Annotated in this window: 54 protein-coding genes and 2 pseudogenes (1 of these 56 cut by a window edge); 29 read left to right on the forward strand and 27 right to left on the reverse strand. The window is 71.5% G+C overall.

The features are described from left to right. Positions 1–623: DUF4279 domain-containing protein (locus ACFPIJ_RS47670; RefSeq protein WP_380126131.1), on the forward strand; the 623-nt coding region annotated here is incomplete at its 5' end. A gap of 382 nt (positions 624–1,005) precedes the next feature. On the opposite strand, the gene ACFPIJ_RS47675 is transcribed toward ACFPIJ_RS47670, so the two are convergent. After that, positions 1,006–2,424: a WGR domain-containing protein gene (locus tag ACFPIJ_RS47675; RefSeq protein ID WP_380126132.1), complete on the reverse strand. Its 1,419-nt coding sequence runs from the start codon at positions 2,422–2,424 to the stop codon at positions 1,006–1,008. 75 nt (positions 2,425–2,499) lie between these two features. Here ACFPIJ_RS47675 and ACFPIJ_RS47680 point away from each other — a divergent pair, with 75 nt between their 5' ends. Both ACFPIJ_RS47680 and ACFPIJ_RS47685 read left to right on the forward strand, forming a co-directional pair. Continuing rightward, a complete protein-coding gene (locus tag ACFPIJ_RS47680; RefSeq protein WP_380126134.1) occupies positions 2,500–3,426 on the forward strand; it encodes a DUF389 domain-containing protein in 927 nt (308 codons plus the stop codon). Continuing rightward, the gene (locus tag ACFPIJ_RS47685; protein ID WP_380126135.1) at positions 3,423–4,355 is read left to right on the forward strand and encodes a small ribosomal subunit Rsm22 family protein; all 933 of its coding nucleotides are present in this window, start codon (positions 3,423–3,425) and stop codon (positions 4,353–4,355) included. The genes ACFPIJ_RS47680 and ACFPIJ_RS47685 overlap by 4 nt, the downstream gene beginning before the upstream one ends. Before the next feature lies 1 nt (position 4,356). Here ACFPIJ_RS47685 and ACFPIJ_RS47690 read toward each other — a convergent pair whose 3' ends face one another. Beyond that, entirely contained in the window at positions 4,357–6,204 is a 1,848-nt protein-coding gene (locus ACFPIJ_RS47690) for a glycoside hydrolase family 9 protein (RefSeq protein WP_380126136.1), read from the reverse strand. Positions 6,205–6,475: 271 nt separating this feature from the next. Between ACFPIJ_RS47690 and ACFPIJ_RS47695 the strand changes: the two genes are divergently transcribed. From ACFPIJ_RS47695 to ACFPIJ_RS47730, 8 genes and pseudogenes are all read left to right on the forward strand, one after another. Further along, positions 6,476–7,000, forward strand: a complete 525-nt coding sequence (locus tag ACFPIJ_RS47695; RefSeq protein WP_380126137.1) for a PadR family transcriptional regulator — start codon at positions 6,476–6,478, stop codon at positions 6,998–7,000. Beyond that, positions 6,997–7,668, forward strand: a complete 672-nt coding sequence (locus tag ACFPIJ_RS47700) for an ABC transporter ATP-binding protein (RefSeq protein WP_380126138.1) — start codon at positions 6,997–6,999, stop codon at positions 7,666–7,668. Before ACFPIJ_RS47695 ends, ACFPIJ_RS47700 begins: the two co-directional genes overlap by 4 nt. Further along, the gene (locus ACFPIJ_RS47705) at positions 7,665–10,028 is read left to right on the forward strand and encodes an FtsX-like permease family protein (protein WP_380126139.1); all 2,364 of its coding nucleotides are present in this window, start codon (positions 7,665–7,667) and stop codon (positions 10,026–10,028) included. Before ACFPIJ_RS47700 ends, ACFPIJ_RS47705 begins: the two co-directional genes overlap by 4 nt. Positions 10,029–10,136: 108 nt before the next feature. Further along, a complete protein-coding gene (locus ACFPIJ_RS47710; protein ID WP_380126140.1) occupies positions 10,137–10,529 on the forward strand; it encodes a GntR family transcriptional regulator in 393 nt (130 codons plus the stop codon). Beyond that, complete coding sequence (locus ACFPIJ_RS47715) at positions 10,526–11,416, forward strand: ABC transporter ATP-binding protein (protein ID WP_380126141.1); 891 nt, start codon at positions 10,526–10,528, stop codon at positions 11,414–11,416. The genes ACFPIJ_RS47710 and ACFPIJ_RS47715 overlap by 4 nt, the downstream gene beginning before the upstream one ends. Further along, positions 11,413–12,435: an ABC transporter permease gene (locus ACFPIJ_RS47720; RefSeq protein WP_380126142.1), complete on the forward strand. Its 1,023-nt coding sequence runs from the start codon at positions 11,413–11,415 to the stop codon at positions 12,433–12,435. Before ACFPIJ_RS47715 ends, ACFPIJ_RS47720 begins: the two co-directional genes overlap by 4 nt. A gap of 43 nt (positions 12,436–12,478) precedes the next feature. Then, positions 12,479–13,039: a DUF4240 domain-containing protein gene (locus ACFPIJ_RS47725; RefSeq protein ID WP_380126203.1), complete on the forward strand. Its 561-nt coding sequence runs from the start codon at positions 12,479–12,481 to the stop codon at positions 13,037–13,039. 153 nt (positions 13,040–13,192) lie between these two features. Next, positions 13,193–13,920: pseudogene (locus tag ACFPIJ_RS47730) on the forward strand (IS5 family transposase); the annotation flags it as partial. 299 nt (positions 13,921–14,219) lie between these two features. Here the strand turns inward: ACFPIJ_RS47730 and ACFPIJ_RS47735 are convergent. Both ACFPIJ_RS47735 and ACFPIJ_RS47740 read right to left on the reverse strand, forming a co-directional pair. Next, positions 14,220–14,612, reverse strand: a complete 393-nt coding sequence (locus tag ACFPIJ_RS47735; protein WP_380126143.1) for a hypothetical protein — start codon at positions 14,610–14,612, stop codon at positions 14,220–14,222. Between the two features lie 132 nt (positions 14,613–14,744). Beyond that, a complete protein-coding gene (locus tag ACFPIJ_RS47740; RefSeq protein WP_380126144.1) occupies positions 14,745–15,485 on the reverse strand; it encodes a hypothetical protein in 741 nt (246 codons plus the stop codon). 210 nt (positions 15,486–15,695) lie between these two features. On the opposite strand from ACFPIJ_RS47740, the gene ACFPIJ_RS47745 reads away from it, so the two are divergent. Then, positions 15,696–16,586 (forward strand): phosphotransferase enzyme family protein, encoded by an 891-nt coding sequence (locus ACFPIJ_RS47745; protein WP_380126145.1) that lies wholly within the window; start codon positions 15,696–15,698, stop codon positions 16,584–16,586. 42 nt (positions 16,587–16,628) lie between these two features. On the opposite strand, the gene ACFPIJ_RS47750 is transcribed toward ACFPIJ_RS47745, so the two are convergent. Beyond that, positions 16,629–19,370 (reverse strand): cellulose binding domain-containing protein, encoded by a 2,742-nt coding sequence (locus ACFPIJ_RS47750; RefSeq protein WP_380126146.1) that lies wholly within the window; start codon positions 19,368–19,370, stop codon positions 16,629–16,631. A gap of 113 nt (positions 19,371–19,483) precedes the next feature. Between ACFPIJ_RS47750 and ACFPIJ_RS47755 the strand changes: the two genes are divergently transcribed. Both ACFPIJ_RS47755 and ACFPIJ_RS47760 read left to right on the forward strand, forming a co-directional pair. Further along, complete coding sequence (locus ACFPIJ_RS47755) at positions 19,484–20,548, forward strand: hypothetical protein (protein ID WP_380126147.1); 1,065 nt, start codon at positions 19,484–19,486, stop codon at positions 20,546–20,548. 111 nt (positions 20,549–20,659) lie between these two features. After that, positions 20,660–22,222 (forward strand): DHA2 family efflux MFS transporter permease subunit, encoded by a 1,563-nt coding sequence (locus ACFPIJ_RS47760; RefSeq protein WP_380126148.1) that lies wholly within the window; start codon positions 20,660–20,662, stop codon positions 22,220–22,222. 53 nt (positions 22,223–22,275) lie between these two features. Here ACFPIJ_RS47760 and ACFPIJ_RS47765 read toward each other — a convergent pair whose 3' ends face one another. Further along, on the reverse strand, positions 22,276–23,106 hold the full coding sequence (locus ACFPIJ_RS47765; protein ID WP_380126149.1) for an alpha/beta fold hydrolase: 831 nt from the start codon (positions 23,104–23,106) through the stop codon (positions 22,276–22,278). Between the two features lie 123 nt (positions 23,107–23,229). Here ACFPIJ_RS47765 and ACFPIJ_RS47770 point away from each other — a divergent pair, with 123 nt between their 5' ends. The 3 genes from ACFPIJ_RS47770 to ACFPIJ_RS47780 are packed head-to-tail and all read left to right on the forward strand — an operon-like array spanning position 23,230 to position 24,913. Next, on the forward strand, positions 23,230–23,760 hold the full coding sequence (locus ACFPIJ_RS47770) for a GNAT family N-acetyltransferase (RefSeq protein WP_380126150.1): 531 nt from the start codon (positions 23,230–23,232) through the stop codon (positions 23,758–23,760). 23 nt (positions 23,761–23,783) lie between these two features. Beyond that, complete coding sequence (locus tag ACFPIJ_RS47775; RefSeq protein WP_380126151.1) at positions 23,784–24,113, forward strand: PadR family transcriptional regulator; 330 nt, start codon at positions 23,784–23,786, stop codon at positions 24,111–24,113. Then, positions 24,107–24,913: a hypothetical protein gene (locus tag ACFPIJ_RS47780; protein WP_380126152.1), complete on the forward strand. Its 807-nt coding sequence runs from the start codon at positions 24,107–24,109 to the stop codon at positions 24,911–24,913. The genes ACFPIJ_RS47775 and ACFPIJ_RS47780 overlap by 7 nt, the downstream gene beginning before the upstream one ends. A gap of 39 nt (positions 24,914–24,952) precedes the next feature. Here the strand turns inward: ACFPIJ_RS47780 and ACFPIJ_RS47785 are convergent, their stop codons facing one another. Further along, positions 24,953–26,182 (reverse strand): benzoate/H(+) symporter BenE family transporter, encoded by a 1,230-nt coding sequence (locus tag ACFPIJ_RS47785; protein ID WP_380126153.1) that lies wholly within the window; start codon positions 26,180–26,182, stop codon positions 24,953–24,955. Positions 26,183–26,230: 48 nt separating this feature from the next. Here ACFPIJ_RS47785 and ACFPIJ_RS47790 point away from each other — a divergent pair, with 48 nt between their 5' ends. Then, positions 26,231–26,755, forward strand: coding sequence for a helix-turn-helix domain-containing protein (locus ACFPIJ_RS47790; RefSeq protein ID WP_380126154.1), 525 nt, complete (start codon positions 26,231–26,233; stop codon positions 26,753–26,755). An 8-nt stretch (positions 26,756–26,763) separates the two neighbouring features. Here ACFPIJ_RS47790 and ACFPIJ_RS47795 read toward each other — a convergent pair whose 3' ends face one another. Next, positions 26,764–26,958, reverse strand: a complete 195-nt coding sequence (locus ACFPIJ_RS47795; protein WP_203851828.1) for a hypothetical protein — start codon at positions 26,956–26,958, stop codon at positions 26,764–26,766. 58 nt (positions 26,959–27,016) lie between these two features. Here ACFPIJ_RS47795 and ACFPIJ_RS47800 point away from each other — a divergent pair, with 58 nt between their 5' ends. Further along, positions 27,017–27,502: a GNAT family N-acetyltransferase gene (locus ACFPIJ_RS47800; RefSeq protein WP_380126155.1), complete on the forward strand. Its 486-nt coding sequence runs from the start codon at positions 27,017–27,019 to the stop codon at positions 27,500–27,502. On the opposite strand, the gene ACFPIJ_RS47805 is transcribed toward ACFPIJ_RS47800, so the two are convergent. After that, positions 27,474–28,835, reverse strand: a complete 1,362-nt coding sequence (locus ACFPIJ_RS47805; RefSeq protein WP_380126156.1) for a cytochrome P450 — start codon at positions 28,833–28,835, stop codon at positions 27,474–27,476. The genes ACFPIJ_RS47800 and ACFPIJ_RS47805 overlap by 29 nt on opposite strands. A 49-nt stretch (positions 28,836–28,884) precedes the next feature. Further along, positions 28,885–29,484 carry a maleylpyruvate isomerase family mycothiol-dependent enzyme gene (locus tag ACFPIJ_RS47810; protein WP_380126157.1) on the reverse strand — a complete coding sequence of 200 codons (600 nt, stop codon included), beginning with the start codon at positions 29,482–29,484 and terminating at the stop codon, positions 28,885–28,887. Positions 29,485–29,574: 90 nt separating this feature from the next. Here ACFPIJ_RS47810 and ACFPIJ_RS47815 point away from each other — a divergent pair, with 90 nt between their 5' ends. The 3 genes from ACFPIJ_RS47815 to ACFPIJ_RS47825 are packed head-to-tail and all read left to right on the forward strand — an operon-like array spanning position 29,575 to position 32,051. After that, positions 29,575–29,898, forward strand: a complete 324-nt coding sequence (locus ACFPIJ_RS47815; protein WP_380126158.1) for a hypothetical protein — start codon at positions 29,575–29,577, stop codon at positions 29,896–29,898. A gap of 30 nt (positions 29,899–29,928) precedes the next feature. Continuing rightward, complete coding sequence (locus tag ACFPIJ_RS47820; RefSeq protein WP_380126159.1) at positions 29,929–30,291, forward strand: DUF1304 domain-containing protein; 363 nt, start codon at positions 29,929–29,931, stop codon at positions 30,289–30,291. A gap of 29 nt (positions 30,292–30,320) precedes the next feature. Beyond that, the gene (locus ACFPIJ_RS47825; protein WP_380126160.1) at positions 30,321–32,051 is read left to right on the forward strand and encodes an ABC transporter substrate-binding protein; all 1,731 of its coding nucleotides are present in this window, start codon (positions 30,321–30,323) and stop codon (positions 32,049–32,051) included. Here ACFPIJ_RS47825 and ACFPIJ_RS47830 read toward each other — a convergent pair. The 3 genes from ACFPIJ_RS47830 to ACFPIJ_RS47840 are packed head-to-tail and all read right to left on the reverse strand — an operon-like array spanning position 32,029 to position 34,851. Then, the gene (locus tag ACFPIJ_RS47830) at positions 32,029–32,637 is read right to left on the reverse strand and encodes a GNAT family N-acetyltransferase (protein ID WP_380126161.1); all 609 of its coding nucleotides are present in this window, start codon (positions 32,635–32,637) and stop codon (positions 32,029–32,031) included. The genes ACFPIJ_RS47825 and ACFPIJ_RS47830 overlap by 23 nt on opposite strands. After that, positions 32,634–34,169, reverse strand: coding sequence for an APC family permease (locus ACFPIJ_RS47835; protein WP_380126162.1), 1,536 nt, complete (start codon positions 34,167–34,169; stop codon positions 32,634–32,636). Before ACFPIJ_RS47835 ends, ACFPIJ_RS47830 begins: the two co-directional genes overlap by 4 nt. Before the next feature lie 34 nt (positions 34,170–34,203). Further along, positions 34,204–34,851 carry a GOLPH3/VPS74 family protein gene (locus ACFPIJ_RS47840; protein WP_380126163.1) on the reverse strand — a complete coding sequence of 216 codons (648 nt, stop codon included), beginning with the start codon at positions 34,849–34,851 and terminating at the stop codon, positions 34,204–34,206. Positions 34,852–35,137: 286 nt separating this feature from the next. Here ACFPIJ_RS47840 and ACFPIJ_RS47845 point away from each other — a divergent pair, with 286 nt between their 5' ends. Beyond that, the gene (locus tag ACFPIJ_RS47845) at positions 35,138–36,010 is read left to right on the forward strand and encodes a Vgb family protein (protein WP_380126164.1); all 873 of its coding nucleotides are present in this window, start codon (positions 35,138–35,140) and stop codon (positions 36,008–36,010) included. Here the strand turns inward: ACFPIJ_RS47845 and serA are convergent. Together serA and ACFPIJ_RS47855 are read right to left on the reverse strand one after the other, a co-directional pair. Further along, a complete protein-coding gene (gene serA, locus ACFPIJ_RS47850; RefSeq protein WP_380126165.1) occupies positions 35,989–37,215 on the reverse strand; it encodes a phosphoglycerate dehydrogenase in 1,227 nt (408 codons plus the stop codon). The genes ACFPIJ_RS47845 and serA overlap by 22 nt on opposite strands. 20 nt (positions 37,216–37,235) lie before the next feature. Continuing rightward, entirely contained in the window at positions 37,236–37,427 is a 192-nt protein-coding gene (locus ACFPIJ_RS47855) for a hypothetical protein (protein ID WP_203851842.1), read from the reverse strand. A gap of 56 nt (positions 37,428–37,483) precedes the next feature. On the opposite strand from ACFPIJ_RS47855, the gene ACFPIJ_RS47860 reads away from it, so the two are divergent. After that, a complete protein-coding gene (locus tag ACFPIJ_RS47860) occupies positions 37,484–38,080 on the forward strand; it encodes a hypothetical protein (protein ID WP_380126204.1) in 597 nt (198 codons plus the stop codon). A 335-nt stretch (positions 38,081–38,415) separates the two neighbouring features. On the opposite strand, the pseudogene ACFPIJ_RS47865 reads toward ACFPIJ_RS47860, so the two are convergent. Beyond that, a pseudogene (locus ACFPIJ_RS47865) lies at positions 38,416–39,294 on the reverse strand (phosphatase PAP2 family protein); the annotation flags it as partial. 101 nt (positions 39,295–39,395) lie between these two features. On the opposite strand from ACFPIJ_RS47865, the gene ACFPIJ_RS47870 reads away from it, so the two are divergent. Next, entirely contained in the window at positions 39,396–39,620 is a 225-nt protein-coding gene (locus ACFPIJ_RS47870; protein ID WP_380126166.1) for a hypothetical protein, read from the forward strand. On the opposite strand, the gene ACFPIJ_RS47875 is transcribed toward ACFPIJ_RS47870, so the two are convergent. The 7 genes from ACFPIJ_RS47875 to ACFPIJ_RS47905 form a co-directional block, all read right to left on the reverse strand. Continuing rightward, positions 39,584–41,029 (reverse strand): diguanylate cyclase, encoded by a 1,446-nt coding sequence (locus ACFPIJ_RS47875; RefSeq protein WP_380126167.1) that lies wholly within the window; start codon positions 41,027–41,029, stop codon positions 39,584–39,586. The two genes, ACFPIJ_RS47870 and ACFPIJ_RS47875, sit on opposite strands and share 37 nt — an antisense overlap. Before the next feature lie 22 nt (positions 41,030–41,051). After that, positions 41,052–42,215, reverse strand: coding sequence for an ArsB/NhaD family transporter (locus tag ACFPIJ_RS47880; RefSeq protein WP_380126168.1), 1,164 nt, complete (start codon positions 42,213–42,215; stop codon positions 41,052–41,054). 73 nt (positions 42,216–42,288) lie between these two features. Beyond that, entirely contained in the window at positions 42,289–43,509 is a 1,221-nt protein-coding gene (locus tag ACFPIJ_RS47885; protein WP_380126169.1) for an EAL and HDOD domain-containing protein, read from the reverse strand. A gap of 56 nt (positions 43,510–43,565) precedes the next feature. Continuing rightward, on the reverse strand, positions 43,566–44,795 hold the full coding sequence (locus ACFPIJ_RS47890; protein ID WP_380126170.1) for an EAL and HDOD domain-containing protein: 1,230 nt from the start codon (positions 44,793–44,795) through the stop codon (positions 43,566–43,568). Between the two features lie 220 nt (positions 44,796–45,015). Continuing rightward, positions 45,016–45,690: a GNAT family N-acetyltransferase gene (locus tag ACFPIJ_RS47895; RefSeq protein WP_380126171.1), complete on the reverse strand. Its 675-nt coding sequence runs from the start codon at positions 45,688–45,690 to the stop codon at positions 45,016–45,018. A gap of 76 nt (positions 45,691–45,766) precedes the next feature. Next, a complete protein-coding gene (locus tag ACFPIJ_RS47900; RefSeq protein WP_380126172.1) occupies positions 45,767–46,306 on the reverse strand; it encodes a snapalysin family zinc-dependent metalloprotease in 540 nt (179 codons plus the stop codon). Positions 46,307–46,385: 79 nt separating this feature from the next. Then, a complete protein-coding gene (locus ACFPIJ_RS47905) occupies positions 46,386–47,231 on the reverse strand; it encodes a patatin-like phospholipase family protein (protein WP_380126173.1) in 846 nt (281 codons plus the stop codon). A 23-nt stretch (positions 47,232–47,254) separates the two neighbouring features. Here ACFPIJ_RS47905 and ACFPIJ_RS47910 point away from each other — a divergent pair, with 23 nt between their 5' ends. Further along, complete coding sequence (locus tag ACFPIJ_RS47910; RefSeq protein WP_380126174.1) at positions 47,255–48,166, forward strand: ribonuclease Z; 912 nt, start codon at positions 47,255–47,257, stop codon at positions 48,164–48,166. A gap of 21 nt (positions 48,167–48,187) precedes the next feature. On the opposite strand, the gene ACFPIJ_RS47915 is transcribed toward ACFPIJ_RS47910, so the two are convergent. Continuing rightward, the gene (locus tag ACFPIJ_RS47915; RefSeq protein WP_327011695.1) at positions 48,188–48,481 is read right to left on the reverse strand and encodes a DUF4193 domain-containing protein; all 294 of its coding nucleotides are present in this window, start codon (positions 48,479–48,481) and stop codon (positions 48,188–48,190) included. A 147-nt stretch (positions 48,482–48,628) separates the two neighbouring features. Further along, on the reverse strand, positions 48,629–49,549 hold the full coding sequence (locus tag ACFPIJ_RS47920; RefSeq protein ID WP_380126175.1) for an NAD(P)/FAD-dependent oxidoreductase: 921 nt from the start codon (positions 49,547–49,549) through the stop codon (positions 48,629–48,631). A 17-nt stretch (positions 49,550–49,566) separates the two neighbouring features. Between ACFPIJ_RS47920 and ACFPIJ_RS47925 the strand changes: the two genes are divergently transcribed. Both ACFPIJ_RS47925 and ACFPIJ_RS47930 read left to right on the forward strand, forming a co-directional pair. Next, positions 49,567–51,987, forward strand: coding sequence for a GcvT family protein (locus ACFPIJ_RS47925; protein WP_380126176.1), 2,421 nt, complete (start codon positions 49,567–49,569; stop codon positions 51,985–51,987). Between the two features lie 90 nt (positions 51,988–52,077). Further along, positions 52,078–52,512, forward strand: a complete 435-nt coding sequence (locus tag ACFPIJ_RS47930) for a hypothetical protein (RefSeq protein ID WP_380126177.1) — start codon at positions 52,078–52,080, stop codon at positions 52,510–52,512. Between the two features lie 4 nt (positions 52,513–52,516). Here ACFPIJ_RS47930 and ACFPIJ_RS47935 read toward each other — a convergent pair whose 3' ends face one another. Then, on the reverse strand, positions 52,517–54,280 hold the full coding sequence (locus ACFPIJ_RS47935) for a VanW family protein (RefSeq protein WP_380126178.1): 1,764 nt from the start codon (positions 54,278–54,280) through the stop codon (positions 52,517–52,519). 161 nt (positions 54,281–54,441) lie between these two features. On the opposite strand from ACFPIJ_RS47935, the gene ACFPIJ_RS47940 reads away from it, so the two are divergent. Beyond that, on the forward strand, positions 54,442–55,269 hold the full coding sequence (locus tag ACFPIJ_RS47940; protein ID WP_380126179.1) for an ATP-grasp domain-containing protein: 828 nt from the start codon (positions 54,442–54,444) through the stop codon (positions 55,267–55,269). Between the two features lie 85 nt (positions 55,270–55,354). Here ACFPIJ_RS47940 and ACFPIJ_RS47945 read toward each other — a convergent pair whose 3' ends face one another. Next, positions 55,355–55,705: the 3' end of an MFS transporter gene (locus tag ACFPIJ_RS47945; RefSeq protein ID WP_380126180.1), read on the reverse strand. It continues 894 nt past the right edge of the window; 351 of the gene's 1,245 nt are visible here — the last part of the coding sequence; the start codon falls outside the window, past its right edge — the gene reads right to left on this strand; it ends in the stop codon at positions 55,355–55,357.

Here is a 55,705-nt window from a genome sequence, read left to right on the forward strand (position 1 = left end):
CTGGCGAACCATTCAAGCAACCCCTTGACAGCAAGCCTCACAGATCTTGGTCGACTGCTGTCATACCGGGCCTCACCTTCATCGATCTCCGGGCGACCGTCACACGTGGCCGCGCCGACAGCCTCAGCGCGGCGGCGCCGATCGGCGCCTCGGCCGCGGCGCCTGGCTCGGTACTCTTTGCCTTGATGGATGAGACGTTTGCGCAACGGGCCCAGCTGGTTCTCCAGCATCCGGTCACGAAAGCCGTGTCGTCGTACAGCGACGCAGAGCTCGACGCGCTGGCGTTCGACCCGGACGAGGTCACCGCGCTGGTAGGGCTGGCACCGACACGCATCTACAGGTGGGGCGGGCCGGACAGGTTAGGACGACGAGCCAACGCCTGGCAGTACAGCATGCCGGTGATGGACACCATGATCACCGATGACGTGGTGACGGCACTGCTCGACCGGATCGACCCGTGCGCCGACGGCATAGCCGCCGCCTGCCGGGCCTTCGGCCTGCAGGCCGGCATCAGGGTTCTCAACGACAGTCCGGACCGCGCGGCGAGGGCATTGGTCTACTACGGACCGACGACCATCCAGCGGCTCGCCCGCCTCGGCGTGTGGATCGAGCACGGCGAGTAGCGATCGTCACCTTTCCCGTGATGACGTCGGAAATCGCCGATACCGCACCCACTCTGCGCCATCGCGATCTCCGATCCGATCTTCAGCACTTGTGGAAACCCTCGGCGACGCTCGGTCTGCTCGATGGTCATTTGAACTGCGCGGCAACGACCCGGCGCGAACAGCCGAGCCCCCGACGCGGTCGGCGGCGGCCCGAGGAGTCGGCGGCCCGGCAATCAGGTCACGGATTCGACGGCCGGGCCGCAGGATCACAAAATCGACGACCGGGCCGCAGGGCCACGGAATTGACGCCAGCGGCCGAACCGACCCGCATCCGCCCAACCGACAACCGCAGCGGGCGGTCGGGCCGATGTGGATCGGCCCGACCGGCAAAGCGCAGCGATCAGACGAGGCGGCGGATCTCGCCGTGGGCGCGGTAGAAGCCACCCCGGCTGGCCTCGCGGATCTCCGGGACGACATAGCGGGCGTGCGGCTCGCGGATGCCCTTCGGGAACTGGACCTGCCAGTCGGAGTGGTAGCCGGGCGTGATGACGCGGATGCGCAGGCGGCCGCCCTCCTCGAAGCACTCGACGACCACGCCGCCGGAGGAGTCGGTGGCGACCTCGACGGTGGTGGAGGGGGCGACGGCCTCCATGCGGGGCGCCTTGACGTCGACATACTCGGGCACGACGCCCTGCTCGGCGGCGCGCACGGCCTCCTCGCTGGCGTCGATGCAGGCGAGCGACCCGTCGGTGGTGACGATGTAGAGGCGCTCGTTGTGATACTGCATCGAGTAGGCGCTGCCGCAGCCGGTGCCGAGCTTCCACAGGCGGGTGCCGTCGGCCGCGAAGCAATACACCGAGGAGCTCGAGTCGCCGGCGAAGACGTAACGGCCGTCGGGGGCGGCGGCGCAGGAGTAGATGGTGTTGTCGCAGCGGTAGCTGACGGCGGTCTGGCCGCTCTTGGTGAAGGACAGGACCTGGTTGGAGGACATGCCGGCGTAGAGGGTGTCGCGCTCCTGCCAGCCGAACAGGACCGCGCCGCGGGTCGGCTGGTTCCACAGTTCCTTGCCGGTGCGCCAGTCGTAGCTGGTGACGCCCTTGCTGTGGCCGTGGTGCACGGCGTTGTCGTCGCAGCGGACCATCCAGCCGCTGGAGCCGTTGCCCTGCTGGCGCCAGAGGAACTCGTCCTCGTGGTCGATGCTGCAGATGCCGCCCTTGGCGTCGGCGACGCCGAGGACGCCGTCGTGGATGTCCAGCCAGTAGATGTCGATGTCAGGGGCGATCGCATAGGCGATCCGCGGGATCTTGCCGGACAGGTCATAGACGTTGCCGTCGTCGCAGCCGGCATAGAGCCAGTCGTCGTCGGCGACGATGCACTTCACCCCGTCGGGGAGCTGGAACTGGCGCTCGACCTGCGCGTCGTGGGTGAGGGTGGTGACGACGCCGGCCTCGTTGCCGACCATGCAGACCCGGTCGTCGACGAAGATGCCGAACGCGGAGGAGCCGGACTTGTAGCGCCACAGCAGCGGCGCGGTCTTCGCCGTGGAGCGGGCGCTGACGATGACGCGGCGGGACACGGAGCGCTTGGCGCGCTGGCCGACGACGGCCGGGGCGTAGCCCTTGCGGGTCTTCTCGCCGATCTTCTTCGCCGCCTCGGCGGTCGCCTTGGCGTGGTCGGGATACGTGGTGGTCTTCAGCGTGCCGGGGTCGCCGATGCGGCCGTAGCGGATCGACATCTCGGCGCCGTCGACGGTCACCTCGTAGAACTTGTGGGCGCTGCCGCTGTCCTCGGACAGCTCGAGATAGGTCGTCTGGGGCATCGGTCACGGCCTTTCAAACACGAATCAACGAGGGGCGCCGACAGCGTAGCGACGACCACCGACAAAAATTGAGGGGTGCTGCATCTGCGGGTCATCTCCCCACCGGACCGGACCGACGAGGTCGTCCGGATCATCGAAGCCGCCCCCGGCGCGACGAACCTGGTCGTGCTGCCGGGTGCGGCCCGCCAGCCCGACGGCGACCTCGTGCTCTGCGACGTCGTCCGGGAGGCCGGCAGTCAGGTCCTGTCCGCCCTGCGCGGGCAGCGGATCCACGAGGTCGGCTCGATCGCGATCGACCACGTCGACGTGGCGTTGTCGCATGCCGCGGTCGCCGCCGCGGACGCCGCGCCGGGCCTGGCCGGCGACGCGGTGGTGTGGGACGAGATCGAGCAGAAGACGGGCGACGAGACGGAGCTGTCCGGGACGTTCCTGGCGATGTTCGCGATCGCCACCATCATCGCCGGCATCGGCGTGCTGCTCGACCAGCCGATCCTCATCGTCGGGGCGATGGTCGTCGGCCCCGAGTTCGGCCCCCTCGCGGCGCTGTGCGTGGGGATCATCCGCAAGCGTCCGGGCTTCATCAGACGGGCGTCGATTGCGCTGGTGGTCGGGTTTCTGACAGCGATCGTCGTGACGATCGGCACCACGCACCTGCTGGATCTCGCCGGCCTGGTCGACAAGGGCATGCTGCTGCAGGAGCGGCCGCGGACCGACTTCATCTGGCGGCCCGACGCGCTGTCGTGGGTGGTCGGCTTCCTCGCCGGGGTCGCCGGGATGCTGTCGCTGACGTCGGCGAAGGCCGGGCCGCTGATCGGCGTGCTGATCTCGGTGACGACCGTGCCCGCGGCGGCGAACATCGCGGTCGCGATCGCCTACGGCGTCATGGACGAGGCGGTCGGCTCGGCCGTCCAGCTGCTGCTGAACCTCGCCGCGATCGTGACCGCCGGCGTGCTCACGCTGCTCATCCAGCGCTGGTTCTGGAACAGGAAGGCACAGTCGTGACCGATCTCCGCGAGGCCCTCGACCGGCTCCTCGAAGCCGTCCCGCCGAAGCGGCTGGCCGAGTCGGTGCGGCGGCTCATCGCCGACTACCGCAGCGGCCGGCCCGCCGAGGAGCCGCTGCTGCGCAACATGGTCGACGTGACCGCGTACGCCGCGTACCGCATGCCGGCCACCCACGCCGCGGTCGCCGCGGCGTTGGCACAAATCACGATAAGTCCGAAAAGTGTGCTGGACATCGGCGGCGGGTCCGGCGCCGCAACCTGGGCGGCACTCGACGCGTTTCCGGCGCTCGAAACCGTGACCATCCTCGACCAGGTCCCGGAGGCGCTCAAGCTCGGCGAGCGCATGCTCCCCCGCGCGACCTGGCAGGAATGGCATCTCGGCGAACCCACGGACGCCGCCGACCTGGTGCTGGTGTCCTACGTGCTCGGCGAGCTGACCGAGGACGCGCAGCACGATCTCGTCGACCAGGCCGGCGCCGCCGCCCGCCAGGCAGTCGTCATCGTCGAACCGGGCACCCCGCTGGGGTACCGGCGGATCCTCGACGCCCGGCAGCGACTCCTGGAACAGGGCTGGACCGTCGCGGCGCCGTGCCCGCACCAGCAGGAGTGCGGCATGACCGGCAAGGACTGGTGTCACTTCTCCGCCCGCATCAACCGCTCCGCCCTGCACCGCAAGGTCAAGGACGCCGAGCTCGGCTACGAGGACGAGAAGTTCTCCTACGTCGCCGTGACGAGGCAGCCGACCGAACAGCAGGGACGGGTCGTGCGGCACCCCACGTTCCGGAAGGGGCTCGTCACGCTGCAGGTCTGCAACCCGGACACGACCGTCGGTCCCACCCTGGTGTCCAAGCGGGAGGGCCCGACCTACAAGGCCGCCAGAGACGCGGAATGGGGCGACCAATGGCCGCCCCATTCCCCACCGGACTGAATCAGGTCTGGTCCGCCGCGAAGGACGCGACCCAGGACAGCGACGAGTTCCAGTTGATGGTCAGCTCGTTCGTCGACCACGACTTGATGTCGTCGATGTAGCACAGCTGCGGCTTGCAGCCCTTCAGCGCCGCCGAGGCGACCTCGTCCTGCAGCGAGGAGTTGGGGCCACCGGCGAGGGTGCCGCGCGGCGGGTTGGGCAGCTTCGGGTCGAGCTGGTGGGCGTACCAGCGGCTGTGCTGGTTCTTCGACGCCTTCTCGCCGTAGCCGGTCACGTAGGACTGGTTGAGCGCGTTGCGGCCGAAGATGTAGTCCATGCCGGACAGGACGCCGTCGCGGTACTTCTGCTCGCCGGTCAGGTCGAACGCGGTGCCGACGACGGCCAGGTTGTTGAGCATCTGGCTGTTGGAGGCCCAGTCGTAGCCGCCGTTGGGCGCGTACGCCTGGCCGTACGCCTGCGAGTTCAGCGTGGCGAGGTGCTTGTCGGCGCCGGCGACGACACTCGCGCGGACCCGCTCACGGTCGGGCAGCTTGTTGTCGACGGTGGCGAGGTCGAGGCGGCCGAGGGCACCCACGGCCCGCCAGTCGAAGGCGTTGGCAAAGACGTCGGACTTGTGCACCGGCGAGGCGGTCACGAAGTCGGCGAACTTCTTCTCACCGGTGGTGATGTACAGCTCCGCCGCGGCCCAGTAGAACTCGTCGTCGACGTCGGTGTCGCCGTACGCGCCGCCGCCCACGCCGTCGGAGTCAGGCGCGTACATCTTCGGGTTGGCCTGCGCGGCCGCGAACGCCGTGCGGGCCACCGTCAGCAGCTTCTCGGCGTAGGCCTTGTCGTACACCTCGAACACCCGGGAACCCTGAGCGGCCGCCGCGGCGAGGTTGAGGGTCGCGGCCGTCGACGGCGGCTTGAGGACGCGCTGCTGGGTGTCGGCGGCGGGGTCGGTCGGCAGCCCCGTCCAGCCGGTGTCGTGGATCTTGTGGTGGGCCATGCCGGCAAGCTTCTGCCCGGCCGGGACCTGCATCTTGGTGAGGAAGTCGAGCTCCCAGCGGGCCTCGTCGAGCACGTCGGGGATCTTGTTGCCGGCCTCGGGCTGGCGCAGGGTGCGCGCCTTCGACGCCTGCGGGGACCGCTCGTAGGAGCTCATCAGCTGGGCGACGGAGATGCCACCGTTGACGACGTACTTGCCGTGGTCGCCGGCGTCGTACCAACCGCCGGTGACGTCGAGGGAGTAGTCGCAGGTGCCGGGCTGGCACGGAACCTTGGTGTCGCCGCCGTTGGGGCTGTCGGCGGTGTGACCGGCGGCGCGGCCGTAGCCGGGGGCGAGCTTGTCGTCGATGGCGATCCCGCTGCGCTGCGGGTAGTAGAACGACATCGCGTCGATGGCGAGCTGGCGGTAGGCCTTCGGGTCGAGGTCGAAGGGCAGGCTCGCCTTGCCGTCGACCTCGAGGGTGTACGTGCTGCCACTACCCTTGTAGTCGCTGAAGTCGACCGTGTGCGTGCCCTGGCCGGAGCTGGGGTCCATGCCGTGCGGTGTGGTCTCGCCCGAGGCGACGACGGTGCCGGCCTTGTCCTTGAGCTGCCACGGCAGCGGGGTGGTCGCGTCGCTGATGACGGTGGCCCGCTTCGGCCCGTCCGGCAGGTAGCCGACCTGGTTGACCCGCACCGGGGTGTCCGGGATGTGGTCCGGGGTCACGGGGAACGCGTAGGCGGCATCGGCGCCGCCGGATCCGACGCCCGGAAGGCCGCCGTCCTTCGTGGCGAACGCGATCGGCAGGGCGATGGCGGGGACCGCCACAATCGCCGCGACGGCAGCGAGTTTGGCCTTGTTGGACAGGTTCGGCAGACGCACCGGCTCTCCTTCTCGGTCGGTTACAGAGCGCGCGCCACCGTCATCCCGAGGGGAGAAATGGGGTGATCAGCGGCGTGTCCGGGCGAACCTACAGAGCGCCGCGTCGGCGGAAACGGACAAAAAGGCCGAGCTGTGACCTGGACCACAATGAGCACCGGCGGTTGGCACATTTGCTCGTACAAGCGCATGAGACGAAATGCTGAGCCGCAGCTCAGATGCTCTACAAGGCGTGTATACACACTAGGTATACACATGGTGTAGAGTCGCCCGCATGTCCATCGGTCAAGCGTTTCTGGGGCTGCTCGAGTCCCAGCCCCGCCACGGTTACGACCTGAAGCGGGCCTACGACGAGCGGTTCGGCAGCGACCGCCCCCTCGCGTACGGCCAGGTCTACTCGACCCTGTCCCGGCTGCTGAAACACGGCCTGGTCACGGTCGACGGCGTCGAGCCGGGCGAGGGCCCGGACCGCAAGCGCTACGCGATCACCCCCGCCGGCGTCGCCGACGTCGAGCAGTGGCTGCAGCAGCCCGAGAAGCCGGAGCCGTACCTGCAGAACACCCTCTACACGAAGGTGGTCCTGGCGCTGCTGACCGGCCGGCCCGCGGCGGAGCTGCTGGACACCCAGCGGACCGAGCACCTGCGCCTGATGCGCGAGCTGACCCGGCGCAAGACCGGCGGCGACCTCGCCGATCAGCTGATCTGCGACCACGCCCTGTTCCACCTGGAGGCCGACCTGCGCTGGCTCGAGCTCACCGCGGCCCGCCTCTCCGAGCTCGCCTGGAAGGTGCGCGGATGATGCTCTCGGCCGTCGAACTGACGAAGTCGTTCGGATCCACCCAGGCGCTGTCCGGTGCGTCCATGTCCATCGCCGCCGGGGAGATCGTCGCCGTCATGGGGCCGTCCGGCTCCGGCAAGTCGACGCTGCTGCACTGCCTCGCCGGGATCATCCGCCCTGACGGCGGCCAGGTCCTCTACCGCGACCAGGAGCTGTCCGCCATGTCCGACGGGCAGCGCAGCGCGCTGCGGCGCAGCGAGTTCGGGTTCGTGTTCCAGTTCGGCCAGCTCGTGCCGGAGCTGACCTGCCTGGAGAACGTGGCACTGCCGCTGCGCCTGGACGGGCACCGGCGCAAGGACGCCCAGCGGCGGGCCGCCGAGTGGCTGGACCGCCTCGAGATCACCGACGTGGCGGGCAAGCGGCCCGGCGAGGTCTCCGGCGGGCAGGGCCAGCGGGTCGCCGTCGCCCGGGCCCTCGTCACCGGTGCGCGGGTCGTCTTCGCCGACGAGCCGACCGGCGCGCTGGACTCCCTCAACGGCGAGCGGGTCATGCGCCTCTTCACGTCAGCGGCCCGGGACAGCGGCGCCGCCGTGGTCCTGGTGACACACGAGCCCCGGGTCGCCGCGTACGCCGACCGCGAGATCGTGGTCCGCGACGGCAAGGCCCTCGACCTGGCCCGGCACGCATGACCGGGCCGGCACAGGTCGGCGGCCTCGGCGGTGCCGGCCGGCATGCCCCGGCGGCCGGCCCGGTGCACACCGGGCGGCTGCGGCGGTGGGCCGCGGAGGTCGGCCTCGGCGCCCGCCTCGCGCTCACCGGCGGCCGCGAAGGGCTCCTGCGCACCGCCCTCACCGCGATCGGCGTCGGGCTCGGCGTCGCCGTGCTGCTGCTGTCGGTCTCCGTGCCGGCGATGCTCGACGCGCGCTCGTCCCGCACCGCCGCCCGCGACGACGACCGCTACGGCTCCGACAAGATCACGCCCGGGGACACCACCGTGCTGACCCTGAACATCAGCACCTCGTACCGTGGCCGCAGCGTCCGGGGCAGGCTCGTGCGACCCGACGGCGCCCACCCGGTGCTGCCACCCGGCGTGCGGTCCCTGCCGGCGCCGGGCACCATGCTGGTCTCCCCCGCCCTGCGCGACCTGCTCGCGTCCGGCGACGGCGCCCTGCTGCGCGACCGCATGCCGGGCACGGTCGGCGGCACCATCGGCAAGGCCGGCCTGTCGGGCCCCAACGAGCTGGTCTACTACGCGGTCCGCAGCGACCTCGCCTTCGGCCAGCCCCAGGTCCAGCGCATCGACGGCTACGGCAGCCGCAGCCCGCACGAGCCGCTCGACCCGTTCCTGCTCATGCTCGTCATCGTCATCTTCGTCGTGCTGCTCATGCCGGTCGCCATGTTCGTCGCCGCCGCGACCCGCTTCGGCAGCGAGCAACGCGACCGGCGCCTGGCCGCGGTCCGGCTCGTCGGCGCGGACGGCGGCATGACCCGCCGCATCGCCGCCGGTGAGGCCGTCGTCAGCGCCACCCTCGGCCTGCTCGTCGGCGGGGTCATCTTCCTCGTCTGCCGCCCGTTTGTGGAGTTCTTCGAGATCGCCCAGCTCAGCGTGTACGGCACCGACCTCCGCCCGCCGCTGCCCCTGCTCGCCCTGCTGATCGTGTCCGTGCCCCTCGCGGCCCTGGCGATGAGCCTCGTCGCGCTGCGCCGGGTCGTGGTCGAGCCCCTCGGCGTGGTGCGCCGCGCCACCGCCCGCACCCACCGGCGCCTGTGGTGGCGCCTGCTCACCCCGCTCGCCGGCGGCGCGCTGCTCGCCCCGCTCGCCGGCAGCCACGGCGAGTTCAATCTATGGCAGGCCGTCGGCGGCGTGTCGCTGGTCCTGCTCGGCGTCGCGCTGCTGCTGCCGTGGGTGTTCGACCGGGTCGTCGGCCGGCTCGGCGCCGGCGGCGGGCTGTCGTGGCAGATGGCCGTGCGCCGCCTGCAACTGTCCGGCGGCAGCTCGGTGCGCGCGGTGGGCGCGATCGCGGTCGCCGCGGCCGGCACGATCGCGCTGCAGATGCTGTTCTCCGCCGCCGACGCCGCCTACACCAAGGATGCCCGCCTGGACCCGGCGCAGGCCCAGGCGTTCACGGTCGTCGAGGTCTCGGCGCTGGCCACCGCCACCGACGGCGCCGCACTCGACGCGAAGCTGCGCACCGGCGGGGTGACGTCGGTCAGCACGTTCCGGCGCGACGCCGCCCACTTCGGCGAGGACGGCTACGTCACCATGTGGGTCGGCGACTGCGCGGTGCTGCGCGAGCTCGCCGAGCTGGACCGGTGCGCCGACGGCGACGTGTTCGTGCTCGACCAGCCCGACCTCGCCGGCCAGACCGTCATCATGGGCGACTCCGGCCCCGACGTCGAACGGCCGCATGCGGAGTGGACGGTGCCGGCGACGGCCCGGCCCGCCAAGGCACTGCCAGGCCCCTACGGCGAACCCACCGGCGTGCTCGTCACCACCGGCGCCGCGCCACCCGCCGAGCCCTCCCCCACGTTCGTCTCCTACGTCCACCTCGCCCCCGGCGATGAGGACGCCCCGGAACGGCTGCTCAACGCCGCCATGGCCATCAGCCCCACGATGGACGTCACGATCCGGCGGGCCCAGGTCCGGGACAGCACGTTTGCCAGCATCCGCCGCGGTCTGTTCGCCGGATCCGCCGTCACCCTGCTGCTCGTCGGCCTGAGCCTGCTCGTCGGCACCCTCGAGCAGCTCCGCGAGCGGCGCCGCACCCTGGCCGCGCTGGTCGCGTTCGGCGCCCGCCGCTCCACGATGGGCTGGTCGATCCTCTGGCAGACCCTGGTGCCCGTCGTGCTCGGCCTGCTCCTGGCGGCCGCGCTCGGCCTCGGCCTCGGCGCCCTGCTCCTGGCCACCGTCGACGTGCCCTTCCACGCCGACGTGTCCGGCATCGCCATCGTCTGCGGCATCGCCGCCGGCGTCGTCCTGCTCGTCACCACCGCCAGCCTCCCGGCCCTGTGGCGGCTGATGCGCCCGGACGGGCTGCGCTTCGAGTAGCGACGGCCGCATTCGGCCGCGACCCCGACCGGGGCCGCGGCCGTCTGTCGTTGACAGGGGGTTTGACGGCATGCCATTGTGCTATCTCACTAGTGAGACGGTGAGATGGTGATCGAGTTCTACCTGGACACCCAGACCGGGGTCTCGCCATACCTGCAGCTGGTCCAGCAGGTGCGGCAGGCGTTGCGGCTCGGCATGCTGAAGGAGGGCGACCAGCTCCCGACGGTCAAGGACGTCGTGGCACGGCTGGCGATCAATCCCAACACGGTGTTCAAGGCGTACCGCGAACTCGAGCACCAGGGCCTGGCGGCCGCCAAACCTGGTGTGGGCACGTTCATCACGCAGACCTTGACCGACGAGTCGCTCGCCGCGCACCAGCCACTGCGCCAGGGTCTGGTGCGCTGGCTGGCCGAGGCCCGCGCGGCCGGCCTCGACACCGAAAGCATCGAAGCGCTGATCACGGACACCTTGCGGACCGCGACGCACGAGGAGACCGCATGACCGCCGCCTTGCAGACATACGGGCTCGGCAAGCGGTACGGGCGGCGCTGGGCGCTGTCGGACTGCACCCTGCGCATCCCGGCCGGACGGGTCGTCGGACTGATCGGCCCCAACGGAGCGGGAAAGACGACCCTGCTGAAGCTGGCCGCGGGGCAGTTGGCGCCGACCGTGGGCGGCATCGAGGTGCTCGGGCACCGCCCCGCAACCGGGCCGGCGCAGCTGAGCAGGGTCAGTTTCGTCGCGCAGCACACCCCGACGTACCCGGATCTGAGTGTCGCCGAGCACTTGCGGATGGGCGCCGGGCTCAACCCGCGGTGGGACGCCGGCCTGGCCCGGGAACGGATCGGACGGATCGGCCTCGATCCCGGGCAGCGGGCCGGGAAACTCTCCGGCGGCCAGCGCGCCCAACTCGCTCTTGTCATGGCTGTCGCCAAGCGGCCCGAACTGCTGCTGCTGGACGAGCCCGTCGCCGCCCTCGACCCGCTCGCCCGGCGCGAGTTCCTGCAGGGGCTGGTGGAGGCCACCGCCGAGCAGGAGCTCAGCGTCGTGCTCTCCTCGCACGTGATCGCCGACCTGGAACGCATCTGCGACTACCTCGTGGTCCTCGTCGGTTCCCAGGTGCGGCTGGCCGGTGACGTGGAGGAGCTCCTGGCCACCCATCATCGGCTCATCGGGCCGCCCGGCGATCTCGCCGCCGTGCCCGAGGAGCACGAGGTGGTCTCGGCCAGCCACACCGACCGGCAGAGCACGCTGCTGATCCGCACCACCGTTCCGATCGCCGGCACCGCGTGGGCCGCTGGCCGCGTCGGTCTGGAGGACATCGTCCTGGGTCACATGAGCCGATCCGCCGGCCTCGCGGACCCGCCGCTGCTGGAGGTACAGCAATGATCTGGCTGACGTGGCGCCAGTTCCGCACCCAGGCCGTCGCGGTGTGCGGCGGGCTCGCCGCCCTCGCCGTCGTCCTGGCGATCACCGGGCCGAAACTGGCGCACGACTACGCCGCCGGCATCAGCAGCTGCGGCGACCGCGATGGCTGCCGGTCCTTCACGGATCAGTTCTACAACGACCACGTGCCCCCGTACTTCGGGGTCGTCGCGATCGTCATGGTCGTGCCCGCGATCATCGGGCTGTTCTGGGGTGCGCCCCTGATCACCCGCGAGATCGAGGCCGGCACGCATCAGCTGGTGTGGAACCAGACCGTCACCCGCACCCGCTGGCTGGCGGTCAAGCTCGGCGTCACCGGGCTGGTCGCGATCGCCGCCGCCGGGCTGGGCAGCCTGGCCGTGACCTGGTGGTCCGCCCCCATCGATCAGGCCGCGGCCGGAGAGTTCCCGCGGTTGTCACCGCTGATGTTCGACGCCCGTGGCATCGCGCCGATGGCGTACGCCGCCTTCGCCTTCGCCCTCGGGGTCGCCGCCGGGTCACTGATCCGCCGGACCCTGCCCGCGATCGCCGTCACGCTCGCTGCGTTCGCCATAGCGCAGGTCGTCATGCCCCTGTGGGTCCGGCCCAACCTCATCACCCCGGTCCAGGTCGACACGGCGATCACGGCGGCGAACCTCGACGGCGTCAAACTGGGCAACGGTGGCACGGTGCGCGGCATGGAGGTCGCCATTGACCGTCCGGGCGCGTGGATCATCGCCAACGAGACCGTCAGGGCCGGCCGGGTCGTCGACTCTCTGCCCGCGATGGCTGCGGACTGCATGCCACAGGCACCGGAACGGGCCGATCCGGCGGACCGACAGGCGTGCTTCACCGGCCTCGCCGACCTCGGGTACCGGCAGCGCGTGGCCTACCAGCCCGCAGACCGGTTCTGGGCGCTGCAACTCTACGAGACCGCGATCTTCGCTGGCCTCACCGTGCTGCTCGCTGGCGTCAGCTTCTGGCGCGTCCGCCGCCTCAGCTGAACTTTTTCTGTCGTACCCCCGGGCTACGGTCTCGGGTGTGGAGATGACTGCGTGGTGGGACCTGATCGAGTCGGCGCGCTCGGCCTGTGGTGAGCGCGCCGGCGATCGTGACCCGGCGGACGACCCGCTGCCGGACGCGGTCCTGGACCTGGTCGCGGCCCTGCCCCCGGAGGAGATCATCGGGTTCGCCCGGCACTTCTCCACCGTCTTCGACACCGCCTACCTGTCACCGTTATGGGCGGCCGCCTATCTCATCGAGGGCGGCTGCGGCGACGACGGCTTCATGGACTTCCGCTCCGGGCTGATGCTGCAGGGGCGGGCCGCGTTCGAGAACGCCGTCGCCGATCCGGACTCGCTCGCGGACCTGCCGGTGGTGCGCCGCATGGCCACCACCGGCAAGGGCTGGCTCGGCTGCGAGGAGATGCTGTATCTGCCCAGGCACGCATATGTGCGCCGCACCGGTTCCGGAGACGCCTACGACGCGGCGTTCGACGGCCCGACGGAGCGCCCGGCTCCCGCCCGCGGCGACCGCTGGGACGTCGAGGACGACTCGGAGATGCACAGGCGGCTGCCCCGGTTGGCGGCGCTGTTCCTGACGTCGTGACGCCGCGCGGTTGTCATGTCCGTTGCGGGCGTGGGTGCTAGGCACTGTCTCGAAGTCGCGGCGTGTTGGTGATCGATAAACAGCGAGGTCTCCGGTAAGGGGTTCAACGACCAAGAAGCACGTGATTACCGGAGACCTCGTGCCCACATAGCGGTGACGAGGCGGTTCGACCTGACCGACGCACAGTGGACGGTGCTGCAACCCCTGCTGCCTGCGGGCATTCGGCCAGGTCGACCGTCGGTATGGACCAGGCGGCAGCTCGTCGACGGCATCCGCTGGCGGGGTAAGGGTAGACGCGCCCTGGCGCGACGTCCCCGCCTGCTACGGGTCCTGGCAGGCGGCGTACGCACTGTTCCGCAGATGGCAGCGCGCCGGGACCTGGCAACACATCGTCACCGCCTTGCAGACCCGGGCCGACGCGGCCGGGCTTATCACCTGGGACGTCGGCATCGACTCGACCAGCGCCCGAGCGCACCAGCACGCAGCCGGCGCCCGCAGGCGAAGCGACCGGCAGACAGTGCCGCCCGGTCCCGAGCCGGCCGATCACGCGCGGGGCCGCTCGCGTGGCGGGCTGACCACGAAGATCCACCTGGCCTGCGAACAGGGCCAGAAGCCGTTGTCGATCGTGTTGACCGCCGGCCACCGGGGTGACAGTCCCCAGTTCGCCGCGGTGCTGGCCGGCATCCGCGTGCCCCGCCTCGGACCCGGGCAGACCCCGTGTCCGGCCCGATCTGGTCATCGCCGACCGCGCCTGCACCTCACGTGCCAACCGGGCGCTGCTGCGACACCGCGGGATCAAGGCCTGCATCCCGAGTAAGGCCGACCAGGAGGCCCACCGGCGCGCCAGAGGCTCCAAAGGTGGCCGCCCACCGACATTCGACCCACTACGCGCCGCGCCGGCGGTGAGCGAAGATCGCTACGGCCACAGCACGCTCTGGATCTCGCGCCTCAGCCGCACGTCGTCGCAGACCACAAGGCTGTACTGAATCCTGTCAGCTTCGACTGCAACCATGACCGCAGCCGGACCGCCGAATCGGTGCACTGCATCGCACCATTGGTTGCCAGCCCAACGAAAGGTAGTAGGTCTCGGCTCCAGCCGCGCTTGCAGCCAAGAGAGCGCATTCGGCGGCAACCGCAGGTAGTGCCTGGACTCAAAGTTCGCTCTCCACAGTTTCGTGTCTCACGCGTTGGCATGTGTGAAGGCGGTGAACTGCTGAGTGTAGGTCGAACGGCTCTCACCTGTGGTGTCATCGCGCTCCAGCACCAGCACGGGCGGGTCATCATGGTCGTCTACAGACACCACGAAGGAACAGCAGCCCTGACTGTCGCGGTCAACGACCAGCAGACGCGAGCCCGGTCCCTCCTCGCTGAGCATTTCGAGTTGGTCGTACCTCGGCGGAAGATCGACGGACGGCCCCCGGGCCCAGTCTCGCCAGTCACCAACGACCCATTCTCTGACTGCGGCCGGCATGGTGAATCCCCAACGCGCCTCGAAGGTGGCTGCTTGCGCCTCAGCGGCCGGGTCGACCTGAACCGGCACGTCTAGCAGGTCGTACGCGCGAGCGTTCCACATGGCGGGCACAGTACCGGCCCACGCGTCACCGTTCTGCCCGCACAACCCGCCTGCCGTACACCCCCGCTCCGCGACGCACCAGCTCAAAGAGCTAGGACTTCGAGACAGCCGCTAGGGGGACAGCAAGCGGCGTCATCGATCCAAGGCGCTGGGACCGGCCGGGTCACCGACCGGGTCCGGGTCACCGACGGGGTCCGGGGGGCCGAGCAGCTCGGTCAGGCGCTGGTGCTCCTCGGCGGTGCCGATCGCGGCCCGGTGCGTGGGGTCGGCCCAGTAGTGGTCGACCACCCGGGTCAGGAACCGGGCATCGATCCAGCGCAGGGACCGCGGGTCGGCGACGAGCTCGGAGGCGGCCTGGTCCCACGGTTGCGTGATCTCGGTGTCCCAGACCTCGCGCACGGTGAGCCCTTCGGGGGTCAGCGTCACCGTCCGGCGCCGCACCCGCCAGGCGATGACGGTGGCCGCCAGCGCCAGCAGCACCCCGGTGACGCCTGGCACCCGGAGACTGTCGCCCGGCGCGACGATCCGCCAGCTGAGCATGATCACCGGCACCATTCCCCAGGCCGCCACTGCCGCCTCAACGCTGATGACCCGCAGCCACAGCGCCGGCGGCGCGACGAACCGACCGGGCCGGACGACGAACGCCCACGGCGGCGGCCCCATGCGCGCGGCTGCCAGCGCCGGGACGCACAGCGCCAACATGAGCAACCCGTAGGGCACCGCGCCCAGCGGGAGGTCCAGCCACCACACGAGGTCGCCGTTGTGCGCGCGCGGTTCCAGCCAGAGCTGCCGGAGCGCGAACCCCAGGTCCGCGGCCACGGCACCGGCCACGGCCGCGACCCAGATCGACCAGTTTCCCTGGGTGCGCCGCATGTCGCCGAGTGTAGAGCCGCGGATCGCGGCTGTGGGGGCATCGAGTGGTGCCACACCGCTTTGGGATCAAACCCGTCGCAAGATCGCCGTCCGAAGCCTGATACCACCCGGTCTACACATTGACCCCGGCCACTTCCCCATGATCCGGTAGGGTTTGTGCAGCTATAGGTACACAAACCCTACCGGATCATGAGAAGCGTAGGCACAACGATGCGATGGACGCGCTCACTGGCGGCACCTGAAGCAATCGCCGCCCTCGTCGCAGCGCGCTGCGGCATCGCCGTCACCGCCTGCGAGCTGGTCCGTTCGCTGACGAACGACGTGTACCGGGTCGAGGCCACCGACGGCCGGGCCCATGCATGCAAGGTGTACGCCACCGGAAGCCGGCACGTCGCGTGGGAGCAGGACCTCGCGGCGCACCTCGCCGCGGCCGGGGTCACCGCCGCCGCGCCGGTGCCACTGGACGACGGCACACTCGTCGGCACCGTCGACGCGCCCGAGGGAACGCGGCCGTTCACGGTCACGGTGTGGGCGGCGGGTGAGAAGCCGAGGCCGCCGTGGAGCGGTGCGCTCTTCCACCGGTACGGCACCGCCCTCGCCCGGTTCCATCTGGCCGTGGACGGGTTCGCCGGCGCCCATCCGGCCAGGGTCGACGAGCCTCTGGCCACATTGGACGCAGCGCTGCCCGCGGTCGTCGATCCGATGGTCGGCGCGATGGCGGCGGCCGCGCGGGAGCGCCTCGCGCAGGTCGCGAACCCCGACCGAGGGGTGCGGCACGGGGACGCCAGCCTCGACAACGTCCACCTCATGCCGGACGGCGGAATCCAGTGGCACGACTTCGACCTCGCCGCCGTCGGGTGGCGGGCCGCGGACCTGACCGGGCCGTACGGCGGGGCGCACTGGCCGGCGTTCCTCGAGGGGTACCGGACGCTGCGCCCCGTCGACCCGGATGCCGTCGTCGCGCTGCGGGTCGTGGAGCTGGTGCGCAACATCGCCTGGCACCTGACGGCCAAGGTGGCCCTGCGCGGTTCCGAATCGGTCGGTGAGGGGTGGGTCGAGCGGGAGCTGGCCAGCCTGCGCGATCTGCGGGAAGTGCTGTAGGCGGCGGCAGCCCCGCCGCCGCCCACAGCACTCAGCCCGCTCCTACCCGACGGCGCAGCTCGTGCCGTTGAGGGTGAAGGCGGTCGGGTTGGTGTTGGTGGTGTTGTTCCAGGAGGCGATGAAGCCGAAGTCGACGCTGCCGCCGTTGGCCCCGATCACCTTCGTGTAGTCGGCGTTGGTGACGGTGACACCTCCGCCGGTCTGGCTGTTGACGCCGCCCCAGATCTGGCTGATGGTCTGGCCGTTGGCGTACGTCCACTTGAGGTTCCACCCGTTCACCGCGGTGGCCGACCGGTTGGTGATCTTCACCGCTCCCTGGAAGGCGCCGCCCCACTGGCCGGTGACCGAGTAGCCAACCGTGCAGGCCGCCGAGGAAGACGGCGAGGAAGACGGCGAGGCCGACGGCGAGGCCGACGATGAAGCAGACCGTGAGGGCGAGGCCGACGCCGAGGCCGAACGCGACGGTGATGCGGAGAACGACGTCGGCGGGGCGCCGGTGCGGTCGCCGTAGATGATGCCGCGGCCGTTGGTGCCGAGGTACACCCGGCCGTAGATACGCGGGTCACCCGTGATCGTGTCGCCGATGTTGCCGTACTGGTGCTGGTCGTCGTTGATGCGCAGCCAGGACGCGGCGCTGTCGTCGGAGCGGTACACGCCCTTCTTCCCGTCGACCTGCGCCACGGCGAAGACCGCGACGTTCGAGCGGCCGGGCGCGCCCTTGCCGAAGCCCACGGCGTTCGCTGCCTGTACCGACGCCACCTTTGTGAAGGAAACGCCACCGTCGGTCGATCGGAAGAGCCCGGAGGTGCCCCCCGCGAGCCAGATCTCTCCGGCGACGCCGGGGACGGCCTTGAAGGTGGCGGTCGCCGGCAGGCCGGTCGCGCCCGCGGCGAAGGTGGCGCCGCCGTTGGTGCTGCGGTAGAAGGTGCCGCCGGAGAAGCCGTAGAAGTTGCTTGAAAGCACCCGGTCGGACTCGACGACCGCGTTCTGCGGCAGGCCTGAGGCGGCGGTCCAGGTGTTGCCGAAGCCGACGGAGTACACGGGCGCGCTGTTCTTCGGCGCCCAGACGAACCTGGAGCCGTCCGCGGCGGCGGCGATCGTGCCGCCCTCGTTGATGCCGCCGGGTTCGCTGCCCTGGAACCAGTTCGCGCCGCCGTCGGTGGAGAACGCGGCGTGGCTGTCGTTGGGGCGGTCACTGTCGGCGAAGTTGCCGGCGCGGGCCATGACACTCGGGTTGAGCTCGGCGTAGTCGAGGCTGGTGGTGCTGGTGAAGTACGGCGACTGGAACATCATGGCGGGCACGGCGTCGAGGTTGGTGTGCCGGAAGCCGCCGATGTCGCCGAGGCCGGAGATGAGCGGGGCGCCCGACGGCGGGCTGATGAGGTCCAGCACCGCGGTCTCCTCCAGGCCCGCGGCCATCGGTTTGATCGTGATCTGGCCGCCGGTGTCCCAGGTGGTGAGGTCGGTGCTGCCGTAGATCGTCGCGCCGGTGCCGTACATGAACCGGTTGGAGTTGAACGGGTCGATCTCCAGGGACTCGGTCATCCAGCCGAGCTTCGGGGAGACCTCCGGCGGCTGCGGGTTGGCGCCCAGCGACAGCCACGGCGAGCGGCTGACGTCCATCTTGTAGCGGAAGCTGCGGTTCGGATAGCTGGTGAAGTCCCAGATCCGGGTCCAGGTCGCGCCGGCGTCGGTGCTGCGGAAGAAGATGACGTCCGGCCACCAGGAGATCTGGGTGGCGACCATGATGGTGTTCGGGTGCTGGCGGTCGATGGTGAGGCCGCTGTAGCCGAAGTAGTCGTCCGAGCTGCTGGACGGGACCGGGCTGATCTGGGTCCAGACGCCGGTGGCGGTGTTGTACTTCCAGACGTCGCCCTTCGCCCCGTCGTACGGTCCGCCGGTGTCGCTGGTCGCGACGTACAGGTTGCCGCCGGCGGTGTCCAGGACGCCCTTGTGCGACAGGTACCCGGTCGGCTGGCCGGCGACGCGCTCCCAGCTGGTGCCGCCGTTGGTGGTGCGGTAGACGGTGTTCTGCTTGTCGGCGACGCCGACGTAGATGGTCTGCGTGGTGTTCCCGAGCGTGCCGGTGCGCTTGTCGAACGTCACCCAGGTGACACCCTGGTTGTCGGTGAGGTAGCCGTTGACGTCGTTCGGGTCCTGCGCGTAGTTGCCCGGGTTCGGGAAGGCGGTGACCTTCGACCAGGTGACGCCGGAGTCGGTGCTGCGCCACAACCCGTTGCCGCTCGGGGCGCCCAGGTACAGGATCGAGTTCTTGTTCGGGTCGATCGCGAGCCGCTCCCCCATGCCGCGGCCGGGCATGTTGCCGCCGAGCTTGAACGGCAGCTGGGTGCTCTGCCAGGTGGCACCCTTGTCGGAGGAGCGCAGGATCGCGCCGTTGTTCGGGTCCCAGCTGTTGGTGTACATGCCGGCGGCCACATACACCTTGTTCGGGTCGACCTCGTCGGTGGCGAGGCTGACGACGCCGTTGTAGCCCCAGTTGTCCTGGCCGACCCAGTCCAGCAGCGGGATCCAGCGGTTCGTGGACGGGTCCAGGCGATACGCGCCGCCGATGTCCGTGCGCGCGTAGACCAGGTTCTGCTGCTTCTGGTTGAAGATGATGCCCGGCACGAAGCCGCCGCCCTCGATCTGCACGTTCTTGAGGGCGTACGGGTCCGCGGCCGCGGCCTGCGCGGGGCTGGTGGCGGTCTGCACGGCGACGCCGACGGCGACGACCGTCACCGCCCCCGCCAGCCCGGCAATGAGCCCTCTCAGCTTGGTTCGCATGGGCCGCATGGTGTGAGCGCTCACTGTCCCGGGTCAACGAACGGACAGTCCCGGTCCAGGTCACGGCCCCGGCAACCGTGAAACTCTCATGGCCTCACGTAGGGTTGTGCCCCGTGAGACGGGCCCGACCGCTGATCGCTCTCGCCGCCGCGCTCGTCGTCGGCGGCTGGCTGCTGTTCTCCCCCACGTCCCGGGATGTCCCGCCGACCGTCGCGCCGTCCGGCGCCGGCACCGTGACGGCGACCCTGACGCCCGGGGTCGTGCCCGCCCGGCTGGCCGACGGCGCGATCTACACCCCGCTGCTGTACCTGGACACCGGCACCTCCGTCGGCACCGCGTCGTCGCCGGACGGCACCGCGGAGCGGCTCCTGCTGCGGGGCGCCGGCGCACCGCGTGAGCTGCGCAGCGTGCCGAAGGACCGGTTCCCGCAGTGGCTGGGCCTCACCGCCGCCGACGGCGTCCTGTACTGGGCGGAGTCCTCGGCGACCGCCGCCGGGCCGTACGAGACGCGGCTGTGGCGCGCACCGGTCGCCCCGGCCGCGGGCCCGCCGGTCGCGCTGACCGCCGACACGGGCGGGATCGTGTTCTTCGAGTCCCAGTACGACCTCGTCGTCGCCGAGGACCGGCTGCACTGGGTCGCCGCGCCCCCCGACGACACCCCCAAAACCGAGGTGCGCTCGATCGCGCTCACCGGCGGCGCGGTTGCCAAGGACGTCATCGACGGCCGGTACCGATGGAGCGCCTGGCCCTGGCTCCTCAGCGTCGACCCGGGCGCGGCGACGCTGCTGAACCGGGCCGACGGGCAGCGGCGGCCCGTGCCGGCGACCGCGGCGGAAACGCTGCTGTGCAGCCCGGAATGGTGCCGGGCCATCGCGGAGACCGCGAGCGGGCGTAATCTGGTCGACGTCATGCACGCCGACGGCAGCGACCGGCGGCGCCTGCCGGGTGACGTCAACGCCATCGGCGTCGACGTCGGCCTGCTGGACCGTTTCGAGTTGCTGACGGGCGTGGAGGGCGAGTCGCTGCGGCTGCTCGCGTATGACCTGCCGACCGGCCGGACGATCGTCCTCGCGGGTGATGTCGGCGTGGTCACGACCCGCGGCGGCCTGGTCTGGTGGTCCACCGGCAACCCGGAACCGACCGATTGGCACGTGCTGGATCTGCACCAGTTGGCGTAGCCCTAACCCCTGTCATCGGCCGTAATCGAACGTGTGCTCGAATTGTAACCGGCCTGCGTAGGCTGGTTCCCGGCTTCGAAATGGCCGGTGAGCTCGATCAGGAGGGTTTCAGTGACGAATCCAACGGCCGCGGCGTCGAATAAGATCGATGCCGCGGTGCTGAAGATCGCGGGGGTCGTGGTCCTCGGCGCGATCATGTCGATTCTCGACATCACTGTCGTCAGCGTGGCGCTGCCGACGTTCCAGACCGAGTTCAAGACGGATTACGCCACGGTCGCCTGGACGATGACCGGTTACACCCTGGCGCTCGCCACCGTCATCCCGCTCACCGGGTGGGCCGCGGACCGGTTCGGCACCAAGCGGCTCTACATGGTGGCGCTCGCCCTCTTCACCATCGGCTCCGGCCTGTGTGCCACCGCCGACTCCATCGGCCAGCTCATCGGCTGGCGGGTCGTGCAGGGTCTCGGCGGCGGCATGCTCATGCCGCTGGGCATGACGATGATGACCCGGGCCGCCGGCCCGGAGCGCATCGGCCGGCTCATGGCGATCCTCGGCATCCCGATGCTGCTCGGCCCGATCACCGGCCCGATCCTCGGCGGCTGGCTCATCGACGAGTACTCCTGGCACTGGATCTTCCTGATCAACCTGCCGATCGGCGCGATCGCGCTGGTCTACGCGGCGATGGCACTGCCGAAGGACGACCCGAAGCCGTCGGAGTCCTTCGACTTCCTCGGCATGCTCATGCTGTCGCCCGGCCTGGCGCTGTTCCTGTTCGGCGTGTCGTCGCTGCCCGGCGAGGGCACGTTCAGCGCGACCAAGGTCTGGCTGCCGATGCTCATCGGCGGGCTGCTGGTCATCGGCTTCGTGTTCTACTCGTTCGTGCCGAAGCACCCGCTGCTGGACCTGCGGCTGTTCCGCAACCGCAAGCTGACGATCGCGACGATCACGCTGTTCGTGTTCATCATCGCGTTCATGGGCGCGGGCCTGCTGTTCCCGAGCTACTTCCTGCAGGTCGGCGGCGAGTCCACGCTGCACGCCGGGCTGCTGATGGCCCCCCAGGGCATCGGCGCGATGCTGACCATGCCGATCGCCGGCATGCTCGCCGACAAGGTGCCGGTCGGCCGGACGGTGCCGTTCGCGATGGCGCTCATCGCCGTCGGCTTCTTCACCTTCACGCAGGTCACCGCCGACACGTCGTACTGGGTGCTGTGCGGCTCGCTGTTCGTCATGGGCCTCGGCATGGGCGGCACGATGATGCCGATCATGACGTCGGCGCTGAAGACGCTCAGCCACGCCGAGGTCGCCCGCGGCTCCACGCTGGTCAACATCCTCCAGCAGATCGGTGGCTCCGTCGGCGCCGCCGTCATGTCGGTGATCCTGACCAGCAACCTCAACGAGTCGGACCTGGTGCCGGGCTCCAACCCGCCGGTCACCGAGGCCGGCCTGGCCATCGCGGCGCAGCACTCCGACCAGATCAAGGCGCAGGTCCCGCCGGCGCTCTTCGAGAAGGGCCTGGCGTTCGTGGCGGACTCGTTCGCCGCGACGTTCTGGGTCGGTTTCGCGCTGGTCCTGGTGACGTTCATCCCGATCGCGTTCCTGCCGCGCAAGAAGGAGGCGACGCCGCTCGGCGACGACGCCGCCGCCGGCGCCGCGACCCCGGTGATCGTGCACTGATTTCGGACGCGAAAAGGCCGCTCCCGGTGTCGGGGGCGGCCTTTTTCGCTGGTTCAGGCGGCCTTCAACGACCCCGCGAAGAAGTCGGCGAACGGCCGCACGAAGGCCGCGCGGGCGATGTTGGCCGCGTTGTGCGACGACTTCGGGATGAGCAGGGCACGGCCGCGCTGGGCCACGTCCGCGATCGCCTGGCAGTTCTCCATGAAGTACCGCGGGCTGCGGGATCCTGCGGTCAGCAGCATCTCGGCGGTGATGCCGGCGTAGTCACCGGCCGGCCCGCCGTGCTCGTGGATGCGGCGGACCTCGGGCGGGATCGTCGGCATCAGGTCCACGAACCGGCGCCCGATCGGGGTGCGCAGGAACAACCGGGTGACGCCCAGCGCCAGCCCGAACGGCAGCTTCGCGCCGATGTCGTCGGGATACGTCGTGCGGGCCATCACGGTCATCGCGCGGGCGTGGTCACCGGCGGCGACGAGCCGTTCGAACTCGTCGACGAACTCCAGTTCGCGGCGGCCCTCGATCCTGAGCGCCGGGTCGTAGACGGCGATGCGCTCCAACGGCAGGCCGCTCAGCCCGGCCCGCAGCGCCACGAACCCGCCGCCGCTGTGCCCGAACACGCTGCGCGCGCCGGTGTGCTCCAGGACCACGCCGAGGTCGGCGAGGTCCGTCTCGGTGGTCTCGGTGCCGGTCAGCGGCGCCGTGTCCGGCCGGCCGCGCCGGTTGTACAGGTGCACCGTGAACCGGTCCGAGAGCGCGGCCGCGAGCCGCTGGTAGTCCCGCACCGCGGCACCACCGCCGTGCAGGATCACGATCCCCGGCCCGGCACCGGTCGAGTACACCGGAATGTTCGCGCCGTCCCCGGACGTGACCTTGTCGACCCGCATCTGACCCTCCCTCGTTAATGCGAACGCCGTTTGCAGTTTATGGTGCCGCCAGCGGCTTTGACAATCCGGGGGGCTTTGACAATCCGGCTGCGCCGATCGGTCGATGACGATTAACCTGCTGCGGTGACGACCGGGCAGCTGGTGCGACTGCGGCCGATCGAGCCGACCGAGTGGGAAACACTGTGGCGATGGAACAACGACCGTGACGTGATGCGCTGGATGTTCGACGGCTACCGCCAGACCCTCGCCCGCTACATCGCCCGTGGCGAGGAGCGGGGCCCGAACACCTATGGCGACGTGCTGTTCGGCATCCAGACCCTGGTCGAGCCCCGGCTGGTCGGACTGGTCCGGCTCAGCGGCACCAACCCCGAGATCGGGCGGGCCGAGCTGGACATCTACCTCGGCGAGAAGGACAGCTGGGGGCATGGGTACGCCACCGAGGCCACCCGCCTGATGTGCCGCTACGGCTTCGAGGAGATGCGCCTGCACTCGGTCTACCTGTGGGTGGTGACCGAGAACGTCGCGGCCCGCCGGGTCTACGACAAGGTCGGCTTCCGCGAGGACGGACGCCACCGCGAGTGCTTCCGCCGCGACGGACAGTGGTACGACATGTACCTGATGAGCCTCCTCGCCAGTGACCCTATGCAGAACTAGGAATAGCTATATAGAGTACGGGCATGGGTGCGCTGCGCATGACGACGCCGCGGCTGCTCGTGCTCAGGGTGTTGCTGGCCGACCCCGGACGCGAGCGCTACGGCCTCGACCTCGCCACGGAAGCCGGGCTCGAACCCGGCACGATCTATCCGATCCTCGTCGCGTTCGAGGGCGCCGGCTGGCTGTCCAGCCGCGAGGAGGAGATCGACGTGCACGCCGCCGGCCGTCCCCGGCGGCGCTACTACCTGCTGACCGCCGAGGGCGCCACCGCGGCCCGGTCCGCCCTGGCCCGCCGCCGCGCCGCCGCGCCGGCACCTGCGCCGGGCACGGACACGGGGCGGCTCGCATGGTGACCGGGGCCGCCCCGGCCGCCCTCGCCGGCGGGGTGCGGCTCGTCCTCGCGGCACTCACGCTGCTGCTGCCCCGCGGCCTCCGCGACCGGCAGCGGGCCGAGTGGACCGCCGACCTCATGATCATGACCACCGGCCGCCGGCGGTATCTCTTCGGCGCCGCGCGCACCCTCCCCGCGCTGCGCGCCGCCGCCCGGCGGGCCGGCCTCTCCCGCGGTCCGACGGCCGTGGCCCACACCTCGGACGCGCTGCGGATGCCGGCCCAGGTCCTGCTCCTCGGCCTCGGCTGGCCCGTGCTGTCCTGGGTGCTGCTCGTGCCGCTGTCCTACGTCCTGTTCGACATCCCTGGCCGCATCGCCAGCAGCGGCGGCCCGGTCGACCCGAAGGGCCTCTGGCCCGACGGCGGCGTGCTGTTCTGGGTGCTGTTGCCCGTGATGCTGACCCTGTGGTTCGGCACCTACGTGGCCCTCGCCGGCGGCTGGTTGCTCGCCGCGACGATCGGCCTCGCGGGCGCCGTCGTCGGGTTCGCCGGCCGCCGGATCTGGTTCGCGGTTGCGGGCCTGGGACTCGCGGCGGGCGCGCTGCTGGCGGTCACGGTCACCGGCCTCCCGATGTTCAACGCCGACCCGGGGTATGGCGCCGCCCTGCTCGGCACGATCGCGGTCGGGCTCGGCCTGTTCGGGCGCAGCCTCGGCCGGTGGCGGCGTAGCCGGCTCGTGGTTGTCGGGCTCGCCGCGGTCGCGGTGCTGGTCGCGCACCACACCGCGCTCGGCGCCGAGATGCACGCGTGGTTCCTGGACTGATTCCGGCCCGTCCACGAACGGCTCGCCCCAGATCCGACGTTATGCCGAAGCGCTCTTCACGGGGGTTCCGGACGCTGCCACAGGATCGGGCCCGGCCGGAGCAGGCGGCGGGGCCGCACGGCGGCGGTGCAGCAGCAGGGCGGTCAGCCCACCCGCCACCAGCCCCCAGAACGCGGACCCGATGTTCAGGATCGTCATCCCCGAGGCCGTCACCACGAAGGTCACCACCGCCGCCTCGCGCCCCGACGGCTCGGTGACCGCACTCGCCAGCGACGCACCCAGCGCCGACAGCAGTGCCAGCCCAGCGACCGCGACGACGAGGACCGGCGGGGAGAGCAGCACGAGCGCCATCGCCAGCCCCGCACCCAGGCCGAGGGTGAGCTGACTGACGCCGAGCGCCGCCGTCGCCACCCACCGCCGGCCCGGATCGGGGTGGGTGTCGGGGCCGGCGGTGAGCGCGGCGGTGATCGCCGCCAGGTTCAGGGCGTGACCGCCGAAGGGCGCCGCGAGGGCGCTCGCCACGCCGGTGCTGACCAGGACGCCGCGCAGGGGCGGGGTGTAGCCGTAGGTGGCCATGACGGCCATGCCGGGGACGTTCTGCGCGGCCATGGTGACGAGGAAGAGCGGCACGGCGATGCTGACCAGCGCCGGCAGGTTGAACGTCGGCACCGTGAACACGGCGGCCGGCGCCACGGAGACGCCGGTGAGGTGCACGCCCCGGACCAGGATCGCCACGACGGCGGCGAGCAGGGCGCCGGGGACGGCCCACTGCCGGGCGAAGCGGGTGAGCAGCGCCCAGGTGAGGACCACCGGGACGGCGAGCTCGGGCACGTCGACGACCGCCTGGACCGGAGCGGTGCACAGGCTGAGGATGACGCCGGCGAGCATGGCGCCGGCGATGGGGCGGGGGATCGCGGCGATCGCCCGGGCGAGCCACGGCGACAGGCCGGCGACGACGATGAGCGCGGCGGAGACGAGGAACGCGCCGACGGCGGCGGGCCAGCCGCCGTGCACGTGGCCGGTGGCGACCAGCAGCGCCGCGCCCGGGGTCGACCAGGCGATGCTGATCGGCATCCGGTGCCGCACGGCGAGGAACACGGCCGTCGCGCAGATACCGGCGCACAGCGCGAGCAGTCCGGAGGCGGCCTGCGCCGGGGTGGCGCCGACGGCGCGGAGGCCGGCGAGCACGACGGTGAACGAGCTCGCGTAGCCGACGACCGCACTGACGAGCCCGGCCAGAATCGGCTGGGCCGTGTCGAACCGTCGCATCAGACCCTCCAGAGACCGTTCCGTTTACGGAACAGTCACCATAGCCAGGTGGAGGAGCGCGGGACAAGTCTTGGTGACCGGCTGCGGGAGTTGCGGGTCGCGCGCGGGATGTCGCTGTCGGAGCTGGCGCGGGCGGCCGGGATCGGCAAGGCCACGCTGTCGGGGCTCGAGCACGGCACCAGGAACCCGACGCTCGAGACGTTGTACGCCGTGGCGGGTGCGCTGGGGGTACCGCTGACCGCGCTGGTGCGGGAGCAGGACGGCGAACCGGTGCGCGGGGCGGCGGTCACCGCGACGCTGCTGGAGGTGTTCGACGAGCCCGGGGTGACGTTCGAGCTGCTGCGCATGCGGGTGCGGCCGGGCGTGGTGCAGCACTCACCGCAGCACGCGCCCGGCGTGACCGAGCACGTCACGGTGTCGGAGGGGGTCCTGCGGGCCGGCCCGACCGACGCGCCGCTGATCGCCGGACCGGGTGAGCACATCGCGTGGGCGGCCGACGTGCCGCACGTCTACGGCACCGTCGGCCCGGACGAGGTGGTGGCCACCCTGCTGATCCGGACGCCCCGGACCTAGCTGAGGCGCTAGTCGACCGTGGTCTCCTCGGTGTCCTCGTCCTCCTCGTGACTGTGCCCGGTGAGGCCGTCCACCACCGCGTCGATGGGCTGCCCGATGTAGTCGAAGTCCGGCACCGCGATCCGCTCCGCCTCGTCGCGGATGGTGTCGGTGTCCACGGTGTCGTCGACCCGCGGCACGCCGTTGTTGTCGATGTTGGCCATACAGCACAGGTTTCCGGGCGGGGTCGCGGTCAAACCCGTTCTGTGGCACGGTCACTCGATGAAGAGCCGGATGGAGATCCGCCGCGCGCGCCGGGCCGACGTCGAGTCGCTGATCGCGATCCATCAGCACGCCCGCCGCACGTACTACGGCGACCTGGCGACCCGCGATGACACGGAGGACCTGCGCGAGGCGTACACGGTCAGCGTCGACGCCCCGGATCGCACCGTGCTGTGCGTCGACGGCGACGCGCAGGTCGCGGGGTTCCTGTCGATGAAGGACGACCGGCTCGTCGGCCTGTACGTGGACCCGGCGCACTGGCAGCACGGCATCGGTGGCGCGCTGCACGACGCCGGGGTCGACGTCTGGAGGGCCGCCGGGGTCACCGAGGGCCGGCTGGAGGTGTGGGACGGCAACCAGCGGGCCAAGGCGTTCTACCTGCGCCGCGGCTGGGAACCGGATGGCGGGCGCCGACCGGGCCCCCTCGACCGCGACTTCATCGACCTGGGACTGCAGGTCAGCGGTCCCGAATCCAGACCCGCGTGACGGAGCCGGTCAGGACCGTCCACTTCGGACCGCCGGGGCGGACGGGGACGGGGCGGCGCGGGCCCGCGGTGACGCCGTTGACCATGCCGTAGTCGACCCGGGGGCCGACCAGTCCGGGCAGTCCGCGCTCCAGCAGCAGCGCCAGCGTCGTGCGGACCTGCAGGTCGGCGAACTCCGCGCCGAGGCAGCGGCGGGGGCCGAGGCCGAACGGGATGAACTCGTACTGCTTCGGCCCCGGCTCCCCCGCCGTCCAGCGTTGCGGGCGGAACACCTGCGGCTGCGGGTACACGGCCGGGTTGCGGTGCTCCAGCAGCGGCGACAGGAACAGCAGCGCCCCCTTCGGCACCGGCGGCGAGCCCGCGACCTCCACCGTCGCGGTCACCCGCCGGGGCAGGGTGATCGGCACCGCCGGCAGCAGGCGCTGCGATTCCTTCACCACGGCATCGACGTCCACAGTGGACGGATCGACCGGAGCAGCGTCGGGATCGGGGCTGCCGAGCAGCGTGATGAGGGCGAGGCTCATCGTCATCGCGGTCGTCTCGAACCCGGCGGCGAAGAACCCGTGCAGCTCCCCCGCGATCTCCTCGGTGGTGAGCTGGTCACCGTCCTCGTCGACGGCGTGGCACAGGATCGACAGCGCGTCGGGGCGCGGCTCGCCGGCCCGACGCTGCGCGATCAGGGCGGCGAGCTGGTCGTAGGCGCCGGCGACCCGGCGCAGCCACCGCCCGTACGGCGACCACCGCAGGTCCCGCTTGAACAGCAGCACCCGCGGGTCGGAGGCCTCGGCGGCGAGGGTGACGATCTGGTCGGCGAACGCGCTGAGCCCGTCGGCGTCGTCCAGGCCGAGCAGGCACCGCATCAGGTTGGCCTTGGAGATGCGCAGGCACTCCCGGGTCAGGTCGAACGGCGCACCATCGGCACCGGCGAACCGGGACCGCTCGAACGTGTCGGCGAACACCGCCCGGTAGTGGGTCATCGCGGTGCGGTGCACGGCCGGCATCAGCAGCTTCCGGCGGCGGGTGTGCTCGGCGCCGTTGGCGGTGATGACCGCGTCGAACATGCCCGACCACGTCCGGCCGGGCGGCAGGTCGAAGAACCCTTCGGCGCGCTGGAACGTGGCGGTGTCGGTGAACACCTGCTTCACGGCCTCGCGGCCGCGGACCACGACGATGGATCCGTTGCCGGCGGTGACGGGCACGACGGGCTGCTCGAACCGGCCGACCCGGCCGAGCAGGAACCGGGCCGAGTCGCGGATCAGCTTGAAGTTGTTGACGACCGGCACTCCCGAAGGGCCGGGCGCGTCGATGCGCAGCGCGGTGTCGAAGAGTTCCACAGATATCCACGATGGACGAAGTCAGCCGCCGTCACCATCCGGCGAATGGTCAAGGACGCTGCGTGAACCTGGCCGCCGCGTCGCCCGACAGGTGGCCGGCGGGCAACGGCCGCCCGCAGACGACGAGCAGCAGGTCCTGGGCGAGGCCGCGCAGCGGGGCGCCGCTCCCCCGGCTCCAGTCCACGTCGGTGGCCTGGAGCTGCACGCCGGTGAGGTCGACGCCGAAGTACGCGACGTTGCGCGGCCGCATCGCGTCCAGCACGAGCAGGAGCCGGTCGGTGGGCACCCGCCGGTCGAGGCCGAGCGCGACGGTGCTGTCCAGTCCGTGGATGACCTCGTGCGACAGCGCGCCGACGGCCCCGCCGCCGGGCGGCGACCACGGGTGCGCGACGTTGTCCCGCAACGCGCGCACCAGAGCCGCGGGCGGCATCCGGGCGGCGTCGCGGCGGGCGACCCGGTCCGCCATCCGGTTGAACCGCCCGCCGGAGCGCAGCATCTCCCACATGAACTCGGCGGTGCCCATCCGGAACGGCATCGTGGTGTGCGCGAGCACCTCCCGCACCCGCCATCCGCCGCACAGCGACGGCGCGTCCCACTGCTCCGGGGTCAGCCCGGCGAAGACCTCGGCGAGCTCCCTGCGTTCAGCCATGATGTGTGACCTCATGCAACTGATACGACCGACGCACGCAGAACTCATCGGTGCGCAACGGCTGGCGCGGGCCGGATACACTCGCCAACCATGACGACCTTGACCCGCCGCCTCGCCACGGTCGCCGCCGCCCTGGTCATCGGGCTGGGCGCACTGACGGCCTGCAGCTCCGACAACGTGACGTGCTCGACCAACGCGTGCACCGTCACCTTCGACCGCGGGGTGGATGCCGAGTCCAGCGTGCTCGGCGTCGACGTGAAGTTCGTCAGCGTCGACAACGGCGTGGTGAAGCTGGAGGTCGGCGGCACCACGGTGAGCGTCCCCGTCGACGGCTCCACCCAGGCGCAGGGCTTCGACATCACCGTGCAGAGCGTGACCGACTCGCAGGTCGTCGTGCGGATCCAGACCAGCTGACCGCCTGATACCACCCGGTAGGGTGTCGGCGTGAATATCGTCGCCCTGGTCCTCGTCGGGCTCGTCGCCGTGCTGCACGCGTATTTCCTGGTGCTGGAGATGTTCCTGTGGACCGCGCCGCGGACCCGGGCGGCGTTCGGCACGACCGCCGAGTTCGCCGGGGCCAGCAAGGCCCTCGCCGCCAACCAGGGCCTCTACAACGGCTTCCTGGCCGCCGGCCTGGTCTACGGCATGGTCGCCGGCGACCCGGTGGGCTTCGCGATACGCGTGTTCTTCCTGGTGTGCGTGATCGTCGCCGGCCTGTACGGCGCCGCCACCGCCAGCCGCCGGATCCTGCTGGTCCAGGCGCTCCCGGGCGCTCTCGCTCTCGCCGCGGTCCTGATCGCGCACTAAGGCAACCGCGGAGCGTTACGCTCCGTCAAGTGAAGATCACTCACAGTCTGCTGGTCCTGTGCCTGACTCTCGCCGTCGGTGCGTGCGCCAAGAGGGACGAGCCGGGCGGCGAGGGCACCACCACCGGCGGGTTCAACGCCGGGCTCACCGGGGTGGTCAACCCGTCGTCGGCGACCGGCGGGACGTTGCAGCTCGCCAGCGCGCACGACGTCGACTCGTGGGACCCGACCCGGTCGTACCTGACGGCGGCGTACAACCTGCAGCGGCTCTACGTGCGCACGCTGCTCACCCCGGACGCGAAGCCCGGCGCCGACGGGCTGAAGCTCGTCCCGGACCTCGCCGCGGCGGCGCCCACCATCTCCGCCGACGGGCTGACGTACACGTTCACGCTGCGCGACGGGGTCCGGTTCGAGGACGGCTCGCCGGTCGCCTCGAAGGACGTGCGGCACGGCATCGAGCGGCTCTTCGCGCAGGAGGACCTCGGCGGCGGGCCGACGTACCTCATCGACCAGCTCGACCAGGGGCAGCACTACCCCGGCCCGTACGCGGACAAGACGGGGCTGAAGAGCATCTCGACGCCGGACGACAAGACGATCGCGTTCCGGCTGGCCGAGCCGTTCGCGGACTTCCCCTACCTGCTGGCGATGGGGGTCGCCGCGCCGGTGCCGGCGGCCAGGGACACCGGGGCGCAGTACGGCGACAAGCCGGTCTCCTCGGGCCCGTACCGGTTCGAGACGATCGACCCCGGCAAGGAGGTCGTGCTCGTCCGCAACGCGGAGTGGGACCGGGCCACCGACACGGTGCGCCGGGCGCTGCCGGACCGCATCGAGCTGACCATCGGCACCGCCCCCGACGAGATCGACGCGCAGCTGCTGGACGGGGATCTGGACGCCGACGCCGAGCAGGCCGGGGTGCAGGCCGCCACCCAGCCGAAGGTCCTGCTCGACGCGGCGCTCAAGGCCCGCACCGACGAGCCGACGACGGGGTTCGTGCAGTACGCGGCGATGAGCACGGCCGTGCCCCCGTTCGACAACGTGCACTGCCGGCGGGCCGTGCAGTACGCGGTGGACAAGACCGCGGTGCAGACCGCCCGCGGTGGCCCGGACGCGGGCGGCGACATCGCCGGCGCGATGCTGCCGCCGGGCATCCCGGGGCACGACGCGTCGCTCGACCCGTTCCAGACGAAGAGCGGAAAGCCGCAGCCGGCCAAGGCCAAGGAGGAACTGACCGCGTGCGGCAAGCCGGACGGGTTCGAGACCGTGATCGCGGCCACCGACAGCCCCAAGGCCGGCAAGACCGCCGAGGCGATCCAGGCGGCCCTGGCGACCGTCGGCATCAAGGCCCGCATCGAGGCGTCGGACCCGTCGCTCTACGCCCGTTCGGTCGTCGGCTCCCCGTCGAACGTGCACGCGAAGGGGTACGGGCTGATCCTGGGTGCCTGGGCGGCGGACTTCCCGACCGGCTACGGCTTCTTCCCGACCCTGGTCGACGGCCGCCTCATCCTGCCCAGCGGCAACAACAACTACGCCGAGCTGTCCGACACCGCGATCAACGCCCTGCTCGACCGGGCCCGTGCCACCACGGACCCGGTTGCCGCCGCGAAGCTGTGGTCCCAGGTCGACGCCGCGGTCATGGACTCCGCGACGATGCTGCCGTTGACCTACGACAAGGTCCTCAACTACCGCAACCCGAGACTCACCAACGTATTCGTCAACCAGTACTACGGGATGTGGGACGTCACTGCGCTCGGGGTGGCCTGAGCATGGCGTAGAGGGGTGGACCGTCGCCGATGGGGACCTCGTTGGTGTCCACGTAGCCGTGCCGGCCGTACAGGGCCGCGTTGCGCCGCCCGGTCGCCTCCAGGTACGCCGGCAGCCCGTCGCCGTCGGTGACCCGGTGGTGCTCCCGCAGCAGCCGGCTGCCCAGGCCCTGGTTCTGCGCGGCCGGGGCCACGCCGAGGAACGCCAGGTAGTCGTGGGTCAGCCCGTCCGGGTGCGCGGCGAGCATGTCCACGTCCAGCTGCACGAACCGGTCGGTCGCGGCGCCGCACGCCTCGGCCAGCCGCCGGTCGTAGTCGGCGATCTCCGGCTCGAACTTCCCGTCGAGGCGCACCCACGCCGCCGCGGCCGAACCGTCCGCGGCCAGGTACACCGTGCCGTGCTCGACGAACCACGGCGTGACGAGGTTGAAGTAGCGCCGGTACACCTCGGGCCGCTCGGCGTCGTCCGGCACCAGCCAGTGGGCGATGTCGGTGTCGTCGAGCGCGGCGGCGAGCACGGCCGCCACCGCTGGGGCGTCGCCCGCCCCGGCGCGTCGCAGCGCCGGGGCGGTGGAGGTCGGCGTCATCGGGCCCGGTGCGCCGCGGCGGCGTCGTCGGGCTGGGCCGGCAGAAGCGCCGCGTTGACGCCCTGGCCGATGCCGCGGTACGTGGTCGGGTTGGCCGTGCGCAGGACCGCCGCCCACGCCGCGCCGATCAGGGCCACGACGAGGAACAGGCCGGGGAACAGGTAGCGGGCCAGGTCGTCGGGCTTGACGCCGAGCAGCGTCTCGAACTCCAGGATGGTCACGACCAGGACCGCGGCGAGCAGCACCGCGCCGATCGCCGGGGCGATGAACCGCCGCCACGGCGACACCTCGGCGATCTCGCCCTCGCGGTTGCGCAGGAAGTACACCAGCACCGCCACCGACGTCACGGTCATCAGGATCAGCACGCCGAAGCCCCCGGTCACGGTCCACCAGAAGAACAGGTGGACGAACGGGTCCAGGCCCTTGGTGGCCGCGAACACGGCGAGGACGACGGCGGCCAGGATCGACTGCGTGATCGAACCCCACAGCGGGGCCCGGAACCGCCGGCCGGTGGCGCCGAAGAAGCTGAACAGGACCCGCTCCCGGCCCAGCGCGAACGTGTACCGGGCGGCGGTGTTGTGGAACGCGAGCAGCGCGGCGAACAGGCTGGTCACGAACAGCACGTGGCCCAGGGTCAGCCAGATCTCCGCGAGGTGCGGGCTGACCAGCACGAACATCGTCTCGCTGGAGTTCTCCGTGGACAGCCCGATGATCTTGTCCGGCCCGGCGGCGACCGACATCGCCCACGAGCAGAATGCGTACAGCAGGCCGATGATGATCAGCGACAGGTAGGTGGCGCGGGGGATGTTCCGCTTCGCGTTGCGGGTCTCCTCGCTGTAGACGGCGGTGGACTCGAAGCCCACGAACCCGGCCACGGCCGTGGCGAGCGCCGCCCCTGTGCCGGCGCTGAACAGCTGTGACGGGTTGACCGTGTCGAACGTGACGTTGCCGCCGGCCGGGTGCGCGAGCTCCACGACCGAGAAGATCAGCGCGATGATGACCTCGGCGCCGAGCAGCACACCGAGCACGATGCCGCTGAACTCGATGCTCAGCACGCCCAGGACCGCGATCACGGCCCACGCGATGAACGCGCAGACCCACCAGTCCAACTTGATGTTCCACTGGGTCTCGAGCAGGCCGCTGAGCACCGGGCCGAAGCCCCCGTACAGGCCGATCTGCATGAAGTTGTACGCGAGCACCGCGACACCGGCGGCGCCGAGGCCGGTGATGCGGCCCAGCCCCTGCGCGACATAGGCGTAGAACGCGCCGGAGTTCACGATGTGCCGGGACATCTCCGTGTAGCCGACGCTGAAGACGCCCAGCACGACGGCCATGGCGACGTACGCGACGGGAATGCCGAGCACGCCGGTGACGGCCCAGCCCGCGGTCGCGCCGCCGGCGATGACGGTGAACGGCGCGGCCGCCGCGATCACCATCAGAATGACGGTGAGGACCGTCAATTTGTTCTGGTCCAGCGCCGAATCGATCTTGCTGGTGTAGCCGCCTGTCGGCGGCGCGGTGGTGACAGGCATGGAACGTCCTCCGGGGAAGTGAAGGGGGTGTTGCCTAACGTCCGTTCATCACCTTGTTGCCGATGACGACCCTGGTTTCCTGGATCAAGGTCTGCACATCGCTGTGGGACTGCTGCATGAGATGCTCGAAGTACGCGTGTGCCGCCTGACCACCGCCGTCGAGAATGCTCGACAGCAGACCGGTGGCATCCGCGATGCCCAGCAGGTGCATGTCGATCTGGTCGATCGGCCTGCGCTGCGCCAACGCCGTGCCGAGCCGTACGCGCGGCCACACGAAATCGTTGGTGTCGGTCGGCATGTAGAAGGTGAAGCGGCGCAGCAGCCGCCGACCCTCCTGGGGGATGACGTGATTCGCGGCGACCATGCGGCGGGCGACCCGTTCGTAGGCCTCCATCGACAGGTAGGTCAGCCAGGTGCGCACGTCCCGGGGCGTGCGCTCACCCCGGATGTCGTCCAGGACCGCGTGCGCGACCGAGTCGCCGGGCGTGGATCCGCTGCGCACCAGCAGCAGGCCGTCCTCGACCGTGAGGATGCCCGCCCAGCCCAGCTCGCCGATCAGCGCGGAGGCGAGGCCGACCCGGGTGGCATCATCGGAGAGCCGGAGGGCGCCACTGCGATCGTCGTGGCAGAGGCGGAAGAAGTCGTCGGCGAGCGGCTCCCGGCGCCTGCGGTCAGACAGCAACCGCGTGCCTTTCCGCTTGCTGCCGCACAGTCGTCCCCCGATGAATGCAATCCGGCGCTCTCAGTCCGGAATGCACCGTAGCGGTTGCCTGCGACGTACTTCAATCCCGAACGACTTTTTAACAACCCGGAAACGGTGCGGACCGCCGGCTGGACCCGACAATTGGGAGGTCAGACAGTTTATGAAGATCTTCAATTAGGAAAGTTTTTCACTTCATCCGGCCGCGCGGTCCACCGGTACAAAATGCCGCACACTCGGGCAAGCCGCCCGCGTAGGGTGGATCCACATGGATGTGTTCACGATCGCCGGATCCGGCGACGGGCCGTACGGCATCACCGCCGGCCCCGACGGCGCCATCTGGTGCACACTCGTCCACGCCGGCGCCATCGCCCGGATCGCCCCCGACGGCTCCGTGACCCGCTTCGACGTGCCCGGCGACGGCCCGGCACTGATCACCACCGGTCCCGGCGACGCGCTGTGGTTCACCCTCCTGCGGGCCGGCGTCGTCGGCCGCATCACCAACGCGGGTGCCGTGTCACTGACGCCGGCACCGGACGCGCAGGGCACCTACGGCATCGCCGCCACGGGCGAGCACGTCTGGTACACCTCGATGCAGCCGGACCAGGTCGGACGGCTGGGACCGGACGGGTCCGCGACGGTCGTGCCGCTCCCCGCGGGCTCGATGCCGTCGATGCTGACCACCGGCGCGGACGGCGCGCTGTGGTGCACGCTCAACCAGGCCGGCGCGATCGCCCGCATCGCCCCCACCGGCGACATCACGACCTTCCCGCTGCCGACCCCGGACGCCGCACCCGTCGGCATCACCACGGGTGGCGACGGCGCCGTGTGGTTCGTGGAGATCGCCGCCGGCCAGGTCGGCCGCATCACCACCGACGGCACCGTCACCGAGTTCCCGCTGCCCGACCGGGCCGGCCGCCCGCACGCGATCACCGCGGACCCGGCGGGTGGCTGCTGGTTCACCGAGTGGGCCGGCAACCGCATCGGCCACATCACCCCGACCGGCGACATCACCCTGCACGACCTGCCGGTCCCCGACGCCGAACCCCACGGCATCACCGTCGCCCCCGACGGCACTGTATGGACGGCCCTGGAGACCGGCGCGGTCGCCAGGCTTGCCTACGACAGGACGCGCAGCTGAACCGTGGTGGTCATGTTGGCGAGCTGGGCCAGGATCTCGGCCGGGTAGTCGATGGCGATGTCGGACAGCAGATAGCCGAACTCGCCGCGGGTCGCCAGGATCTGGCCCTCGACGTTGACCTTGTGGCTGGCGAGGATGCTGTTGACGTCGGCGAGCACGCCCGGCACGTTGTGGTGCAGCAGGGCGATGCGGTGCGTGTCGGGGGCCTGCTGCAGGTTGAGTGACGGCAGGTTGACGCTGAGCGTGGTGGAGCCCTCCTGCACGTACTTGTGCAGCTTCTCCGCCACGAACGAGCCGATGTCGGACTGCGCCTCCTCGGTGGACCCGCCGATGTGCGGGGTGAGGATGACGTTGGGCAGGCCGCGCAGGGCGGAGGTGAACTCGTCGCCCTTCGCCTTCGGCTCCTTCGGGAACACGTCGACGGCGGCGCCGGACAGGTGGCCGTTCTCCAGGTGCTTGCGCAGCGCCTCGTGGTCGATGACGAAGCCGCGGCTCAGGTTCAGGAAGATGCTGCTGGGCCGCATCCGGGCGAACTGCTCCTCGCCGAAGAAGCCGCTGTTGCCCGGCCGGCCGTCGACGTGCAGGGTGACGATGTCGGACTTCTCCAGCAGCTCGTCGAGCGTGTCGCAGCGCGACGCGTTGCCCAGGGCGAGCTTGTCGGCGGTGTCGAAGAAGTACACCTTCAGCCCGAGGTTCTCGGCGAGGACCGACAGCTGGGTGCCGATGTTGCCGTAGCCGACGATGCCGATCGAGCGGCCGCGGACCTCGTGGCTGCCCGTGGCGTCCTTGTCCCAGACCCCGGCGTGCATGCCGGAGTTCTTCTCGGTGAGCCGCCGGGTCAGCGCGATGATCTCCGCGACGGCGAGCTCGACGACACTGCGCGTGTTGGAGAACGGCGCGTTGAACACCGCGATCCCGGACTCCGCCGCGGCGCGCAGGTCGATCTGGTCGGTGCCGATGCAGAACGCGCCGATCGCCCGCAGCTGCGGCGCGGCGGCGAGGGCCGCGGCGCTCACCTGCGTCTTGGACCGGATGCCCAGCAGGTGGACCCCGTCGAGCTTGGCGATCAGCTCGTCCTCGTCGAGCGCACGCCCGAGGGTCTCGACCACGTATCCCTCGGACCGCATCCGCTCGACCGCGACGGGATGGATGTTTTCGAGGAACAGGACCCGCACGGGGTCGCTCTGGGAAGTCAATGCCTGCACCCCACCTACCCTAAGTGACCTCAGGTGTCACTGGTACGTGACCCGCGACTCGTCCCGCCCTGTGCGACCGCGTGCCGCTCCCGCAGTTTGGCCCGGATCTCCTCCGGCGTGTAGGCCCGCCGACGGCGCTCCGCCCGCGCGACCACCACCCCGGTCGCCGCGACACCCACGACACCGGCCAGGCCGAGCACCTTCCACCACTTCGCCTTCATGGGCATTTAGGGTACTGGTCGTGCAGGGAGCTATCGATCTCGACGACGCCGTCCGGATGACCCGGACGGGCGACCTCTGGGTGTTCCGGGGCCGGTCCAAGGCCGACCGGGCGATCCAGACGCTGACCAACAGCCCCGTCAACCACGTCGGCATGGCCGTCGTCCTGGACGACATGCCGCCGCTGATGTGGCACGCGGAGCTGGGCAGGTCCCTGCCCGACATGTGGTCCGGCGGCCACCAGCGCGGCGTGCAGCTGCACGACCTGCGCGACGCCGTCCTCGTCTGGGGTCGCCGCTACGGTCAGCGCCCGTGGCTGCGCCAGCTCCACCACGAGGTCTCCCCCGCGATGGAGGAGGCGGTCCTGCGCACCATCGCCCGCCTGGACGGCACCCCGTTCCCGTCCACCGCCCGCCTCGCCGGCCGCTGGTTCCAGGGCCGGGTGCCCAACATCCGCAAGCGCAACGACTCCTCGCTGGAGACCGCGTACTGCGCCGAGGTCGTCGCCGTCACCTATGAGGAGATGGGCCTGCTGCCCACGGGCCGCCGGGCCAACTGGTACGACCCCGGCAAGTTCTGGAGCGGCGACGACCTGGACCTGCAGCACGGCGCCACCCTCGGCGACGAGATCGCGGTCACCCTGCCCCCCGCCTGACGAAGGCTTCGATCTCCTCGAGGTGGTCGGGGGTGAGGCCGCGGCGGGCGTCGGGGCGGATCGTCGCGGTGCCAGCCGTCGGCGGCGGCGGTTCGATCCACCTCTGTCGAACCCTAGCCGGGGAGTTTGACGGTCGGGTCGTCCGGGGGATGGCCGAGCCGTTGGGTGGTCAGCTCCTCCGCGGAGAGGCGGACCGTTTCCTGCTCGGCGATGGGATCGGCGAGAGAGGTGGCGGCCGGCACCGGCACCAGTGGCACGGTCGGCGGTTCGCCGGCCAGCTCGCTGTGTGCCCCGCCGTCGTAGTCCTCGTCGTCGTCCACGAGGGGCGGGACGACCTGGGGCACGACGCGGTGGACGGTGGCCAGGACCGAGGCGACCACCAGGCCCGCGGTGCCGGCGATGCCGAGGGCGCCACCCGCGTAGGCGGCGAAGAGGCGTTTGCGGCTCAGGTCGTCGACGGCGACGTCCAGGGCCTGGTCGGTCAGGTAGAGGGCGAGCGCGGCGCCGGCCAGCAGGCCCAGGGAGATCAGGGTGAGGAAGACGGTGGCGTAGGTGCTGGGCGGCCCGTACTCGACGCCGCCGTGCCGGCGCTGGACGACGACGATGAAGAGGCTGGCGGCGGTGGCCCAGGCGGCGACGACGAGCAGCGCCGAGACGGCGTCGCTCGGGCGGTGCCAGCCGGCGGACAGCGTGGCGACCCCGGCGAGGGCGGCGAAGGCCGCGGCGATGAGACCGCCGGTGGCGCGCGCCTTCGCCGGCAGCACCAGGACGAACGCGACCGCCACGGAGGCGGCGATGGTGGTGTGGCCGCTGGGGAGGCTGTTGCCGACGCCCGCCCGCTCCGGGTCGATCCCCAGATCCGGGCGGGTGATGAGGGCCTTGAGGACCTGGGTCGTGACGTTGGCGCCGGCGATGAGCAGGACCGCGCCGACGGCGAGGGCGACCCGGCGGCGGATGAGCGCGATGAAGCCGACGACACCCGTGGCGACGGTGAGCGACAGGATCGAGATGCCGTTGAGGACGCGGTCGACGATCGTCTCGACGCGGGCCCGGCCGATGCTGTTGCCGGTGAGGGCGACGTAGTCCAGCAGCTGCCCGTGCTCGGTCTGGACGAAGAAGTGCCAGACCTGTCGGAAGCCGTAGGCCTCCGCGGCACCGAGCAGCAGCAGCCACAGCACCAGCCCGAACGGCCATCCACGCATGGCGTGCAACATAGCCGATCCGGGTTCCGGGCAAACCTGCCGTGTGACCGGTATGCGTGGCCGCGCACCGATCGGGGTAGATGGTCGTTGCTGTCCACGAGGAGGAGGCGGAAATGATCACCAGAGTGCGGCCGGTCGGGGTGCTGGTCGGCTACGCGGTCGAGGCCGTCGACGGTCCGGTGGGCACGATCCATCGCGGCACGTATGACCGGGGCCGGCTCGTCGTGCTGTCCCGCAACGAGGTGGAGGTGACGCTCCCGGTCGACGCGATCCAGCGCATCGACCACCGCGGCCGGACCGTCTACCTCGGGGTGAGCCGGGGGTCCGTCGCCGGCTGAGCGACCTCGACCCGGTCCCGGCCGGCGCGTTTCGCCGTGTACAGGGCGGCGTCGGCGCGGGCGACCAGCTCGTCGGAGGTCTCCACGCCGTTCCACTGGGCGAGGCCGGCGGAGAACGTCTGCCCGAGCGGGGTCGCCGCCATGAGCCGCCGCAGCACCCGCAGCGACTCCCCGGGGTCGGCGCCGGGCAGCAGGGCGATGAACTCCTCGCCGCCGTACCGGGCCAGGTGGTCGGTGCCCCGCAGCTGCTCCGACCAGGCCGCGGCGGCGGCCTTCAGCAGCCGGTCACCGGCCGGATGGCCGTATTCGTCGTTGAAGCGCTTGAAGTGGTCGAGATCGAGCATCGCGACGGCCAGTCCGGCGCCGTCGCGCCGGGCCCGTTCGACGGCGGCGGGCAGCTCGGCGCTCCAGGCCCGCCGGTTGGGCAGCCCGGTGAGCTCGTCGGTGCGGGACAGCTCCCGTACCCGCGCCGTCTGTGCCTCCAGCTGCCGCAGCAGTTGCGCCATCCGGACCACGACGAGCAGGAACAGCACGATCGAGCAGATCGCGATCGGCAGCGCGTCGGTGACCTCGCCGGCGGCGATCTGGCCGAGCAGCAGCAGCGGCGCCATCAGCGAGGCGAGGGTCAGCAGGACGAGCAGGCCGGGTCCGAGCTTCGGCGGCGCGCCGGCGGACTCGCCGATTTCGGCCGCCGAGCGGTGCAGGCCGGCGTGGCCGACCAGCACGTACGCGAGGAGGAACACCGCCCCGAGGACGCGGTGCGCGGCCGGGCCGGGTTCCACGGCGACGGTGTTCAGCACGGCCCAGGTGACGTCGCCGGCCAGGAACAGGCAGGCGGAGGCGCCGATCAGGCGATACGCGGTGCTGCGGGTGCCGCCGCCGAGCAGGAGCCGGGTCAGCATCGCCAGCAGGAGCACGTCGCCCACGGGATACGCGACGCCGGCGAGGTGGGCGAGGGGCGACAGACCGGCCTCGGTGATCGCCGGACGGATCATGAACACCCAGGCGAGCAGGCCGAGGCCGGTCGTGACGGTGGTCGCGTCGACGAGCGCGCCCCAGTCGTGACCGCGCGAGCGGCGGCGGATGAGCAGGATCAGGCCGGTGGCGAGGGCCGGATACAGCGAGAGGTAGCCGGCGTCGGCCCAGCCGGGCGCCGCGTACTCGGCGTTGACGTGCAGGTGGTACGCCTCGACGAGGATGCCGGTCGCGTTGCCGCCGATGCCCGCCGCGAACGCCAGCCAGGCGGCCCGGCCGGTGCCGTGGTGCCGCAGCGCCCCCACGACGATCGCCGCCACGGCCAGGTATCCGGTCAGCACCTGCACCGCGACCTGCCACCAGCTGCCGTCGGGCACCACGAAGGACAGTGCAAGACAGGTCCCGGCCGTCACCAGGTACCCCCGCAGCATCATGTCACTTAGCGTAACCTTATGATCACACCAGAAGGGCGGTGGTGGCGAGGGCCGTCCCGGCGACGGCGACCGCGGTGCCCCACAGCAGGAACCGCACCGCGGGCACCCGGACGTCGCCGGCCCGGCACCGCTCCCACCACAGCAGCGTCGCCAGGGACGCCCACGGCGCTGCCAGGGGCCCGACGTTGACCCCGACGAGCAGCGCGAGCAGCTGGGTGCGGTGCCCAGCCCCGATGCCGCCCTCGCCGGCGATGTACGCCGGCAGGTTGTTGACGAGGTTCGCCAGGCCCATGCCGGTCGCCGCGGCCCGGAACGCCCCGACCGGTCCGCCGCCGGTGCCGATGAGCGTGCCCGCGAACCGGTCGAGGCCGTGCGCGCCGAGGGTCTCGACGACCAGGAACATCCCGGTCACGAACACCAGCAGCCGCCACGGCAGCAGCGCGGGTCGCAGCGCCCCGCGGTCCCGCACCGCGAACGCCACGACGAGCGCGACCGCGGCCACCCCCGACGCCATCCACAGCGGCACCTCGAGCAGCACCCCGGCGACGAACACCAGGCACGCCGCCAGGGCGACCCGGAACAGGACGGGATCCGCCGGGCGGTGCGGCGGCGGCGGGGTGAACTGCCGGGCCGTGTGCCGCCAGTACGCCACCCACAACGCGACCGCGGTGACGCTGATCGCGGCGAGTTGCGGCAGCCACATCCGTCCCGCGAACGCGACCGGCCCCAGCCCCACATGCCCGGCCGCGAGCAGGTTCGTCAGGTTGGACACCGGCAGCAGCAGGCTCGCCGTGTTGGCCAGCCACACGGTCGTCACGGCGAGGGGCAGCGGCGGCAACCCGAGGCGCCGGGCCAGCGCCAGCATGACCGGCGTGAGCAGCACCGCGGTCGTGTCGAGGTTGAGGATCATCGTGGTCACGGCCGCGAAGGCGACGCAGACGCCGAACAGTGCGACGGTGCGCCCCCGGGCGAGGGTCGCGAGGCGGTCGGCGAGCACGTCGAACACCTCGGCCTGTGCGGTCAGCTCCGCCAGCACGATCACCGCGCCGAGGAACGCCAGCAGCGGCGCGATCCGCTCGACGGTGTGCTCGGCCTCGGCCACCGGCAACAGCCCGGCCGCGACTGCAACCCCGCCGGCGACGAACAACCCGATGCCGACCCAGTCCAACACATGCAGCCGCCTCATCGCCGATGATCTTCGCACTGCCGGCGACGGCCCGCACATCGGGCGCCGCGGCCCCGCGCCGGCGCCCCCGGGGTCAGCCTCGGCGGGCGGCGGTGTCCTCGGCGTCGGGTTCGGAGAGTGAGGCGTTCGTCCAGCGCAGTGCGGAGAGCATGTCCTCGGCGAGGTCCGGGACGACGGCGACGGGCGCGTCGCGCTGATACGTGCGGACCTCCGTCAGGACCGCGCCGAGCTGCCCCCGGCCGTGCACGACGGCCTCGGTGACCTCGGCGGTCAGTGGCAACTGGTCGGTGAGCTCGCTGGCGGGCCGGCCCAGCAGGTCGCCGAGCGCCGACAGCAGGCCGACCGTGAACGCCGCGGAGCCCGGGGAGCCGCGGCGCTCGGCGACCGTCTGGCACATCCGGGCCCGCACGACCGCGTCGGTGAGCTGCGCCTCGTCGCCGTCGGCGAAGTCGGCGACCATCATCAGCGTCGCCCACTGGCGCACCTGCGGGATGCCCAACATGACCACCGCCTGGAAGATCGACGAGACCGGCTGGGGCAGGCCGTTGGAGGCGGCGTTGACGCCGCGCAGGACGCGGACCGCGAGGGCGGGGTCGCGTTCGATGGTGTCGACGGCCCGTTCGAGGTTCACCTCGTCGGCGGCGAGTTCGGCGAGCAGCCGCATGCGGGCCAGCCGGGTCGGGCTCAGGGTGTGCGTGGTGATCAGGTGCGGGCGGCTCAGCACGTGGCCCTGGAAGAGCTGGAACTGCAGCTGGCGGGCCAGTTCGAGCAGCTCGTGGGTTTCCACCCGCTGGGCGACGAGCCGGATCCGGGGGTGCCGGCGGCACTGGGCGGCGATCGCGCTGATCGCCTGGCGGTCGCCGGCGAGCATGTTCACCTTGACGTAGTGGGCGGACGGCAGCAGCCGGGCCCGGGACTCGTCGCCGGCGAAGTCGTCCACGGCGATGCGGTGACCCTGTTCGGCGAGGCGGCCGACGCCGTCGAGGACCTCGTCGTCGACGGCGACGCCGGCCATCAGCTCCAGGCCGACGGCACCCGGCGGGAACGGCAGCGGCAGCTCGCCGACGATGAACTCGCGGGTGAGGTTGATGAAGCAGCGCCGGTCGCCGACGAGCTCGGGGATGCCGAACGCGGTGAACGCCTCCACGATGACGCGGCTGGTCGCGGCGCCGTCCCGCACGGTGGCGTGGGTCGCCTCCGGGCCGTCCCGGAACAGCAGCTCGTACGCGGCGACGTGGCCGCGCTTGTCGTAGAGCGCCTGCCGGCCGATGTGTACGGGTCGCGTGCTGTCCACGTCGGCCTATCGGCAGACAGGGCCGCCGGTGAAGGATCGGTTGCCACCGAGTTGCATCACGGCGTGGCCGGGCGGGACCTGGGGGCGATGATGTGCCCGGTGTAGGCGACCGCGTCCAGGTACGCCCGCGTGGTCTCCTCCACCGGCAGCGGCGCGGCGAGGAGCATCGGCAGGTCGGACGCCTCGTACGCGGCGACGAGCGACAGCAGCTCGCCCAGCGGCCCGACCCCGTCGACGAGGGCCTCGGTCACCTCGTGGCTCAGCGACAGGCGCATGGCCAGCTCCGCGGCGCGCTGGCCGAGCAGTTCGGCGACGGCGGAGATCAGCCCGACGGTGAACGCCGGCTCCGGTGGCACGCCCATCCGCTCGGCGATGTTCTGGCACATCCGGGCCCGCGTGATGGCGCCGGACAGCTGCTGGGTGCCGGGGTCGTCGAGGTCGCTGACCAGCATCAGGGTGGCCCAGTCGCGGAGCCGGCCGACGCCGAGGAGCAGCACCGCCTCGTGCACCGAGGACACCTTGACGGGCAGGCCGAGCGCGTCGGCGTTCGCGGCCGCCATCAGGCGCAGGCTCAGCGCCGGGTCGCTGGTGACGAGACCGACGACCCGGTTCAACGGGATGCCGGGCCCGACGAGGAGGCTGAGCAGCTCGACCCGTGCCAGCCGGGACGGTGACAGGGCGGTCCCGGAGACGACCTGTGGCCGGCCCAGCACGTAGCCCTGGAACAGGTCGAAACCGAGCGCCCTGGTGTGCTCCAGCTGCTCCGGTGTCTCGAGCCGCTCGGCGATCAGGGTGAGGTTGGGGTACTTGCGGCAGCGTTCCACGGTGGCCACGAGTTCGTCGGGTGCCGTCTCCAGCACGTCGATCTTGACGTAGGTGGCCAGGTCGAGCAGCGGCTCGTGGCCCAGGCCGAACACGTAGTCGTCGAGCGCGATGCGGTATCCCTGCGCGACGAGGTCAGCGACCGCGGCCACGACCACGTCGTCGATCGTCACGGTCTCGAGGATCTCCAGGACGACCTGCTCGTGGTCGAACGGCAGCGGCAGGTCCCCGACGAGGAACTCGCGGGTCAGGTTGACGAAGCACAGGCCGCGCCCGCACAGCGACTCGAGGCCGATCTCGGTGAAGGCGGTGATGAGCACCCGGCTGGTGGCGTACGCGCCGCGCTCGTCGGCCTCCACCGCCCCGGCGTCGCCTCGGAAGAGCAGTTCGTAGCCGTGGACGTCACCGTGCCGGTCGAAGATCGGCTGACGTCCGACGTGCACCGCGCCGGAAGGGGGGAACATACCGCACACATCGACTCCGGCGGCGCGACAATGACCCCTTTGCCGCAGAAAAGTGCTAAGGCGTGTCTGGTAGGTGGGGTCGGAGCGAGGCGAGGCCCAGGCGTCGGCTGGGGCCGCGCCGGGCGCGCCTGGATACCGGGGTTGTATCCAGGTGTGACCGGCGTGGTTCCAGCCGACGCCTGGGTCCGCCGCAGCCCGGCATCCACCTACCAGACACGCCTTAGGCGGCTCCGGCCATCGCGTGGACCCGCCAGCCCAGGTCGGGTAAGCCGGCCGCGTCGGCGACCCGCGCGCTGGCCGTGTTGGCCGGGTCGTGCAGGTAGACGGCGACCGCGTCGCCGGCCACGATCCGCCGGGCCGCCCGCGCGACGAGCCGCCGCGCCAGCCCCTGCCCGCGGGCCCGCTCGTGGGTGCCGACGGAGATCTCGATCCCGGACACGTCGTGCGGCTTCAGCCCGACGCCGGCGAGATAGTCGCCGTCCGCGTCGCGGGCGATGAGCACCTCGCCGGGGAACGGCCGCAGCCAGTCGGGGATGCCCGGCCCGTCCGACGGCTCCCACGCCCCGGCGTCCGGCAGCGCGGCGGGGGCCTGCGACCACCGGAACACGCCGGTGAAGAAGACCTGCTCCGGCCGGTGCAGCAGGGCCGGCAGCCGCTCCGCCAGGACCTCGGCCGCGGCGTCCGCGTCCAGGCCCGCGATCAGGTCGGCGACGGCGGCGCGGTGCGCGGGCGGCACGGACAGCACCCCGCGCCCGTCCGCGTCGGTCACCCCGAGCGCGAGCTGCTCGGCGCCGTCCCAGCGGGGCTTGTCCCGGGCCGGGTGCCCCACGACGGTGATCCCCGGACCGGGTGGAGGCCACGCGCCGAGCCAGACCTGCAGGAACCTCGTCAGCACCAACGCCTCCGCGGAAAAGATCGAGAGCCCGGCCAGTACCACATCCTAGGCGCTCGATCTTTCCGCAGAAGTCCCCTCAGCCGACGGTCAGCACCTCGGGTGCGTCCTGCCGGACCGCCGCGACGCCGCTCGCGAAGTTCCGCTGGACCTGGGCCGCCTCGGCCGTGCTGGGGTTGGCGTTGGTGCACGACACGGGCGCGCTGCTGCCCGACATGAGATCCGAGCACAGCCCGGTCCGGCGGTCCGGCAGGCCGAGGATGTGCCCGAACTCGTGGGTCGCGATGCGCAGCGGGTAGTAGCCGTCCACGACGGCTTCGCGTCCCATGTACCAGCGTCCGTTGCCGAGGCTGGTGGTGTACGTCCTGGGCCAGCCGTTGTCGGCGTAGACCCTGATGTTGGGTGTCCGGCCGGCGGTGACGGGCACCAGCCTGACGTTGCTGACCCGGCCGTTCCAGACGGTGGCCGCCTGGTTGACCACCGCCACGAACTCCTGCGCCTGGCTCGCGTCGTAGTAGAGGGTACGGGTGGCCGCGTGCGCGGGTGCCGCGCCGACCAACTGCACGCCGACCAGCGCCGCAAGGGTGAGCAGCACGGTGGCGAATCTGCGTCTGACCATGCCGCCGAGGCTAGTGAGTATCGGCTCTTGTCGATATATACCAGTCAGCTCATATCGGCGCCCGGCAATCGCGCCCGGATCAGGTCAGGACGGCGGTGACGGCCTCCAGGACGATGGCGGACTGGCGGCGGCCGGTCTCGGCGGCGGGGGCACGCCTGGCGGGGTCGAGGACGTTGCGGCCGATCGCGGTCTTCGCCTCGGCGTCCGGGGTGACGACGACCGAGCGCACGGCCGGGCCGAGCGCGGCCAGTTCGGTGCCGACCCGGCCGGAGCGGCGCAGCGACGTGGTCGTCGGGGCCAGGACGACGACCCGGTCGTGGCCACGGGCGAGGTGGGCGTTGGCCGCGGAGCGGACCCCGCCGTCCATGTACCGACGGCCGTCGATGGTCACGGTCGGCCAAACGATCGGCACGGCGCAGCTGGCGGTGACGGCGGAGACCAGGTCGACGCCGCTGTCGCGGTCGAAGCTGACCTCCTCGCCGGTCTCGGTGTCGACGGCGGTGATCAGGACCCGTGGCGCGGCCGGCCAGTCGTGGACGGGGAGCCGGCCGGCGATGACGTCGCGGCGGGTCTGCTCGTCCACGGTGTGCGCGGTGCGGGCGGCGTGCCCCATCCGTCGCAGCGCCTGCCGGTCGTCGCCGGGGCGCAGTCCGGCCGCCGCGTAGCGGAGCATCGTGCCGACGCCGAAGTGCGCGCCGATCTCGCCCGTGGCGGGCTTCAGCTGGCGCTGGTACAGCTCCTCGACGGGCACACCGCTGGTGATCTGGGCGGCCACGACGGCGCCGGCGGACGTGCCGACGACCAGGTCGGCGCGGGTCAGATCGACGCCTGCCGCGGCGAGGCCGGCGATGATCCCGGTCTCCCAGGCGACGCCGGTGACGCCACCGCCGCCGAGGACGAGCGCAAATGAGAGGTCAGCCACCATGTCGCAACTGTAGAGTCCCGCCAATGCGTGAGCTCGTGGTGCTGGGCACCAGCAGCCAGGTGCCTACCAGGACCCGGAACCACAACGGGTACTTCCTCAGGTGGGACGACGAAGGGATCCTGTTCGATCCCGGCGACGGGACGCAGCGGCAGATGTCCATGGCGGGGGTGTCGGCGAGCGACATCACCCGGATCTGCGTCACACATTTCCACGGGGATCATTGTCTCGGGCTGCCGGGGGTGATCCAGCGGATCTCGCTCGACAACGCGGCGCACCCTGTGACCGCGCACTTCCCGGCGAGCGGACAGGTGTTCTACGACCGGCTCCGCAACGCGTCGGTGTTCTACGACGCGGCGGACATCCGTCCCGATCCGGTAGCCGAAGACGGATTTATTGCGAAAAATCCGAAATGGTCCCTCGAAGCCCGGCGGCTGGATCACGGGATCGACACGTACGGGTACCGCCTGGTCGAGGCGGACGGCCGGCGGATGGTCCCCGAGCTGCTCAGAGAGCATGGCGTGAGCGGCCCGGCGGTGGGCGCCCTGCAGCGGGACGGCGTCGTGACGATCGACGGTCGGGCGGTGACCGTCGAGGACGTCAGCGTGCCACGCCCCGGTCAGCGGTTCGCGTTCGTCATGGACACCCGGCTGTGCGAGGGCGTATCCGCTCTGGCCGCCGGCGCCGACCTGCTCGTGATCGAGTCCACCTACCTGGACGTCGACGCCGGTCTGGCCGCGGCACACGGGCACCTGACGGCTGGTCAGGCGGCCCGGGTCGCGGCCGAATGCGGGGTGCGCACCCTCGTGCTCACCCATTTCTCGCAGCGCTACGACGACCCGACGCGCTTCGCCGAGGAGGCGGCGAAGGCGTTTGATGGTGAGGTCGTGGTGGCGGAGGACCTGACCCGGGTCCGGGTGCCGGTCCGCCGCCCCTGAACGCTCAGGGACCCCACCAGGTCAGTCGCACTCGCGGCAGACCGGAGCGCCGTTCTTCTCGCGGGAGAGCTGGCTGCGGTGGTGCACGAGGAAACAGCTGGAGCAACGGAACTCGTCCAGCCGCATCGGCACGACCGGCACGGTCAGCTCCTCGTCGGGAAGCTCCGCTCCGGGCAGTTCGAAACCGGCCTCGCTGTCGTCGACGTCCACGGACGGCGACTGGGCGTTTGCCCGCCTGGCGGTGAGCTCCTCGAGGCTGTCCTCGGCGAGGTCGGTGCCGACGGGGTGGCGTGGCGCGTCGTAGTCGGTGCTGATGGCCATGGCGTTCACCCTCTCTTGGTGACTGTGGTTGTGTAACGAACGCCGCCGGCCTCGGATGTGTTCCCCGACCGACATGAATGAATACCGCCGGGACCGAATCGGTCCACTGTGGACATATCAACAGCGTTGGCGCCCACGAGGCTACCTCGCCCGGCTGGCCGTTCGTGGAGTTTTCGGATTCTGGTTTCCGACTATGGCGGCGGCAACCGCGCGGCCGGAGAGCCAGGCCGCTTCCACCCTTGGCCGACCGAACCCGTCGCCGGCCAGATACACGCCCTCCACCTGCGCAAACGCGGAATCGGAGGGCTGGGTGGGGCGGGCTGCCGGCCAGCGCCTGGCGGCCACGGTGACCGCGGCTTCGGGCAGGTCCAGCAGTTCCCTCACGGCCGCCTCAACGTCAGTGGCGGCCGATTCGATGGCAGCGGCGGGTGTGGTGTGCGCCACCAGGACCGGAGCGCCGTCGCCCCGCCGCGACCCGTCGTCGCACAGCGTGGTGAGCAGCGGGTGATCGTTGACGAAAGCGCCGGTCAGCGGCTTCCAGCTGCGACGACAGTAGCGCAGTGCGACGGCCAGCGACGGCTGCCAGTCCTGTGCGGCGGCGAGCGGCGCCGCCGCCGGCAGCAGTGCGGCGGCCTGCGGGGCGGGCATCGCCAGGACGACGGTCCCGGTCAGAACTGTCAGGTCTTTGACAGCTACCCCACAGCTGACGTTAAGCCCCGCGGCGAGATCCACGGCCAGGGATGACAGGCCGCCGGCGGCGGCCCATCGCACGGGAGGGGCCGCGGGCGGATGCGGGCTTTCGCCGTACACCTCGAAATCACCGATCCACGGCCGCGCCAGGCCGGTCTCCTGCCATCGCGACACCACCGCCGCGAACCCCGGGTCGCTGACGGTGAAGTAGGCGGCGCCGAGGTCCACCGGGCGGCCGTCCAGGAGGTCGCCGCCGAGCCGGCCGCCGGGCGCCGCGGCCCGCTCCAGGACCCGGACCGGCACGCCGGCGTCGTGCAGCGCCCGGGCGCAGGCCAGCCCGGCCACGCCCGCGCCGATCACGACGACTGTCACCCGAATAGTCTCTCAGGATGGAAATTCCGCAGCGGGCCCGCGTCGTGGTGATCGGCGGTGGGGTGATCGGCACTTCGGTCGCCTACCACCTGGCGAAGCAGGGCGTCACCGACGTGCTGCTGCTGGAGCGGGACCGGCTGACCGCCGGCACCACCTGGCACGCGGCCGGGCTGATGGTGACGTTCGGGTCGCTGTCGGAGACCTCGACCCGGATGCGGCAGTACACCCGCGACCTGTACGCGTCGCTCGAGGCGGAGACCGGCCTGTCCACCGGGCTGCGCCAGTGCGGGTTCATCGAGGTCGCCGCCGACCCCGGCCGGCTGGAGGAGTACCGGCGGGTCGCCGCGTTCAACCGGCACCTCGGCGTCGACGTCCAGGAGATCTCCCCCCGCGAGGTGCGGGAGCTGTTCCCCCTCGCGCGGGTCGACGACATCCTGGCCGGGTTCTACGTGGCCGAGGACGGCCGGGCCAACCCGGTCGACGTGACCATGTCCCTCGCCAAGGGCGCCCGCCAGCGCGGCGTGCGGATCCTGGAGGGGGTGCCGGTCACGGGCGTCACCGTCGCGAGGGGCGCCGTCACCGGCGTCCGGACCCCGTTCGGCGACATCGAGGCGGAGACCGTGGTCAACTGCGCCGGGATGTGGGCGCGGCAGCTCGGCGAGGAGGCCGGCGTCAGCATCCCGCTGCAGGCCGCCGAGCACTACTACCTGATCACCGAGCCGATCGACGGGGTGCACGCGGGCCTGCCGGTCCTGGAGGACCCGGGCTCCTACGGGTACTTCCGCGAGGAGGGCGGCGGCCTCATGATCGGCCTGTTCGAGGGGCAGGCGGCGCCGTGGTCGGTCGACCGGGTGCCGGAGGACTTCTCGTTCGGCACGCTGCCGCCGGACTGGGACCGGATGGCGCCCTACCTGGAGGCGGCGATGGACCGCATCCCGGTCACCGCGACCGCGGGCGTGCGGACCTTCTTCTGCGGCCCGGAGAGCTTCACCCCCGACCTGGCGCCGATCTTCGGCGAGGCACCGGAGCTGCGCGGCTACTTCGTCGCCGCCGGGCTCAACTCGATCGGCATCCTCACCGGCGGCGGCATCGGCCGGGCCCTGGCGCACTGGATCGCCGACGGCGAGCCGGACGTCGACGTGACCGGGATGCACATCGACAGGTTGCAGCCGTACCAGCGCAATCTGCGGTACCGCTCGGAGCGCACCGTCGAGGCGCTCGGCATGGTGTATCAGACCCACTACCCCAACAAGGCGATGCGGTCCGCGCGGGGCGCCCGCCGGTCCCCGCTGCACGACCGGCTCGCCGCGCACCAGCCGCACCTGCGCGACGTGTCGGGCTGGGAGATGCCGGACGTCTACCAGTTCCCCGGCACGCCGGAGCCGTCCTGGTCCCGCCCCGAGTGGTTCCCGCAGTGGGAGGCGGAGCACCGCGCGGTGCGGGAAGAGGTCGCGGTCATGGACATGTCGTTCATGGCCAAGTTCCTCGTGCAGGGCCGCGACGCGGGCGAGGTGCTGGAGCGGCTGTCGGCCAACCGGGTCTCCGGCGGCCTGGTCACCTACACGCAGTGGCTCAACGAGCGCGGCACCATCGAGGCGGACCTGACCGTCACGCAACTGGCCGAGGACCGGTTCTGGGTGGTCGCCTCCGACACCGCGCACCGGCACGTCCTGGCCCGGCTGCAGCGGCACACCGCCGGCTCGCACGCGTTCGTCACGGACGTGACCTCGGCATGGGCGCAGATCAACGTGCAGGGCCCGCTGTCGCGCGCGTTGCTGTCGCAGGTCAGCGACACCGACGTGACGATGCCCTTCCGCGGCGCCCGCGAGCTGGAGATCGGCTACGCGCGGGTGCTGTGCCTGCGCATCACCTACGTCGGTGAACTCGGCTACGAGCTCTACGTGCCGGCCGAGCAGGCCGTGCACGTCTACGACCGCCTGGTGGACGCCGGCTCCGCCGTCGGGCTGCGGCACGCCGGCCTCAAGGCCCTGGCGAGCCTGCGGCTGGAGAAGGGGTACCGCGACTACGGCCACGACATCGACAACACCGACGACCCGCTGTCGGCCGGGCTGGGCTTCGCGGTCGCGTTCGACAAGCCGTCGTTCATCGGCCGCGACGCGCTCCTCGCCCGCCGCGACGCCGGTCCCCTGACGCAGCGCCTGGTGCAGATCCTCGTGACGGACCCGTCGGCGCTGCTCTTCCACGGCGAGGTCGTCCGCCGCGACGGCCGCGACGTCGGCTACGTCCGCGCGGCCTCCTACGGGCACACCCTCGGCGGCGCGGTCGGCCTCGCCTACCTCGACGCGGGCACCGACGTGCTCGACCAGGCCTGGCTGGACGGCGGCAAGCTGACGGTGGTGGTCGCGGATCGCGAACATCCTCTGAAAGCGTCGCTGCGCCCCTTGTACGACCCGACGAGCGCCCGGGTCCGCGCCTGACAGCATGACCCCCTCATGATCCGGAAGACCCTGTGTACCCCTGGGTGCACAGGGTCTTCGGGATCACGGAAAGGTGGCACCATGGGGTCGATGAGCGCCAATGACGAGCCCGAGTGGACGGCGGAGGTGCACTTCTACGCCGCGACAGTTCCGCCGCCGTTGCACGACGAGTACAGGATCACGCTTGCCGCTGTCGGCGACTTCCGGCTCGACTACTCGCCCGACTACAACAAGCCGGTGTGGACCTACACCGCGCCGGTCGACTCCGAGACGCGCGCGGCCGTGCGGTCCGTCGTCGAGCGGGTGCAGGCCGCGCCCCCGGTGGATCGCTCGGGGCCGCAGGCGATCGGCGGTGACCGCTACTCCGCGTCGACCAGGATGAGCGGCAGGTGGGCCGAGGCCCCCCTCGAGCCGGCCCGCGAGCTGTGGCGGCTGCTCGGCGACCCGTTCGGGCAGGACGTCTGGGACGAGATCCGTGAGCGGCGGCAACGGTACATGGACGAGCACCCGCACGGTCCTCGCTGAGCGGTCAGCCGCCGGTGGGCGAGGCCGGGGCGGGGCCGCAGATGAAGTGGGGCTCCGGGTCGTAGCGCCAGGCGAAGCGCTCCCGGCGGATCTCCTTGCCGTCCTGCTTGAAGACGCGGAAGGCCTCCTGGGTGAAGCCCGGCAGGCCGTCGGTCGGATTGCAGTCCGGTTCGCGCAGATACGTGGTCGTCGGCTGCACGGTCTTGGTGCGCGGGCCGTACTCGGCGGTGACGTCCCAGCGCTTCGTGCCGAACAGCGTGACGGTGATCGACGTGTCGGTGGTGGCGGTGTCGATGAGCACGCCGGTCGGGGAGTCGTTGCGGAAGCGCAGGTCGAGGGACGGATACACCACGGTCGCCTCGATGACCGACGGGTAACGGTCGAAGTAGTACGTGTGCGGGCGGTGCTCCACGTCCTGCAGGCCGGCGTAGAAGACGGCGTTGAACAGGGTGGTGGCGACCTGCGACACGCCGCCGCCGGGCGAGTTCTTGATCTTTCCGTCCTCGATGCCGGGGGCGTCGACGTATCCCTTGGCGTGGGTGCGCTGGCCGACGTGGCCGTTGAGGGAGAACGTCTGGTCCGGCAGCACGACGGCGCCGCGCAGGGCCTCGGCCATCGTGCGGATGTTGACCACGCGGGACTGGCCGGCGTCGAACTTCGTGGTGAACGTGGACAGTTTCTCCCGGATGCCGAGCCCACCGAGCTGGGTCGAGGACACGGCGGCCGGCTTGGCGGTCAGGCCGACCTCGACCCGCCGCGGGGTCGCCGAGGTGTGCAGCGCGGCCAGGATCGCCGGGGTCGCCGCGGCGAGGTCGGCCTGCTGGCCGTCGACCTGGGGTTTGACGACCGGCCGGTCCTGCTCGACGGTGAACGTCGCGTCGGTGGCGGCGACCTCGATCTTGGTGAAGGACGGCACCGCCTTGCGCAGGGCGGCGGTGTCCAGGGACGGCTGGACGAGACCGTCGGCGTCGGACTCCAGTTTCAGCGCCGCCGCGATGGCGGGGACGGGGACGGTGACCTCGCCGCGGGGCGTGACGAGGACCAGCGGCGCGGCGACGGCGGGGGTCGCGAGGTCCGCGAGCAGGCGGTCGACGTCGGCCTTGGTGCTGCGGGGCACGAGGTCCACGACGGGGAAGTCCACGGTCTGCCGGCGCAGCCAGCCCTCCTCCATGATCGCCCCGACCCGGTGCCGGTCGATGCCGCGGCCGGTCACCGGGTGCACCGCGACCGGGCGCTGCTTGTCGAACCGGACCGCCGGCAGCACCGGGGCGTCGCCCTGGGTGCCGAGGTGGGCCATGAGCGCCTCGTACAGCCGGGTAGCGTCGGCGTGCACGACCGGTTCGACGGTGATCCCGCCGTGCAGCCACGCAAACGGCCCGGGCGTCGCCCGCACGGCCCGGTCGACGGTGGCGTCGACGTCCAGGACCAGGCCGACGGCGGCGGGGTCGATGGCGGCGCCGGCCGCACCGACGCGGACCGGGACCGGGGCGGCGACCCGCTCGCGCAGGGTGTCGCGCAGCAGCCGCACCGCGTCGGCGCGGGAGTGCCCGCCGAGGTCGACGCCGAGGACGTGCACGCCCCGGTCGACGTCCCTGGCGTACGTGCTGACCGCCGTGACGAGGGGCACCACGACCAGCAGCGTCACGGTCGCGGTGAGCCGTCGCCGGCGGCGGGCCCGGGCGCGCCGCACGATGGGCGGCACGACGGGACGCGCCTGCGGCGCGGTGGGTGCCAGCCGGCGCAGTCGGGACAGCAGGTCCGTTGCCATACAACAGACCATGCCCGATTTGTACCCTCTGTCTGGCTCGATCGGCCCCGATGTCCCCCAACGTGTCACTGTGATGGCGCCGCGTGCTGCGGGTATGCCGTTCTCGGCCCTGAGCAGCCACCGGCAGCGACACTGATGGGCCTCGCTGGCAGGATGTACGGGTGCGGCAGTTCCGGATGTTGGCCATGCGCGTGCGCTCGCCCGAGGCGAGTGCCGCACTGACGCATGCCGCCCGCCGGATCGACCTGCCCGTCGCCCAGCTGCCCGGCGACCCCGCCGAGGTCACCGGGCTGCGCTCCGCCGACGGCGTCGCCTGGCGCGCGGCCGGCGGCTACCTGACCACCCTGATCGCCGCCGGCGCCGACATCCGCCTGCACGGCGCGAGCCCCAGCTGGTTCGCCGGTCTCCCCCGCGACGTCACCGGCCGCGACATCCGCCTGGTCAGCGTCGGCGAGGCGCCGGACCTCGTCGGCCCCCGCCCGGCCGTGGCGAAGCTCGCCGACGAGAAGCACCCCGCGTTCTCCGCCGCGTGGGTGCGCAACGCCGACGACCTGCGCAACCGGCTGCGCACCGCCCGGCTGCCGGCCGACAGCACCCTGATCATCATGGATCACTGGCTGGACCTCGCCTCGGAGTACCGGGTCTTCACCATCGGCCGCGAACCGGTCGCCTGGTCGCCCTACGTGGTGGAGGGCGAGGAGTGGAGCCCGACGCTGCGCCACCACCGCGCGTCCTGGCACGACGAGGCGGCCACGTTCGTCGCGCTGATGCTCGCCGACCTGCCGCACGAGGACGTCCCGCCGACCGCTGTCATCGATGTCGGCCGCACCGAGTCCGGCGACTTCGCCGTCCTCGAGGTCAACAACGTGTGGAGCTCCGGGCTCTACAGCTGCGACCCGGACGGGGTCCTGCGCGCCGTGCTCGCCGCCAACGACCCCGACTGCGCCCCCCGCTGGCGCTGGCAGCCCGCCCCCGCCCTGGGCGCCTGACAGCTGAACACACGCGCGTGACCAGTGAACACACGCGCGTGACCAGCGCGCCGCTCGGCAAACGCGGGTGACCGGGGCGCAGTCCTCACAACGGCGCGGCCTGCGACGGCGCCGCCCGGCGGAGTCGGCGGACCGGGCGGATGAGCAGCACCGCCGCGCACACGCCGACGGTCACCGCGGTGGCCAGCAGCAGCAGGTCCCGCGGCGCGACCACGGTCGCCACCGGGCCGACGAGCGCCTGACCGACCGCGACCCCGGAGACCGAGCCGGCCACCTCATACGCGGTGACCCGGTTCAGCACCTCGGGCGGAACCAGGGTCTGGACGCTGGTGGTCCACATCACCGACCAGAACGCCCAGGAGAACCCGCCGAGGATGTGCCCCGCGATCAGGACGCCGAGCGGCGGTTCGAGGGCCACCGACAGCGGGATGGCGGC

Source organism: Dactylosporangium cerinum (assembly GCF_042653625.1).
Lineage (GTDB): Bacteria > Actinomycetota > Actinomycetes > Mycobacteriales > Micromonosporaceae > Dactylosporangium > Dactylosporangium cerinum.

Bases quoted from the DNA above. Each gene is read 5' to 3' on its own strand.
- ACFPIJ_RS47675 (WP_380126132.1), bottom strand. From the start codon at position 2,424: ATGCCCCAGACGACCTATCTCGAGCTGTCCGAGGACAGCGGCAGCGCC.
- ACFPIJ_RS47695 (WP_380126137.1), top strand. From the start codon at position 6,476: ATGTCCATCGGTCAAGCGTTTCTGGGGCTGCTCGAGTCCCAGCCCCGC.
- ACFPIJ_RS47700 (WP_380126138.1), top strand. From the start codon at position 6,997: ATGATGCTCTCGGCCGTCGAACTGACGAAGTCGTTCGGATCCACCCAG.
- ACFPIJ_RS47705 (WP_380126139.1), top strand. From the start codon at position 7,665: ATGACCGGGCCGGCACAGGTCGGCGGCCTCGGCGGTGCCGGCCGGCAT.
- ACFPIJ_RS47715 (WP_380126141.1), top strand. From the start codon at position 10,526: ATGACCGCCGCCTTGCAGACATACGGGCTCGGCAAGCGGTACGGGCGG.
- ACFPIJ_RS47720 (WP_380126142.1), top strand. From the start codon at position 11,413: ATGATCTGGCTGACGTGGCGCCAGTTCCGCACCCAGGCCGTCGCGGTG.
- ACFPIJ_RS47725 (WP_380126203.1), top strand. From the start codon at position 12,479: ATGACTGCGTGGTGGGACCTGATCGAGTCGGCGCGCTCGGCCTGTGGT.
- ACFPIJ_RS47735 (WP_380126143.1), bottom strand. From the start codon at position 14,612: ATGTGGAACGCTCGCGCGTACGACCTGCTAGACGTGCCGGTTCAGGTC.
- ACFPIJ_RS47740 (WP_380126144.1), bottom strand. From the start codon at position 15,485: ATGCGGCGCACCCAGGGAAACTGGTCGATCTGGGTCGCGGCCGTGGCC.
- ACFPIJ_RS47745 (WP_380126145.1), top strand. From the start codon at position 15,696: ATGCGATGGACGCGCTCACTGGCGGCACCTGAAGCAATCGCCGCCCTC.
- ACFPIJ_RS47750 (WP_380126146.1), bottom strand. From the start codon at position 19,370: ATGCGAACCAAGCTGAGAGGGCTCATTGCCGGGCTGGCGGGGGCGGTG.
- ACFPIJ_RS47765 (WP_380126149.1), bottom strand. From the start codon at position 23,106: ATGCGGGTCGACAAGGTCACGTCCGGGGACGGCGCGAACATTCCGGTG.
- ACFPIJ_RS47775 (WP_380126151.1), top strand. From the start codon at position 23,784: ATGGGTGCGCTGCGCATGACGACGCCGCGGCTGCTCGTGCTCAGGGTG.
- ACFPIJ_RS47780 (WP_380126152.1), top strand. From the start codon at position 24,107: ATGGTGACCGGGGCCGCCCCGGCCGCCCTCGCCGGCGGGGTGCGGCTC.
- ACFPIJ_RS47785 (WP_380126153.1), bottom strand. From the start codon at position 26,182: ATGCGACGGTTCGACACGGCCCAGCCGATTCTGGCCGGGCTCGTCAGT.
- ACFPIJ_RS47795 (WP_203851828.1), bottom strand. From the start codon at position 26,958: ATGGCCAACATCGACAACAACGGCGTGCCGCGGGTCGACGACACCGTG.
- ACFPIJ_RS47800 (WP_380126155.1), top strand. From the start codon at position 27,017: ATGAAGAGCCGGATGGAGATCCGCCGCGCGCGCCGGGCCGACGTCGAG.
- ACFPIJ_RS47810 (WP_380126157.1), bottom strand. From the start codon at position 29,484: ATGGCTGAACGCAGGGAGCTCGCCGAGGTCTTCGCCGGGCTGACCCCG.
- ACFPIJ_RS47815 (WP_380126158.1), top strand. From the start codon at position 29,575: ATGACGACCTTGACCCGCCGCCTCGCCACGGTCGCCGCCGCCCTGGTC.
- ACFPIJ_RS47830 (WP_380126161.1), bottom strand. From the start codon at position 32,637: ATGACGCCGACCTCCACCGCCCCGGCGCTGCGACGCGCCGGGGCGGGC.
- ACFPIJ_RS47835 (WP_380126162.1), bottom strand. From the start codon at position 34,169: ATGCCTGTCACCACCGCGCCGCCGACAGGCGGCTACACCAGCAAGATC.
- ACFPIJ_RS47845 (WP_380126164.1), top strand. From the start codon at position 35,138: ATGGATGTGTTCACGATCGCCGGATCCGGCGACGGGCCGTACGGCATC.
- ACFPIJ_RS47855 (WP_203851842.1), bottom strand. From the start codon at position 37,427: ATGAAGGCGAAGTGGTGGAAGGTGCTCGGCCTGGCCGGTGTCGTGGGT.
- ACFPIJ_RS47860 (WP_380126204.1), top strand. From the start codon at position 37,484: ATGACCCGGACGGGCGACCTCTGGGTGTTCCGGGGCCGGTCCAAGGCC.
- ACFPIJ_RS47870 (WP_380126166.1), top strand. From the start codon at position 39,396: ATGATCACCAGAGTGCGGCCGGTCGGGGTGCTGGTCGGCTACGCGGTC.
- ACFPIJ_RS47875 (WP_380126167.1), bottom strand. From the start codon at position 41,029: ATGATGCTGCGGGGGTACCTGGTGACGGCCGGGACCTGTCTTGCACTG.
- ACFPIJ_RS47880 (WP_380126168.1), bottom strand. From the start codon at position 42,215: ATGAGGCGGCTGCATGTGTTGGACTGGGTCGGCATCGGGTTGTTCGTC.
- ACFPIJ_RS47890 (WP_380126170.1), bottom strand. From the start codon at position 44,795: ATGTTCCCCCCTTCCGGCGCGGTGCACGTCGGACGTCAGCCGATCTTC.
- ACFPIJ_RS47900 (WP_380126172.1), bottom strand. From the start codon at position 46,306: ATGGTCAGACGCAGATTCGCCACCGTGCTGCTCACCCTTGCGGCGCTG.
- ACFPIJ_RS47905 (WP_380126173.1), bottom strand. From the start codon at position 47,231: ATGGTGGCTGACCTCTCATTTGCGCTCGTCCTCGGCGGCGGTGGCGTC.
- ACFPIJ_RS47910 (WP_380126174.1), top strand. From the start codon at position 47,255: ATGCGTGAGCTCGTGGTGCTGGGCACCAGCAGCCAGGTGCCTACCAGG.
- ACFPIJ_RS47925 (WP_380126176.1), top strand. From the start codon at position 49,567: ATGGAAATTCCGCAGCGGGCCCGCGTCGTGGTGATCGGCGGTGGGGTG.
- ACFPIJ_RS47930 (WP_380126177.1), top strand. From the start codon at position 52,078: ATGAGCGCCAATGACGAGCCCGAGTGGACGGCGGAGGTGCACTTCTAC.
- ACFPIJ_RS47935 (WP_380126178.1), bottom strand. From the start codon at position 54,280: ATGGCAACGGACCTGCTGTCCCGACTGCGCCGGCTGGCACCCACCGCG.